Annotated in this window: 66 protein-coding genes and 3 pseudogenes (2 of these 69 only partly in view); 65 read left to right on the top strand and 4 right to left on the bottom strand. The window is 37.6% G+C overall.

Annotated features, from left to right (window positions below; genetic code table 11):
• The 6 genes from EHE19_RS15740 to EHE19_RS15715 form a co-directional block, all read left to right on the top strand.
• Positions 1-1,325, top strand: the 3' portion of a protein-coding gene (locus EHE19_RS15740; RefSeq protein ID WP_137699125.1) for a DEAD/DEAH box helicase. Its footprint begins 25 nt before the window's first position; the window shows 1,325 of its 1,350 coding nt (coding positions 26-1,350); the start codon falls outside the window, past its left edge; the stop codon is at positions 1,323-1,325.
• Positions 1,326-1,329: 4 nt separating this feature from the next.
• Positions 1,330-1,788 carry an ArpU family phage packaging/lysis transcriptional regulator gene (locus EHE19_RS15735; protein WP_009052901.1) on the top strand — a complete coding sequence of 153 codons (459 nt, stop codon included), beginning with the start codon at positions 1,330-1,332 and terminating at the stop codon, positions 1,786-1,788.
• A gap of 119 nt (positions 1,789-1,907) precedes the next feature.
• On the top strand, positions 1,908-2,267 hold the full coding sequence (locus EHE19_RS15730) for an HNH endonuclease (RefSeq protein WP_009052900.1): 360 nt from the start codon (positions 1,908-1,910) through the stop codon (positions 2,265-2,267).
• Between the two features lie 112 nt (positions 2,268-2,379).
• Positions 2,380-2,931, top strand: a complete 552-nt coding sequence (locus EHE19_RS15725; RefSeq protein WP_009052899.1) for a P27 family phage terminase small subunit — start codon at positions 2,380-2,382, stop codon at positions 2,929-2,931.
• A gap of 17 nt (positions 2,932-2,948) precedes the next feature.
• Entirely contained in the window at positions 2,949-4,124 is a 1,176-nt protein-coding gene (gene metK / locus EHE19_RS15720; RefSeq protein ID WP_137699124.1) for a methionine adenosyltransferase, read from the top strand.
• Positions 4,105-5,184: a site-specific DNA-methyltransferase gene (locus EHE19_RS15715; RefSeq protein WP_137699123.1), complete on the top strand. Its 1,080-nt coding sequence runs from the start codon at positions 4,105-4,107 to the stop codon at positions 5,182-5,184. The genes metK and EHE19_RS15715 overlap by 20 nt, the downstream gene beginning before the upstream one ends.
• 46 nt (positions 5,185-5,230) lie before the next feature.
• Here EHE19_RS15715 and istB (EHE19_RS15710) read toward each other — a convergent pair whose 3' ends face one another.
• Both istB (EHE19_RS15710) and istA (EHE19_RS15705) read right to left on the bottom strand, forming a co-directional pair.
• The gene (gene istB, locus EHE19_RS15710) at positions 5,231-5,983 is read right to left on the bottom strand and encodes an IS21-like element helper ATPase IstB (RefSeq protein ID WP_190530357.1); all 753 of its coding nucleotides are present in this window, start codon (positions 5,981-5,983) and stop codon (positions 5,231-5,233) included.
• On the bottom strand, positions 5,976-7,268 hold the full coding sequence (istA, locus tag EHE19_RS15705; RefSeq protein WP_190530355.1) for an IS21 family transposase: 1,293 nt from the start codon (positions 7,266-7,268) through the stop codon (positions 5,976-5,978). The genes istB (EHE19_RS15710) and istA (EHE19_RS15705) overlap by 8 nt, the downstream gene beginning before the upstream one ends.
• Before the next feature lie 80 nt (positions 7,269-7,348).
• On the opposite strand from istA (EHE19_RS15705), the pseudogene EHE19_RS19840 reads away from it, so the two are divergent.
• From EHE19_RS19840 to EHE19_RS15600, 24 genes and pseudogenes are all read left to right on the top strand, one after another.
• Positions 7,349-7,528 (top strand): annotated as a pseudogene (locus EHE19_RS19840) (DNA modification methylase); the annotation flags it as partial.
• On the top strand, positions 7,521-9,464 hold the full coding sequence (locus EHE19_RS15700) for a DNA cytosine methyltransferase (protein ID WP_137699204.1): 1,944 nt from the start codon (positions 7,521-7,523) through the stop codon (positions 9,462-9,464). The pseudogene EHE19_RS19840 and the gene EHE19_RS15700, both read left to right, overlap by 8 nt.
• Before the next feature lie 100 nt (positions 9,465-9,564).
• The gene (locus tag EHE19_RS15695; protein WP_137699205.1) at positions 9,565-10,350 is read left to right on the top strand and encodes a virulence protein; all 786 of its coding nucleotides are present in this window, start codon (positions 9,565-9,567) and stop codon (positions 10,348-10,350) included.
• Positions 10,350-10,577, top strand: a complete 228-nt coding sequence (locus EHE19_RS15690; protein WP_009052894.1) for a DUF4314 domain-containing protein — start codon at positions 10,350-10,352, stop codon at positions 10,575-10,577. Before EHE19_RS15695 ends, EHE19_RS15690 begins: the two co-directional genes overlap by 1 nt.
• 135 nt (positions 10,578-10,712) lie before the next feature.
• A complete protein-coding gene (locus EHE19_RS15685; protein WP_137699206.1) occupies positions 10,713-11,612 on the top strand; it encodes an amidoligase family protein in 900 nt (299 codons plus the stop codon).
• Positions 11,613-11,650: 38 nt separating this feature from the next.
• Positions 11,651-12,109: a gamma-glutamylcyclotransferase family protein gene (locus tag EHE19_RS15680; RefSeq protein ID WP_021401004.1), complete on the top strand. Its 459-nt coding sequence runs from the start codon at positions 11,651-11,653 to the stop codon at positions 12,107-12,109.
• The gene (locus EHE19_RS15675) at positions 12,102-12,287 is read left to right on the top strand and encodes a DUF5049 domain-containing protein (RefSeq protein WP_021401016.1); all 186 of its coding nucleotides are present in this window, start codon (positions 12,102-12,104) and stop codon (positions 12,285-12,287) included. The genes EHE19_RS15680 and EHE19_RS15675 overlap by 8 nt, the downstream gene beginning before the upstream one ends.
• Positions 12,288-12,352: 65 nt before the next feature.
• Entirely contained in the window at positions 12,353-13,951 is a 1,599-nt protein-coding gene (locus EHE19_RS15670; protein WP_137699215.1) for a terminase large subunit, read from the top strand.
• Positions 13,952-14,097: 146 nt separating this feature from the next.
• Positions 14,098-14,964: an AraC family transcriptional regulator gene (locus EHE19_RS15665; RefSeq protein ID WP_137699207.1), complete on the top strand. Its 867-nt coding sequence runs from the start codon at positions 14,098-14,100 to the stop codon at positions 14,962-14,964.
• Positions 14,965-15,087: 123 nt separating this feature from the next.
• Complete coding sequence (locus tag EHE19_RS15660; RefSeq protein WP_137699208.1) at positions 15,088-16,347, top strand: phage portal protein; 1,260 nt, start codon at positions 15,088-15,090, stop codon at positions 16,345-16,347.
• On the top strand, positions 16,344-17,024 hold the full coding sequence (locus tag EHE19_RS15655; RefSeq protein ID WP_137699209.1) for a head maturation protease, ClpP-related: 681 nt from the start codon (positions 16,344-16,346) through the stop codon (positions 17,022-17,024). Before EHE19_RS15660 ends, EHE19_RS15655 begins: the two co-directional genes overlap by 4 nt.
• Positions 17,025-17,036: 12 nt before the next feature.
• The gene (locus EHE19_RS15650; RefSeq protein WP_137699210.1) at positions 17,037-18,236 is read left to right on the top strand and encodes a phage major capsid protein; all 1,200 of its coding nucleotides are present in this window, start codon (positions 17,037-17,039) and stop codon (positions 18,234-18,236) included.
• Between the two features lie 15 nt (positions 18,237-18,251).
• Positions 18,252-18,470, top strand: coding sequence for a Head fiber protein (locus tag EHE19_RS15645; RefSeq protein WP_079421837.1), 219 nt, complete (start codon positions 18,252-18,254; stop codon positions 18,468-18,470).
• Positions 18,471-18,487: 17 nt separating this feature from the next.
• Positions 18,488-18,796, top strand: a complete 309-nt coding sequence (locus tag EHE19_RS15640) for a head-tail connector protein (RefSeq protein ID WP_024400893.1) — start codon at positions 18,488-18,490, stop codon at positions 18,794-18,796.
• Between the two features lie 3 nt (positions 18,797-18,799).
• Positions 18,800-19,135 (top strand): phage head closure protein, encoded by a 336-nt coding sequence (locus EHE19_RS15635; RefSeq protein WP_032507257.1) that lies wholly within the window; start codon positions 18,800-18,802, stop codon positions 19,133-19,135.
• Entirely contained in the window at positions 19,128-19,559 is a 432-nt protein-coding gene (locus tag EHE19_RS15630) for an HK97-gp10 family putative phage morphogenesis protein (RefSeq protein WP_137699211.1), read from the top strand. Before EHE19_RS15635 ends, EHE19_RS15630 begins: the two co-directional genes overlap by 8 nt.
• Entirely contained in the window at positions 19,556-19,909 is a 354-nt protein-coding gene (locus tag EHE19_RS15625) for a hypothetical protein (protein ID WP_009052882.1), read from the top strand. Before EHE19_RS15630 ends, EHE19_RS15625 begins: the two co-directional genes overlap by 4 nt.
• A gap of 3 nt (positions 19,910-19,912) precedes the next feature.
• Positions 19,913-20,515: a major tail protein gene (locus EHE19_RS15620; RefSeq protein ID WP_009052881.1), complete on the top strand. Its 603-nt coding sequence runs from the start codon at positions 19,913-19,915 to the stop codon at positions 20,513-20,515.
• Positions 20,516-20,527: 12 nt separating this feature from the next.
• Positions 20,528-20,911 carry a hypothetical protein gene (locus EHE19_RS15615; RefSeq protein ID WP_137699212.1) on the top strand — a complete coding sequence of 128 codons (384 nt, stop codon included), beginning with the start codon at positions 20,528-20,530 and terminating at the stop codon, positions 20,909-20,911.
• Positions 20,908-21,099 (top strand): annotated as a pseudogene (locus tag EHE19_RS20075) (hypothetical protein); the annotation flags it as partial. The gene EHE19_RS15615 and the pseudogene EHE19_RS20075, both read left to right, overlap by 4 nt.
• Before the next feature lie 26 nt (positions 21,100-21,125).
• Positions 21,126-21,632: pseudogene (locus tag EHE19_RS20170) on the top strand (phage tail protein); the annotation flags it as partial.
• Positions 21,633-21,717: 85 nt separating this feature from the next.
• Positions 21,718-23,682 carry a phage tail protein gene (locus tag EHE19_RS15610; RefSeq protein ID WP_205314715.1) on the top strand — a complete coding sequence of 655 codons (1,965 nt, stop codon included), beginning with the start codon at positions 21,718-21,720 and terminating at the stop codon, positions 23,680-23,682.
• Positions 23,683-23,695: 13 nt separating this feature from the next.
• Entirely contained in the window at positions 23,696-24,469 is a 774-nt protein-coding gene (locus EHE19_RS15605) for a distal tail protein Dit (RefSeq protein WP_137699213.1), read from the top strand.
• A gap of 4 nt (positions 24,470-24,473) precedes the next feature.
• Entirely contained in the window at positions 24,474-26,993 is a 2,520-nt protein-coding gene (locus tag EHE19_RS15600; RefSeq protein WP_190530353.1) for a phage tail spike protein, read from the top strand.
• A 14-nt stretch (positions 26,994-27,007) separates the two neighbouring features.
• On the opposite strand, the gene istB (EHE19_RS15595) is transcribed toward EHE19_RS15600, so the two are convergent.
• Together istB (EHE19_RS15595) and istA (EHE19_RS15590) are read right to left on the bottom strand one after the other, a co-directional pair.
• Positions 27,008-27,760: an IS21-like element helper ATPase IstB gene (gene istB, locus EHE19_RS15595; protein ID WP_190530324.1), complete on the bottom strand. Its 753-nt coding sequence runs from the start codon at positions 27,758-27,760 to the stop codon at positions 27,008-27,010.
• Positions 27,753-29,045 carry an IS21 family transposase gene (gene istA / locus EHE19_RS15590; RefSeq protein ID WP_190530322.1) on the bottom strand — a complete coding sequence of 431 codons (1,293 nt, stop codon included), beginning with the start codon at positions 29,043-29,045 and terminating at the stop codon, positions 27,753-27,755. Before istA (EHE19_RS15590) ends, istB (EHE19_RS15595) begins: the two co-directional genes overlap by 8 nt.
• A 147-nt stretch (positions 29,046-29,192) precedes the next feature.
• Here istA (EHE19_RS15590) and EHE19_RS15585 point away from each other — a divergent pair, with 147 nt between their 5' ends.
• From EHE19_RS15585 to EHE19_RS15415, 35 genes are all read left to right on the top strand, one after another.
• Entirely contained in the window at positions 29,193-29,387 is a 195-nt protein-coding gene (locus EHE19_RS15585) for a hypothetical protein (protein ID WP_009052876.1), read from the top strand.
• Positions 29,388-29,396: 9 nt separating this feature from the next.
• Positions 29,397-29,978: a hypothetical protein gene (locus tag EHE19_RS15580; RefSeq protein ID WP_009052875.1), complete on the top strand. Its 582-nt coding sequence runs from the start codon at positions 29,397-29,399 to the stop codon at positions 29,976-29,978.
• The gene (locus tag EHE19_RS15575) at positions 29,975-32,446 is read left to right on the top strand and encodes a glycosyl hydrolase family 18 protein (RefSeq protein ID WP_056975872.1); all 2,472 of its coding nucleotides are present in this window, start codon (positions 29,975-29,977) and stop codon (positions 32,444-32,446) included. The genes EHE19_RS15580 and EHE19_RS15575 overlap by 4 nt, the downstream gene beginning before the upstream one ends.
• A gap of 81 nt (positions 32,447-32,527) precedes the next feature.
• Complete coding sequence (locus EHE19_RS15570; RefSeq protein ID WP_004103217.1) at positions 32,528-32,938, top strand: phage holin family protein; 411 nt, start codon at positions 32,528-32,530, stop codon at positions 32,936-32,938.
• Positions 32,935-33,636, top strand: coding sequence for an N-acetylmuramoyl-L-alanine amidase (locus EHE19_RS15565; RefSeq protein WP_009052873.1), 702 nt, complete (start codon positions 32,935-32,937; stop codon positions 33,634-33,636). Before EHE19_RS15570 ends, EHE19_RS15565 begins: the two co-directional genes overlap by 4 nt.
• A 130-nt stretch (positions 33,637-33,766) precedes the next feature.
• Positions 33,767-33,997: an SHOCT domain-containing protein gene (locus EHE19_RS15560; protein WP_004103221.1), complete on the top strand. Its 231-nt coding sequence runs from the start codon at positions 33,767-33,769 to the stop codon at positions 33,995-33,997.
• A gap of 52 nt (positions 33,998-34,049) precedes the next feature.
• Complete coding sequence (locus tag EHE19_RS15555) at positions 34,050-35,609, top strand: recombinase family protein (RefSeq protein ID WP_137697023.1); 1,560 nt, start codon at positions 34,050-34,052, stop codon at positions 35,607-35,609.
• Between the two features lie 5 nt (positions 35,610-35,614).
• Positions 35,615-36,031, top strand: a complete 417-nt coding sequence (locus EHE19_RS15550; RefSeq protein WP_425314291.1) for a serine integrase family protein — start codon at positions 35,615-35,617, stop codon at positions 36,029-36,031.
• A 1-nt stretch (position 36,032) separates the two neighbouring features.
• Entirely contained in the window at positions 36,033-37,604 is a 1,572-nt protein-coding gene (locus EHE19_RS15545) for a recombinase family protein (protein ID WP_137697021.1), read from the top strand.
• A gap of 170 nt (positions 37,605-37,774) precedes the next feature.
• Positions 37,775-38,110, top strand: coding sequence for an ArsR/SmtB family transcription factor (locus tag EHE19_RS15540; RefSeq protein ID WP_137697020.1), 336 nt, complete (start codon positions 37,775-37,777; stop codon positions 38,108-38,110).
• A gap of 13 nt (positions 38,111-38,123) precedes the next feature.
• A complete protein-coding gene (gene arsD, locus EHE19_RS15535; RefSeq protein WP_014097257.1) occupies positions 38,124-38,483 on the top strand; it encodes an arsenite efflux transporter metallochaperone ArsD in 360 nt (119 codons plus the stop codon).
• Between the two features lies 1 nt (position 38,484).
• On the top strand, positions 38,485-40,257 hold the full coding sequence (gene arsA / locus EHE19_RS15530; RefSeq protein WP_137697019.1) for an arsenical pump-driving ATPase: 1,773 nt from the start codon (positions 38,485-38,487) through the stop codon (positions 40,255-40,257).
• A complete protein-coding gene (locus EHE19_RS15525; protein WP_137697039.1) occupies positions 40,250-40,780 on the top strand; it encodes a DUF2703 domain-containing protein in 531 nt (176 codons plus the stop codon). Before arsA ends, EHE19_RS15525 begins: the two co-directional genes overlap by 8 nt.
• A gap of 5 nt (positions 40,781-40,785) precedes the next feature.
• Positions 40,786-41,838, top strand: a complete 1,053-nt coding sequence (gene arsB / locus EHE19_RS15520; protein ID WP_137697018.1) for an ACR3 family arsenite efflux transporter — start codon at positions 40,786-40,788, stop codon at positions 41,836-41,838.
• Between the two features lie 17 nt (positions 41,839-41,855).
• Entirely contained in the window at positions 41,856-42,257 is a 402-nt protein-coding gene (locus EHE19_RS15515; RefSeq protein ID WP_137697017.1) for an arsenate reductase ArsC, read from the top strand.
• Positions 42,258-42,715: 458 nt separating this feature from the next.
• The gene (locus EHE19_RS15510) at positions 42,716-43,186 is read left to right on the top strand and encodes a hypothetical protein (RefSeq protein WP_137697016.1); all 471 of its coding nucleotides are present in this window, start codon (positions 42,716-42,718) and stop codon (positions 43,184-43,186) included.
• Between the two features lie 75 nt (positions 43,187-43,261).
• Positions 43,262-43,474: a hypothetical protein gene (locus EHE19_RS15505; protein ID WP_190530351.1), complete on the top strand. Its 213-nt coding sequence runs from the start codon at positions 43,262-43,264 to the stop codon at positions 43,472-43,474.
• Between the two features lie 6 nt (positions 43,475-43,480).
• Positions 43,481-43,930 carry a recombinase zinc ribbon domain-containing protein gene (locus tag EHE19_RS15500; RefSeq protein ID WP_137697014.1) on the top strand — a complete coding sequence of 150 codons (450 nt, stop codon included), beginning with the start codon at positions 43,481-43,483 and terminating at the stop codon, positions 43,928-43,930.
• Between the two features lie 119 nt (positions 43,931-44,049).
• A complete protein-coding gene (locus tag EHE19_RS19835) occupies positions 44,050-44,190 on the top strand; it encodes a hypothetical protein (protein WP_244648256.1) in 141 nt (46 codons plus the stop codon).
• Positions 44,191-44,632: 442 nt separating this feature from the next.
• Positions 44,633-45,928, top strand: coding sequence for a hypothetical protein (locus EHE19_RS15490; protein ID WP_137697013.1), 1,296 nt, complete (start codon positions 44,633-44,635; stop codon positions 45,926-45,928).
• Between the two features lie 157 nt (positions 45,929-46,085).
• Positions 46,086-46,532, top strand: a complete 447-nt coding sequence (locus EHE19_RS15485; RefSeq protein WP_137697012.1) for a hypothetical protein — start codon at positions 46,086-46,088, stop codon at positions 46,530-46,532.
• 388 nt (positions 46,533-46,920) lie between these two features.
• Entirely contained in the window at positions 46,921-47,682 is a 762-nt protein-coding gene (locus EHE19_RS15480) for a Fic family protein (RefSeq protein WP_137697011.1), read from the top strand.
• A 370-nt stretch (positions 47,683-48,052) separates the two neighbouring features.
• On the top strand, positions 48,053-48,523 hold the full coding sequence (locus EHE19_RS15475) for a pyridoxamine 5'-phosphate oxidase family protein (protein WP_137697010.1): 471 nt from the start codon (positions 48,053-48,055) through the stop codon (positions 48,521-48,523).
• Positions 48,524-48,934: 411 nt separating this feature from the next.
• A complete protein-coding gene (locus EHE19_RS15470) occupies positions 48,935-49,384 on the top strand; it encodes a hypothetical protein (RefSeq protein ID WP_137697009.1) in 450 nt (149 codons plus the stop codon).
• A gap of 133 nt (positions 49,385-49,517) precedes the next feature.
• Positions 49,518-49,661 carry a hypothetical protein gene (locus EHE19_RS19830; RefSeq protein ID WP_244648255.1) on the top strand — a complete coding sequence of 48 codons (144 nt, stop codon included), beginning with the start codon at positions 49,518-49,520 and terminating at the stop codon, positions 49,659-49,661.
• 112 nt (positions 49,662-49,773) lie between these two features.
• Positions 49,774-49,983 carry a hypothetical protein gene (locus EHE19_RS15460; protein ID WP_137697008.1) on the top strand — a complete coding sequence of 70 codons (210 nt, stop codon included), beginning with the start codon at positions 49,774-49,776 and terminating at the stop codon, positions 49,981-49,983.
• 92 nt (positions 49,984-50,075) lie between these two features.
• Positions 50,076-50,657 (top strand): flavodoxin family protein, encoded by a 582-nt coding sequence (locus tag EHE19_RS15455; RefSeq protein WP_137697007.1) that lies wholly within the window; start codon positions 50,076-50,078, stop codon positions 50,655-50,657.
• Between the two features lie 30 nt (positions 50,658-50,687).
• Positions 50,688-52,844, top strand: a complete 2,157-nt coding sequence (locus EHE19_RS15450; protein WP_137697006.1) for a chorismate-binding protein — start codon at positions 50,688-50,690, stop codon at positions 52,842-52,844.
• Positions 52,845-52,902: 58 nt separating this feature from the next.
• On the top strand, positions 52,903-53,253 hold the full coding sequence (locus tag EHE19_RS15445; RefSeq protein WP_137697005.1) for a cupin domain-containing protein: 351 nt from the start codon (positions 52,903-52,905) through the stop codon (positions 53,251-53,253).
• Positions 53,237-54,652: a UbiD family decarboxylase gene (locus EHE19_RS15440; protein WP_171003538.1), complete on the top strand. Its 1,416-nt coding sequence runs from the start codon at positions 53,237-53,239 to the stop codon at positions 54,650-54,652. The genes EHE19_RS15445 and EHE19_RS15440 overlap by 17 nt, the downstream gene beginning before the upstream one ends.
• Before the next feature lie 96 nt (positions 54,653-54,748).
• A complete protein-coding gene (locus EHE19_RS15435; RefSeq protein WP_137697003.1) occupies positions 54,749-55,033 on the top strand; it encodes a chorismate mutase in 285 nt (94 codons plus the stop codon).
• A gap of 17 nt (positions 55,034-55,050) precedes the next feature.
• Entirely contained in the window at positions 55,051-55,650 is a 600-nt protein-coding gene (locus EHE19_RS15430; protein WP_137697002.1) for an NAD(P)H-dependent oxidoreductase, read from the top strand.
• A 182-nt stretch (positions 55,651-55,832) separates the two neighbouring features.
• A complete protein-coding gene (locus EHE19_RS15425; RefSeq protein ID WP_137697001.1) occupies positions 55,833-56,789 on the top strand; it encodes a ketopantoate reductase family protein in 957 nt (318 codons plus the stop codon).
• 76 nt (positions 56,790-56,865) lie between these two features.
• Positions 56,866-57,216, top strand: coding sequence for a prenylated flavin chaperone LpdD (lpdD, locus tag EHE19_RS15420; protein WP_137697000.1), 351 nt, complete (start codon positions 56,866-56,868; stop codon positions 57,214-57,216).
• Positions 57,217-57,224: 8 nt separating this feature from the next.
• Positions 57,225-57,671, top strand: partial view of a UbiX family flavin prenyltransferase gene (locus EHE19_RS15415; RefSeq protein WP_137696999.1) — the 5' portion only. The gene runs 111 nt beyond the window's last position; 447 of the gene's 558 nt are visible here — the first part of the coding sequence; it begins with the start codon at positions 57,225-57,227; its stop codon lies off the right edge, out of view.

Raw genomic sequence — 57,671 nt, 5'->3', positions numbered from 1 at the left:
AGGTTTATGCCACTGAGTATATCCTCAATCATCCTATAGCAGCAGTGCTCTTAGATATGGGTTTAGGTAAAAGTGTCATAACTTTAACTGCCATCTTTGATTTAACACTGGACAGTTTTCTTGTTCGTAAGGTTCTGGTTATTGCACCGCTAAGAGTTGCCAGAGATACATGGCCTGCAGAGATTGAAAAGTGGGATCACTTAAAGGGTCTTAAATATACTTTAGCAGTTGGCTCTGAAGTAAAGAGAAAAACTGCCTTTATGGAAAGAGCACAAGTTTACATTATCAATCGAGAAAATGTAGAATGGCTCATTACAAGAAGTGGAATTCCTTTTGACTTTGATATGGTGGTAATTGATGAGTTGTCTTCTTTTAAATCTCATCAAGCTAAGAGATTTAAAAGCTTAATGAGAGTTAGACCCAAGGTAAAAAGGATAGTAGGACTTACTGGAACCCCATCCTCCAACGGATTAATGGATTTGTGGGCACAGTATCGCTTATTAGATATGGGACAACGATTAGGTAGGTTTATTGGTAGGTATCGGGAGGATTACTTTGTACCAGATAAGCGTAATCAGCAAGTGATCTTCTCCTACAAACCAAAACCAGGAGCAGAAGAAGAAATTTATAAGCTTATATCTGATATAACTATTAGCATGAAAGGGACAGATTACCTGAAGTTGCCGGACTTAGTTATAAACGAAGTGCCTGTAAAGCTTTCTGAAAAAGAAATGAAAACCCTCGATACGATGAAGCGGGATTTAATTACAAATGTTAAAGGTGAAGAAGTAACTGCAGCAAATGCAGCAGCTCTTTCAGGAAAGCTCCTGCAGATGGCAAATGGAGCAGTTTATGATGATCATGGCACAGTCCTTTATATACATGACCGTAAGCTGGATGCACTGGAAGACTTAATCGAAGCTGCTAATGGCAAGCCAGTTCTAATTGCTTATTGGTTTAAGCATGATTTGTCACGAATACAAAAGCGTTTTGAGGTTGAGGTGTTATCCACTAGCGATTCTATTAAGAGGTGGAATGATGGAGAAATCTCTATTGCAGCTATCCATCCAGCATCAGCAGGACATGGACTGAACTTGCAAGCTGGAGGTTCAACTCTTGTATGGTTTGGTCTAACTTGGAGCCTAGAGCTTTATCAGCAAACCAACGCCCGTCTTTGGCGGCAAGGACAAAAAGAAACGGTAGTGATTCATCACTTGATTTCCAAAGGCACCATTGATGAACGTGTAATGAAAGCCCTAAATGATAAAAACAATACTCAATCCGCACTGATAGATGCGGTTAAAGCCACACTAAAGGAGGTCTGATAAAATGAACATTGTCTGGCAATATTTAGATAAAAGAGCAGCGGCAATTAACGCCCTAAAAGATTACAGCAGTATGAAGTACATCATAGAACATACCGATGAGGACATTGCAACCCTCAACGAAGAAATGAGTTCCCCAGCTTCCCCAGTTATCAATGGCATGCCATCGACCCATGATCCAAAAGCTGGAGAGAAAAGGCTCATTGCCTGCATCAATGAAATTGATGTATTGAAAGAACGTTATCGTCAAGCACTGGAATACATGGACTGGTTTCAACCGGCATGGGATGCTTTAACAGAAGATGAGCAGTATGTGTTAAAGGAGTTTTATTTGGATGATGAACAAAAGCAGATTGATGCAGTGTATAACATTTGTGATCACTTTAATATTGAACGTTCTTCTGCATACAACAAAAAGAATCGAGCGCTTCAGCATCTTGCGCTACTACTCTATGGAAAGTAATGAGTAATATCATGGACGATTTTATTAGAAATCCATAATACAATGGTATTGTGAAAAATTGTAGAGAGCCTTCGTGGAAATACCGCGGGGGCTTTTTGCATGTCCAAAGGAGGTACGAAATGCCAAAGAAACCAAAACGACCATGTTCTTCTCCTGGTTGTCCGGAACTGACAGATGGACGTTTTTGTCCGGAGCATGCCAAAAAGGAAGCTTCTCGTTATGAAAAATATCAGAGAGATCCTGAAACGAGGAAGCGTTACGGTCGTGCATGGAAAAGAATACGTGACCGTTACATTACAGCCCATCCACTATGTGAAGAGTGTAAAAGACAAGGAAAGCTGACACCAGCAACTGAAGTGCACCATATCCTTCCCTTGGCACGAGGTGGGACACACGATGAAAGCAACCTAATGGCTCTTTGTACTCCTTGTCACTCAGCTATCACAGCAAGAGATGGAGACCGTTGGGGAACCCGGTAGGGGGAGTCATATCTCCACAGCTATTTAAATGTGCAACGGGCGTGGGGCTTCGTGCAAAAAGTCGCAGTTTCAAACGGGGTAATACCCCCTTAATAAGAAATGAGGTGAGTTAATGGCCAAAGATGGTACAAATCGAGGTGGTGCCCGTATTGGATCTGGTCAGAAAAAGAAAGCACTTATAGATAAAATTGCTGAGGGAAATCCCGGAAAAAGAAAACTGGAAGTTATTGAATTTAAAAATACCGCAGAACTTCAAGGGCAGGAGATGCCACAGCCAAGGGCTATGCTTTCAGCAGTACAAAAGGATGGTAAAACCTTAGTAGCTAGCGAAATTTATGAGCTTACGTGGAAATGGCTTGAGGAGCGAGGGTGTGCACATCTAGTTCTACCACAGCTATTAGAAAGATATGCCATGAGTGCTGCTAGGTGGATACAGTGTGAGGAAGCAATAAGTGAGTTTGGTTTTCTTGCTAAGCATCCAACTACTGGCAACGCTATCCAAAGTCCATACGTTTCCATGAGCCATAATTTTATGAGTCAAACCAACAGACTCTGGATGGAAATATATCAGATTGTTCGTGAAAACTGTGCGACAGAGTATTCCGGTACAAATCCACAGGATGATGTGATGGAACGACTGTTGACTGCCCGTAGAGGCAAATAATAATAAGGAGATGTGAAATGAGTAAGAGATATTTAACAGCAGAAAGTGTATGTGCAGGGCATCCTGATAAACTGTGCGATATTATTGCTGACAGTATTTTGGATGCATGTCTTAGAAAAGATAAAGCATCACGCGTAGCTTGTGAGGTTATGGCTACTAAAGGAAAAATTATCGTGGCGGGCGAGATCTCCTGCAGCGAGAAAATTGATATCAGATACATTGTCAGGAATGTATTAAAACAAGTGGGTTATAATCCTTTGAAATTTTTGATTTATGTATATGTACACAATCAAAGTCCTGATATTGCAGCTGGTGTAAATACTGCACTGGAAGCACGAAATGGTGTAAACGAACAATATGGTTCTGTCGGTGCCGGAGATCAAGGGACCATGTATGGGTATGCCACAATAGAAACTAGAGAAATGCTTCCCTTACCTCTTGTACTATCCCATCGAATCGTAAAGAGACTGGATGAGGCTCGAAAAGGTAAGCTCATTAAAGGTATTCTCCCCGACGGAAAAGCTCAGGTGACGATTGAATATGATGATGATACTCCAGTAAGAGTAAAGACCATTGTGGTGTCGGCGCAGCATGAAAAGAATAAGACCCAGGAAGAGCTCAAGCAGGATATTCTAAACAATGTATTGTGGCAGTGTTTTGAGGACTTTCCTTTTGATGATGAAACAGAAATTCTTATCAATCCGTCTGGTCAGTTTGTTTTAGGAGGACCCGCTGCAGATACTGGACTAACCGGTAGAAAAATCATGGTAGATACTTATGGCGGTCTTGCATCCCATGGAGGCGGAGCACTTTGTGGGAAAGATCCCACAAAAGTTGACCGAAGCGGTGCTTATATGGCTCGGTATATTGCTAAACATATTGTATGGTGTGATTTTGCCAAAAAATGTGAAGTGAGTATTTCTTATGCTATCGGTAAAGCGAATCCAGTTGCCTTTACTATAAACACATTTGGAACCGGAACAGTTCCTGATGAGATTTTAGCCCTTGCAGCTCAAGAGGTTTTTAACCTTAGACCAGCAGCAATTATTGAAAAGCTGCATCTAAGAAATATCCTCTACTCGGATACAGCGGTTTACGGGCATTTTAACAGCTACCTGTTTCCTTGGGAGGATGTTAATAGATACAGCAAGTTAAGGGAGGTGGTGGAAAAGTATGCTAATAGAGAAGATTAAAACGAAGCTACTAATCCCTGCTGATTATAATCCTAGAAAGGACTTAAAGCCCGGAGATCCAGAATATGAGAAACTTAAACGCTCTCTTGAGGAGTTTGGATATGTCGAACCGGTTATTTGGAATAAGACCACAGGCAGAGTCATCGGAGGTCATCAGCGTTTGAAGATCCTGCTGAGTATGGGCATGGATGAGATAGAATGCGTGGTTGTTGAAATGGATGAGGATAAGGAAAAGGCTCTCAATATCGCATTAAATAAAATAAGTGGCGATTGGGATAAGGAAAAACTGGCACTTCTCATCACAGACTTAAATGCTTCAGACTTTGATGTGTCTTTGACAGGTTTTGACCCAGGAGAGTTGGACGATCTTTTCAAGGATTCCCTTAAGGATAATATAAAAGAAGATGATTTCGATGTAGACAGCGAGCTGAAAAAGCCCGCTGTTTCGCATTTAGGGGATATTTGGCTACTTGGACAGCATCGATTAGTCTGCGGAGACAGTACAAAGAAAGACACCTTTGATGTCTTGATGGATGGGAAAACTGCTAATTTGGTAGTTACGGACCCTCCATATAATGTTAACTATGAAGGCACTGCTGGAAAAATCAAAAATGACAACATGGCTAACGAAGCGTTCTATGATTTTCTGCTTGCGGCATTTCAAAATACCGAAGCGGTAATGGCAAAGGACGCTTCTATTTATGTGTTCCATGCTGATACCGAAGGACTCAATTTTAGAAGAGCATTCTCTGATGCTGGATTTTATCTTTCTGGCACTTGCATTTGGAAAAAGCAGTCCCTTGTTCTCGGTCGCTCCCCTTATCAGTGGCAGCATGAACCTATTCTCTTTGGGTGGAAAAAGAAAGGCAAGCATCTCTGGTATTCAGACCGCAAGCAGACCACCATCTGGGAGTTTGAGAAACCAAAGAAAAATGGCGACCATCCAACCATGAAACCAGTGGCACTTGTGGCATATCCCATTATGAACTCAAGCCTTAGTAACTGTATTGTGCTCGATCCTTTCGGCGGTTCAGGAAGTACACTGATTGCCTGTGTATAAACTGTCAAGGAAAAATGTATAAAAAGTATTAAATAATTATGTACAACTAGTCTCCTTGCTTCATATGATCCTTTAATCTGTATGACTTTCCAGATATAGATATTACATGTGCATGGTGCAATACCCTGTCAAGTATTGCATTGGCTACAACTGCGTCATAGAATACACCATCCCATTCGTTGAAATTCATGTTTGTTGTAAGAATGGTACTTTTTCTCTCATATCTCATATCTATAAGCTGAAAAAACATATTAGAATCTTCTTTATCAATGGGTAAGTAGCCAAGTTCATCAATGATAAGTAGTCTGTAATGGCAGAAGTGTCTGAGTCTTACATCAAGTCTGTTTTCCAGTTTTGCTTTCTTTAGTTGCTGCAATAAATCATGACATTTGATAAAATATGTGCTAGTACGTTTCTTTGCTGCAGCTATTCCTATTGATGTTGCCAGATGAGTCTTTCCAACACCACTTGGACCAAGAAATACTATATTCTCATTTCTTTCAAGAAAACCAAGCGTGCAAAGTTCTTGTATTTCTTGCTGATTTACTGACGGCTGAAAATTGAAATCATAATCTTTCAATTCCTTTACAAAAGGAAATGCTGCTGCTTTAATCATAGATCTAGATGCTTTGGCCTCCTTAAAATCAACTTCGTAATTACTAAGTCTCAGTAGTCCTTCTGTAAACGAAAGATTGTTGGATGTCACAAAATTAGATATTTCATCAAGATGAATTACCATTTGCCCAAGACCAAGAATTTCCATGTTCCGGCATAGCTGGTTGTATGTACTGTTATTCATAACTATATACTTCTCCTATAACCTGTAAGTTTTCTTTTGCCCGCTCATTTATATTTTCTTCCTTAAATGCATGCGATTTTCTTGCTATAGCAGTATAGTGTTCTGTAAAATAATTTAGTTTCTTTTTACTAAGGGTATGGATAGTTATTAATTCCATGTTATAATAAACATGTATGTAACCATCATACACTTGTAAAGTAAGAGTTTTTCCAATGTATTCTGGTGGTACAGAATACTGGCATTCATTATGGTTGAACATGCTGGATGAATTTACTTTTACTTTATGTGGAGTTATTTGATAAGGCTTTCTTATGGTATCGGCTGGTAAGCTTCCTAAGAAAGCTTTTTCCTTGTTGAAATACATTAATGGAATACGACCTGTACCTTGATTTACCTGCATGTTTACTCTGTTATTTATTCGTGTGACCAACTCATTAAGTTCCTTGTAATCAAGTTTTCCATTGTAGGCTCTTATCTCATCAAGTAGTTTCATTGGTGCTTCTACTTTGGCTTTTGTTCTTGGTCTTCCTGCAATACAAGGGTGCACCTTAAAACCATAATCATCCGCAAACTGCTTAAATTTTATATTTATTTTCCCTTCTGTATACTTTGTTCTTGGCTCATCCATAACTGTTTTCATATTATCGGTGACAATCTCACTTGGAACACCTCCAAACGTGTTAAACGCATCATCAAGGAATGAAAATAATATGTCCTGTGTTTTTGATAGAGATACCCTGTATACTTTAAAACGTGAGTATGACAGCAATAATACAAATATGTTTACTTCTATTATTTCACCTGTTGAAAGAGTAAATCGTATAGACTCTTTCCAGTCTAGTTGTGCTTGTTGACCCATTCCTGTTTCATAACGTATGGTTACGTTATTTGCGTTTGAAGGTCTGCTTTTTTTGAAATATGAGTCTAGTTCAGGATATTTTCTTAGATAGTAGCAGAAATTCACATAAGACCCTTCATAAGAATGATTGTCTACTAGGTATTGCCATAAAACTCTTCTGTAATAAAATATCTGCTGGCTGTTATCAGATAGAAGCTCTGCGATAATGTCATAGTAAGCAGTGATACAATTCACGCATTCTCTGGATTTGGCCTTATGAAAGCCATTAATGTATTTATCAACTGTACGCCTATCGACATCAAGTTCCCTTGCGATCTGGCTTTTATTAACCTTCAATGTTGTGTCCTCCATAAATGGTTTTAACTTATAAAGATCCTTGACAGTTTGAATATTTAAATCTGTTATGATACTACTTTTGATAATCATTAGGGTACCTCCTTTTGTACCCTGTAATCATACCATTTGTACATTTTTATTTAATATTATTTGTACATTATTAATTATAACTTTATACCTGTGAGCAGACAAATAGAATCTGCTACACCATTGAACTGGATGAAAAGTACTGTGATGTCATTGTAAAAAGGTATATTGAGCAAGTGGGAAATTCTGATGGTGTGTTTCTTTTAAGAGATGGTTCGAAATTCAGATATTGTGACCTACCGGAGGTGAATGCAGATGAGTAAATTGACACTTGGTTCCCTTTTTGATGGGAGCGGAGGTTTTCCTCTAGGTGGTTTGCTTTGCGGCATCGAACCTTTATGGGCATCTGAAATTGAGCCGTTTCCTATACGGGTTACGACTAAACGTATCCCTCAGATGAAGCATTATGGGGATATAAACAAATTAAATGGCGCGGAGCTTCCGCCTGTAGATATCATAACCTTTGGCTCTCCCTGCACGGATATGAGTGTGGCGGGTAAAAGAGCTGGTCTGGACGGAGAGCAATCCGTCCTTTTTTATGAAGCAATCCGAATTATCAAGGAAATGAGGTGTAAGACCAATGGACAATATCCAAGGTACGCAGTCTGGGAAAATGTCCCCGGTGCATTCTCATCAAATAAAGGGGAAGACTTCAAGGCAGTCCTCGAAACGGTCATCAGCGTCAAAGAGCCGAACACCTCGGTGCCTTTACCTGAAAAAGGTCGATGGCCATACGCTGACATCTATATGGGAGACGGATGGAGTGTGGCTTACCGAACTATCGATGCGCAATATTTCGGAGTACCCCAACGTCGTCGTAGAATCTACCTTGTCGCAGATTTTGCAGACAGATGTGCCGGAGAAATACTATTTGAGTCCGAAGGCATGCCAAGGGATTTTACGCCGAGCGGCAGCCCGTGGCAAAGAACTGCCGGAAATGCTAAAAACTGCACTAGAAAGACAGGCACTGTATGCTTAAACGATCAAGGTGGACAACGCATCGATGTGCTTGATGATAAGACGGCAACACTTAGAGCAAAAGCAAATCATCCGCCTTGTGTACTGTTTGAAAACCACAGTCAAGATACACGATACAAAGGCCCCGTTGATGTAGCACCAACTGTATCCGCTACATATGGGAAGGGTGGTAATAACCAACCTTTTGTAACAACTGCTGGATTCTGCACAGAACATTCATCTGATAGTCGTAGTATTGGATATGAGGAGGAAATTTCACCAACGTTAAGGGCAGGAGTCGTACCAGCGGCTGTATCATTAAATGAGACTCCAAAGACCCTAAAAATTCGTTCCGGGTGTGAAGGTGGCGGAAAAGGTGCGTTAATTCAAGATAATAAATCTGCGACCCTTGGATGCAACAATGACCAGACCGTTTTTGTGCCTACTGCATTTGGCATCTGTTCTGATAAGAGCAACTCTATGCAGTCAAGCAATCCTCACAGCGGTGTATATAAAGCGGATACTTCTCGAACCATCGATGCTAATGGTGGAAATCCGGGATGTAATCAAGGTGGTATTGCTGTAGTTGCTCTTCAAGGCTCTATGATTGGAAGACAGGATAAAAACGGTCCTCAAGGAGCTGGCATAAATGATAATATGAGTTTTACTCTTAATACAGTGGATCGACATGGTGTTGTGTATGCAATTGATCGTGAAACCTTTAACTGCGGACAGAATTTTGCTAGAAATTTAGGGATAACAGAAGACAGTGTTGCTTCAACATTAAATGCTCAAGGCCCATCGGCTGTGGCACAACCTTATCAAAATATCAGCGGTACGATTTCTGCAGGTGCACATCCAAGTGGTTTTAACGGTCAGGATGCATCAAACGATATGCTTATTACAGTCAAGAAAAACGATGAGCCAAATTATATCGTCCGAAGGCTTACACCAACAGAATGTGCAAGATTGCAAGGCTTCCCGGATGATTGGTGTGATGACCTTGGTACGGAAAATCCTACAGAAGATGAAATTTCATTCTGGACGGAGGTTTGGGAAACCCATCGCAAAATCATGGGTAAGAGTAGCAAGCCGAAAACAAGAAAGCAAATTATTAAATGGCTTAACAACCCCCATTCCGATTCAGCTGAGTACAAAATGTGGGGTAATGGTGTAGCACTTCCATGCGTCTGTTTTGTGCTGACTGGCATTGTGTTATCTGCACGGAATACCGCCGATTAATGGAACAGTATTTTCTACAGAAAGATGCTCTAAATGACTTGATATTAACAGCCTTTAGAGTGATATATGTATGTACCGAAAATAGAAAGGCGGTATAAAAATGCAGATAAACTATAATGTCACAGGAGCAAAAAGAAAAGAGTTAGTCAACGCAATCAGCCAAAAACTGAATGCTCCTGTAAGATATCTTGGAGCACCTACATTTGCATATGAGGTGGCAGACTACAATATTGACAAAAATGGAGTAGTCAGAGGACCAGATAATTCTGAACTGGTTGATGCTCTATTAAGCTTTCATGACTTCAAGGCAGCTACGGAAGAATATGACACACCACTTCCAAAAGCAGAGCTTGTTCCTGAAAATATTCAAATTCCCTATGAAGCGGCTCTTGGTGGAAGGGTAAGCCCATATAATGATTACGAAGAATCTCCCGTATACGCCGAGCCAGATGAAATCGAAGATGTTAGATTGATTATTCAAATGCCGAGGGAGAGTTTTACCGAAATCGCACTTGATAACCTAAAAGGATTGGTAGAAAGCAAAGAAACCCTTATAAAGAAAGCACTTGATACTGACTCTATTCCCATTATCGTAAATGAGGAATTTGTAACCTTCCCCTGGTTCCAAAGTGAGTGCTCCGCAGAGGAGGTTAAGGCTTATACTCACTTTGTAACAGCACTTTGCGAAATGGCAAAGAAGCAGACTCGCGTCAACTCGACCGAGAAATCAGTGGAGAATGAAAAGTACGCTTTCCGTTGTTTCCTTCTAAGACTTGGCTTTATCGGTCCAGAATACAAAACCGAACGAAAAATTCTCCTCTCCAAACTGTCGGGTAGCTCTGCCTTCAAAAGCGGAACTGCCAAGCATAAGGAGGTGAGTGAATAATGAATATCATTCACCCAGAAATGCTAAAACAACTTAGGAGTTATTACACTCCGGGAACTCGTGTCATGCTACTTAAAATGAATGACCCTTATACCAAGCTTCAGCCTGGAACTAAAGGTACGGTTACTAGTGTTGATGACATGGGAACCATCCACGTCAGTTGGGATTCAGGCAGTTCCCTTGGAGTGGTCTTTGGAGAGGATTTATGCAGGAAAATCGAAGAGTAAACATACACATTTTAAGACCAATATGGCAGTAAATATGTAGATTTATATTGCAGAATTGTCTTGCTATATAAGCCTTTTAGAGTGATATATGTACATGCCGAAAGGACAAACACACTTTAAAAGGAGCGATACACGATGTTAAGTGCAAAATTCGGGATTGAGATTGAATTTACAGGGATTACAAGGGAAAGGGCAGCTAGAGTCGCTGCAGAATATTTGCAAGGCATTTACAGTGAAGGCGGGACTTACTACGACACCAAGAAGGTAAAAACTCCAGATGGTCGAGTGTGGAAGTTTATGTACGATGGGAGCATCAACTGCCAAAGAAAAGAAGGTAGAAGAAAAGTAGCTGCAGGTAGAGATTATAGCGTTGAGCTGGTTAGCCCAATCCTAACCTACCGGGAGGACATTGAAACTTTGCAGGAGCTAGTAAGAAAGCTTCGCAAAGCTGGAGCCTTTACAAATACATCATGCGGAATTCACATTCATCTAGACGGTGCTGAACATACCCCACGAAGCATTCGAAACTTTGTAAATATCATTGCAAGCAAAAATGACTTATTTTATAAAGCACTCCAGATTGCACCGCAGAGAATGAATTACTGCAAAAAGATGGACAGCATTTTGGTTGAGAAGATGAACCGTAAAAAGCCTAGAACCATGAGACAAATTGAGGACATTTGGTACGAAGGTTACAGCGAGAGTAGAAGCACTCATTATCACAACAGCCGCTACCATTTCCTCAACCTTCACAGCTTTTTTACCGGAAACCATACAGTTGAACTTAGGGGATTTAATAGCGAACTTCATGCAGGAAAGATAAGAAGCTACATTGTTCTAGCACTTGCCATCAACCACCAAGCCTTAACGCAAAAATGTGCATCAGCAAAGAAACCGCAGGTGGAAAACGAAAAATTTGCCATGAGAACCTACCTAAACCGGATTGGTTTCATTGGAGATGAATTTGCAAACTGCAGAGAGCATTTGACAGCAGCACTTTCGGGTTCAGCTGCATGGCGGTTTCGGGCGGCCTGAGCTGCCCCTAACCCACAAAGCTAAGAAGGAGGATTACAATGAATAATAAATTATATCTTGCCTATGGCTCCAACCTTAACCTGAAACAAATGGCCAACAGATGCCCCACAGCGAAGGTGGTAGGAGCAAGTCAAATCAATGACCACCGTTTATTATTTAGAGGGGCACACGCAGGCGCTGTGGCGACTATCGAGCCTTTTAAGGGTGGCAACGTACCCGTTTTAGTGTGGGAAATCACACCTGTCGATGAAGCAGCACTTGACCGTTACGAGGGATGGCCGTTCCTTTATCGCAAGGAAACAATAAAAGTGAAGTTGGGGGGTAAAACCGTTAAGGCGATGGTATACATCATGAATGATGGGAGGCCGCTTGGACAGCCGAGCTGTTATTATTACAGTACAATTTTAGAAGGCTATAAGAGTGCAGGCTTCGATGTGGAAATCCTGCGCAAAGCGACAACCGATTCAGTAGAATCGGAGGAGGTAGCCAATGAATGAGATAATTATGCAACAAATACTTGCCATTCGAGAAACAGGTGAAACGAATATGTTTGATCTTCCGGTTGTGACAAGTATTGCTTTAAGAGCAGGTTATACGGAGCTAGTAGATTACCTTGAAAAGAACAAAGGAGAATATGTCCATTTCATTTTGACAGGGGAAGCGAAAACAGAATAGCCTAAACAAATTTTGAAGGAATTCTGCGGGGTTCCTTTTTTCGTAGCCATAAGGAGGTGGCGGCCATACGTAAACTAAAAAAATATAAGCCGACCATCTTTAAGGCAGATGGTTCGGTATATGATAAGGACGCTGCAGACATTGCGGTGTCTTTTATTAATTGCTTAAAACATACGAAGGGAGAATGGTATGGGCAACCATTTGAACTTATAGACTGGCAGGAACAGATTATCCGCGATGTGTTTGGGATTATAAAGCCTAATGGTTACCGTCAATTTAATACGGCATATATCGAAATCGCTAAAAAGCAAGGGAAATCTGAACTTGCAGCAGCGGTTGCGTTACTGCTTACCTGTGGTGATTTTGAGCATGGCGGTGAAGTATACGGATGTGCATCTGACAGACAGCAAGCTTCCATTGTTTTTGATGTAGCAGTGGATATGGTAGAACAATGTCCAGCTCTGAAAGCAAGAATTAAACCGGTACTATCGCAAAAACGACTTGTTTATAAACCGCTAGGTAGTTTCTATCAAGTTTTGTCTGCAGAAGCGTATACCAAGCATGGACTAAATGTGCATGGTGTTGTATTTGATGAACTTCATGCGCAACCAAATAGACAGCTTTTTGATGTCATGACCCATGGCTCAGGTGATGCAAGAAAGCAGCCGCTGTATTTTTTAATTACGACTGCCGGAAATGATACTCACTCTATTTGCTACGAGGTGCATCAAAAGGCTAAAGATATTCTAGAAGGACGAAAGGTTGACCCTACATTCTATCCTGTCATTTACGGTGCTGACGAAGATGATGACTGGACCGATCCGAAGGTGTGGGCGAAAGCCAACCCCTCAATGGGCATTACCGTTGATATAGAAAAAATTCATATTGCTTGTGAAAGTGCAAAACAAAATCCAGCAGAAGAAAACTTATTTAGACAACTTCGTCTAAATCAATGGGTTAAACAGTCGGTACGTTGGATGCCTATGGAAAAGTGGGATAAATGTGCTTTTACTGTAAACCTAGAAAGTCTTACAGGACGTGTGTGTTATGGTGGTTTGGACTTATCCTCTACAACCGATATAACAGCATTTGTTCTTGTATTCCCTCCTGAGTATGAGGGAGATAAATATATCATCCTCCCTTTTTTCTGGATTCCAGAAGATAACATGGACCAAAGGGTAAAGCGTGATCATGTGCCCTATGACGTATGGGAGAAGCAGGGGTTCTTACACACCACTGAAGGAAACGTGGTGCATTATGGTTACATCGAAAACTTTATCGAAGAGCTGGGCTTAAAGTACAACATTCGAGAAATTGCTTTTGACCGGTGGGGAGCTGTACAGATGACACAAAACTTAGAGAACCTTGGGTTTACAGTAGTTCCTTTCGGTCAAGGTTTTAAAGATATGAGTCCGCCAACGAAGGAGCTTATGAAGCTTACCTTGGAAGAGAAACTGGCGCATGGTGGTCATCCGGTGCTCCGATGGATGATGGATAACATCTTTATACGTACTGATCCTGCTGGAAATATCAAACCGGATAAAGAAAAATCAACTGAAAGAATAGATGGTGCAGTAGCTACCATTATGGCTCTTGATCGGGCAATCCGTAAAAGTGGAGCAGGCAATTCTGTTTATGATGGAAGGGGTTTATTAATTCTTTAATTTTAGATGGATTCTATGGCATAATAAAATTTAATATTTCAGATTAATTATGGATAAGTAGAATTTATACGACAATATTTGTTAGCAAAATGTCGAGTTTAATACTAAATCCTTTGCTATAATCTATTTATGGAAGGAGTGAAACGATGTTAAAAGAACTTAATCAAGTCATTGACTATATTGAAGAACACTTAACTGCAGACATCACACTTGAAGAAATATCCAAATACGCTGGTGTCTCAGATTATCATTTTCGGAAAATCTTTTATTATTTATCTGGGTTAACATTGAATGAATATATTAAAAATAGAAAACTATCAGAAGCAAACAAGGATTTATTAAATAATGAAAGAGTAACCGATGTGGCATTCAAGTATGGCTACGAATCAATCGATGGCTTCACTCGTGCATTTAAATCTTGGAGTGGGTTTTTACCATCGGAAGTCGCTAAAACAGGTGTCAGCAAATCGTTTCCCAAACTTTCATTTTATATCAATGTTAAAGGAGGAGAAAGTATGGATTATAAAATTGTAGAAATGCCCGCATTTAAATTTGCTGGTGTAAGTAAACGAGTGCCTATGCAATTTGAGGGCGTAAATAATGCCATTGTTGAATTGGCCAACAGTATTACACAAGAGCAAAAAGAAGCAATGCATGCCATTCAGAATATTGAACCTTATGAAGTTGTCAATGCTTCTTATGAACATGAACATAATTTTATGAAAGACGAAGGAGATCTCACTCATTTAATTGGTGTTTTAACCACAGAAGAAAATGTGAGTGAACTTTTAGATGTAATTGAAGTTCCGGCATACACTTGGGCAGTTTTCCCAAATGAGGGTCCTTTCCCAGAAACTTTGCAGCAGACTTATGCAAAAACTGTTTCAGAATGGCTACCTATTTCCGATTATGAAGTGATTCAAGCTCCTGGATTTTCATTCACGAGGATGGATGAAGAAAAAGAAAATTATGCTTACAGTGAAGTTTGGATGGCTGTGCGTAAGAGAAAATAAGAAATTTACACATTAAAAAAACAAAAACATGCAAACTTTATAAAAACCAAACACTAAAAGTGTAAAGCATCTATCAATAAGGTAGGTGCTTTCTTTATGCCCATTTTTAAGGAGGTGATGCAAATGGGACTGCTAAAAAGTATTTTCAAGGCACGTGATAAACCACAGGATAGGATAGCGGGTAGTAACTATAGTTTCTTCTTTGGTGGAACAACTAGTGGGAAACCGGTGAATGAGCACACAGCTATGCAAATGACTGCGGTCTATTCCTGTGTAAGAATACTGGCAGAGGCTGTTGCTGGGCTTCCCCTTCATCTATATAGATACACATCAAGTGGTGGTAAGGAAAAAGCACTTAATCACCCGCTATACTTTTTATTGCATGATGAGCCAAACCCTGAGATGAGTTCCTTCATTTTCCGGGAAACATTAATGACACATCTTCTATTATGGGGAAATGCCTATTCCCAGATAATTAGAAACGGGAAAGGTGAAGTCATTGCTTTATATCCGCTGATGCCTAACAAAATGACGGTCGACCGTGACAGAAACGGCCGGCTTTTTTATTTGTATCACCAAAGTTCAGATGATGCGCCTACTCTCGGAAAAGACAGCCAAGTTTATCTCTATCCATCTGATGTACTGCATATCCCTGGTCTTGGCTTTGATGGACTTGTAGGCTACTCACCGATTGCAATGGCGAAGAATGCTGTGGGACTGGCCATGGCTACTGAGGAATACGGAGCTAAGTTTTTCGCAAATGGGGCAGCGCCTGGAGGAGTGCTTGAGCATCCTGGAACGATTAAGGACCCACAAAAAGTGCGAGATAGCTGGAATGCGGCTTATCAAGGAAGCAGCAACTCCCATCGTGTGGCAGTGCTTGAGGAAGGGATGAAGTATCAGTCTATTGGTATCTCACCAGAACAAGCTCAGTTTTTAGAGACAAGAAAGTTTCAGAATAATGAAATCGCTCGGATTTTCCGCGTACCTCCACATATGGTTGGGGACTTGGAAAAATCGAGCTTTTCTAATATTGAGCAACAGTCACTGGAGTTTGTGAAATACACTTTGGACCCTTGGGTGATCCGTTGGGAGCAGGCCATCAGCCGATCACTTTTAAGACCAGATGAAAAGAAGCTCTATTTTGCCAAGTTTAATGTGGATGGACTGCTTCGAGGTGATTATGTCTCTCGGATGAACGGTTATGCAACCGCGAGACAGAATGGTTGGATGAGTGCCAATGATATTAGGGAGCTTGAAAACCTTGACCGAATCCCACCTGAGCTTGGCGGGGACTTATATCTAATCAATGGCAATATGACCAAGCTTGCGGACGCAGGCATATTCGCAAATAAAGAAGGAATGGAGGGAAAAAATGAATGAAGAAATTTTGGAATTGGGTGCGTGATGAAGATACACAGTCACGGACCCTCTATCTAAACGGTGCAATTGCTGAGGAGAGTTGGTTTGATGATGATATTACTCCTGCTGCTTTTAAAGCAGAGCTAATGAGTGGCGAGGGTGACATAGTAGTTTGGATTAATTCACCTGGTGGTGATTGTATCGCAGCATCACAGATTTACAACATGTTGATGGATTATAAAGGCAATGTCACCATAAAGATTGATGGCATCGCAGCATCAGCCGCCTCGGTCATTGCCATGGCAGGTACAGAAGTTTTAATGTCTCCAACATCACTGATGATGATCCATAATCCTTTCACCATAGCCATTGGCGATAGCGAGGAGATGCAAAAGGCAATGCAGATGCTGGATGAAGTTAAGGAAAGTATCATCAACGCTTATGAACTTAAAACCGGTTTGTCTAGAACAAGGTTATCTCACCTGATGGATGCTGAAACTTGGCTAAATGCCAATAAGGCAGTCGAGCTTGGTTTTGCAGATGACATTATGTTCAAACCAGGAGAGAGTGCACTACAAGATAGCTTTGTCTTCAGCAGAAGAGCAGTGACCAATTCACTAATGAATAAGCTTCAAAAACCAGTTGTAAAACAGTCAGCCGAATCGCTTTATGAGCGGCTTAATTTGTTGAAATATTAGGAGGAAATGAAAATGAGTAAAATTCTTGAACTGCGTGAAAAGCGCGCAAAAGCATGGGAAGCAGCAAAGGCATTTCTTGATTCAAAGCGTGGTAGTGATGGACTTGTGTCCGCAGAGGATGCCGCAACCTACGACAAAATGGAAGCAGATATTATTAATCTGGGTAAGGAAATCGCAAGATTGGAGCGCCAAGAAGCTCTTGAAGCAGAGCTTAATAAGCCTGTAAACACACCTCTTACCGAAAAGCCAGCTATTCCGGGGATGGATACAAAGACCGGAAGAGCCAGTGATGAGTACAGAAAGGCATTCTGGAACGTAATGCGTAGCAAAAATCCTCGTCATGATGTGCTAAATGCTTTGTCTGTAGGCACTGATTCAGAGGGAGGATATCTTGTTCCTGATGAATTTGAGCGTACCCTAGTTCAAACCCTTGAGGAAGAGAATGTATTCCGTAAACTGGCAAAAATTATTCAGACTTCAAGCGGTGATCGTAAAATCCCGGTTGTGGTGACCAAAGGTACAGCGGCTTGGCTTGACGAAGGTGAGGAGTTTGATGAGAGTGATTCTGTATTCGGTCAGACATCTATCGGTGCTTACAAGCTGGGTACAATGATTAAAGTTTCTGATGAACTTCTCAATGACAGTGTATTTGATCTAGAGAATTATATCTCCACTGAATTTGCCCGTAGAATCGGTGCTAAGGAAGAAGAAGCTTTTTTAGTTGGAGACGGAGATGGAAAACCTACTGGTATTTTCAACGCAACAGGCGGAGCACAGCTTGGAGTGACAGCAGGGTCTGCAACTGCCATTACGGCAGATGAGATTATCGAGCTTGTTTATTCCCTAAAGGCTCCTTACAAAAAGAACGCGGTATTCCTGATGAATGACGCAACAGTAAAAGCAATCCGTAAACTGAAAGACGGTCAAGGTCAATATCTGTGGCAGCCTTCTTTAACAGCAGGTACTCCAGATACGTTGCTGAATCGTCCGGTTTACACTTCTGCTTATGCTCCTATTATTGAAGCCGGAGCAAAGACGATTGCTTTCGGTGATTTCGGATACTATTGGATTGCTGACAGACAGGGGCGTTCTTTCAAACGTTTAAACGAGCTTTTTGCAACTACTGGGCAGGTTGGTTTCCTTGCAAGCCAGCGTGTAGATGGAAAGCTCATTCTACCTGAAGCCATCAAAGTTCTTCAGCAGAAGGCTTAATGGGAGGTGTAAATGATGAGCTATAACGCAAAGAACTACACCGAACAAGGTGGAGAAAAAACCGTTATTGGTGGAGAGCTTGTCATTGAAGAGGGAGCCAAAGTAACTGGGCTCCCTGTTCTTGAAAATCAACCGGCAAGCACTGCGGAAACTGTAGAAGCTCTAGTGACGGACTTTAATGCCTTGCTCAGTAAGCTGAAAACTGCAGGAATCATGAATGGAGATACACCTTAGAAAGGATAGTGATGGTGATGACACTTTTAGAAAAAGTTAAAGCAAATCTAATTCTTGAGCACGATCGCGATGATGAACTTCTTCAAATGTACATCACCACCGCTATCGCATATGCCGAGAGTTACCAGCATGTACCGGAAGGTCATTATAATGAGAACACAATGCCGCCAACTACCGAGCAGGCCGTCATTATGCTGTCATCTCACTTCTATGAAAGTAGGGATGGTAGCACTGGCGGCTTTTTTGCTGATAACGTGCAGGCAGGCCAGCAGGTTTGGAACACTGTAAATTTACTGCTCAGGCTTGACCGGGATTGGAAGGTGTAGAGTATGAGTTTTGGAAAAATGAATACCTTTATCGATCTCATTTCTGTTGAAAGAACGAAAGACAGTGAAGGCTTCGGTAAATCTAAGGACACCATCCTCGCTTCCGTTCGTGCTTATAAGGAAGATCGTCATGGAAATGAAAAGTGGGCTAACCGAGCGACATTTTCTGAAGCAACTGCGCTGTTTCGTTTTCGTAAGATACCTGATGTTGAGGTATCTACCAATATGGTGATTGTGTGTAATGATGGCCGCTATGAGATTACAAATGTTGAAGATGTAAAAGGTCGAGGCATGTATATTGAAGCCTTGGCAAAAAAGGTGGTGGGGTCAAGTGGCTAAGGTACAAGTGAAAATGCCTGAGGATTTTCTTTTAAAGCTTTCAAAGCTTGGCGATAAGACGGATGAAATTATTCCAAAGGTACTTGAGTCAGGCGGGGAAATCGTTTTGGAAAAGGTTAGATCTAATTTGCAAGCTGTAGTTGGTAGTGGAACAAAAGAAAAAAGTCGGTCTACAGGTGAGCTTATTAGTTCGTTGGGTCTCTCTCCTGCTAAAGTGGACCGAAATGGCAATTTCAACGTGAAGATAGGTTTTAAGGAGCCACGAAGAAGCGGCGAAAGTAACGCTAAGATTGCCAATATCATCGAATACGGAAAATCGGGTCAGCCACCAAAACCATTTTTAAAGCCTGCAAGAAGTGCGTCAAGAAAAGCATGTATTGACGCTATGAAGAAAAGGTTTGAGCAGGAGGTAGAAAACTTATGAGTATATTAAATGAACTCAAATTCATTGCAGATATGTGCAATATTCCAGTAGAGACAGGACGGTTTTCTGGTGTTCCTCCTGATATTTATATTGTAATTACACCACTTATTGATTTATTCGAAGTTCATGCTGATAATGCACCAGGATATGAAGTACAGGAAGCTAGACTTTCCTTATTTGTAAAAGGAAATTATACAACTATAAAAAACACTATTGTCCGCACTCTTTTGGGTGCGGATTTTACTATAACGGACCGTCGGTACATTGGACATGAGGATGATACCGATTATCACCATTATGCCATAGATGTGGCTAAATCATATGAATTTCAATTGGAAATGGAGGAATAAGAAATGGCTACGATAGGTCTTGATAGGCTTTATTATGCAAAAATCACTGAAGACATAAACGGTGATGAAACCTATGAAACACCGAAACCGCTGGCAAAAGCAATCAGTGCAGAACTTTCCGTTGAGCTTGCTGAGGCAACTCTTTATGCAGATGATGGTGCTGCTGAGATTGTAAAAGAATTTAAAAGCGGTACCCTTACACTCGGTATTGATGATATAGGTGTAGCAGCTGCCGGAGATTTAACAGGAGCTACCATTGATGACAATCATGTGCTCATCTCAACCAGTGAGGATGGTGGAGCTCCAGTTGCGATTGGCTTCAGAGCACAAAAAGCAAACGGTAAATACCGATACTTTTGGCTGTATCGTGTGAAGTTTGGAATTCCTGCAACAAACTTAGCGACAAAAGGCGATAGTATCACTTTTTCAACCCCAACTATCGAAGGAACAGTGCTTCGAAGAAATAAGCTAGATGGTCAAGGTAAGCATCCATGGAAGGCGGAAGTTAACGAGGGTGATGAAGGGGTAACTTCAACGGTTATTAATAGCTGGTTCAACGAAGTGTATGAGCCCACATTCGCAGCTTCTAGTGGAATTGGAGAGTAAGGGGGAATTGAAATGGATAAAGAACGAAGTGCAATGATTAATATTGGCGGGCAGGAGTATGAACTTATTCTTACTACTAAAGCCACGAAAGAAATTGCGGGTAGATATGGTGGCCTTGAAAATTTGGGTGAAAAATTGATGAAGTCTGAGAACTTCGAAATGGCACTGGATGAAATAGTCTGGCTGATAACTTTAATGGCCAATCAGAGCCTGCTCATTCATAACCTGCGAAATCCAGATAACAAAAAGCCGCTTCTTACTCAAGAAGAAGTTGAGCTTCTTACTTCTCCTTTGGAACTAGCGACATATAAGAGTGCTCTAACAGAAGCTATGTTCAAGGGAACAAAAAGGAATATTGAGTCTGAAGATAACTCAAAAAACGTGCAAACCGGGTAAATGAGAATGAACTCTTTACCCGGCTTTTATATTACGGAACTGTTCATTTAAATCGCACTGAAGAGGAAACATGGCTTACACCTATTGGCTTGCTTATGGATTTATGGGAGTGTCATAAGCAGTTCCTTGGGATGTCAAAACCGAAGCGGGAACTTTATATCGATGACATTATTCCTTATGGGATTTGATTTTTCAACGAAAGGAGGAGGTAATCTTGGCAGATAATTTCGGTTTAAAAATCGGAGTGGAAGGCGAAAAGGAATTTAAAAATGCACTTCGTGATATTAACCAGGCATTTAAAGTCTTAGGTAGTGAGATGGCTCTAATCAGCTCCCAGTTTGATAAAAATGATAAGTCCATCCAAGCCTTAACAGCGCGTAATGAAATATTAGAAAAAACGATCGATGCACAAAAAGAAAAGATAGAGACACTACGATCTGCACTAGATAATGCCTCCACTTCTTTCGGAGAAAATGATCGTAGAACTCAAAATTGGCAGATTCAATTAAATAAAGCTTTGGCTGAGCTCAATGGCATGGAACGAGAACTTGAAAATAACAATAAGAGTTTGCGTGATCATTCCGATGCTACAGATGAAAGTGCTGACAACATGGAAGATGCTGCTGATGCAGCCGATGAACTTGCTGATAATGTTGATGATGTTGGCAATGAAATGGATGATGCCACTAAGAAAACCTCTGTTTTGGGAGATGTACTTAAAGCAAATCTGCTATCAGATGCCATAATCGGTGGAGTAAAAGCATTAGGCTCGGCTATTGGGAATAGGAAAAGCATTTGTGGGTGCGATGAAGGATGGCGTTGAATACAACGCTCAAATGGAAAGTTATACTGCATCGTTTACTACCATGCTGGGCGATGAGGCAAAAGCACAAAAGTTAGTGAATGATCTGAAAAAGGAAGCAGCGGCTACTCCATTTGGAATGCAAGATCTTGCTCAATCAGCCCAAACTCTTATGAGCTTTGGAATGTCTGCAGAAGAAGCTCAAATAAGAATGAAACAGTTGGGTGATATATCTCAGGGGGATGCCGAAAAATTCAAAAGTTTAACTTTAGCATTTGCACAGATGTCCTCAACCGGTAAGTTAACAGGGCAAGACCTAATGCAAATGATTAATGCAGGCTTTAACCCATTAGAGGAAATTTCACGTAAGACCGGAAAATCCATCGGTGAACTCAAGGAGGAAATGTCAAAAGGGGCAATTTCAGCAGACATGGTTGCGGAGGCATTTGCATCAGCAACATCAGAAGGTGGGCGTTTCTATGGTTCAATGGAAGCACAATCCAAAACTTTTTCTGGGCAAATGGCAACTCTTGAGGATGGAGTTGCTTCGTTAAAGGGGCAGCTTGCTGAAGGGTTAACAACCATGCTTTCTGGAACTGTTCTTCCGATGGTTAATGGTTGGATTGATGAATTATCTCAAGCTTTTGAGAAAGATGGTGTTCAAGGCTTAATTGATGCTTTTGGTGGAATCTTAGAAGAAGCAGTTCAATTTATTTCTGAGCAGTTGCCAATTGTAGTGGATATTGCTTCTCAAATAATTATTTCTCTAGTTCAAGGACTTACCTCTGCATTACCGAAGATAACAGAGGCTGCTGTCATACTATTGATGACACTAGTCAATGGAATCATTGAAACTTTACCGGCACTTGTTACGGCAGGAGTACAAATGATCGGAACTATTGTCAGTGGAATTGCAGAAGCACTGCCACAGTTAATTCCAGCTGCAGTATCAGCAGTGATACAAATTGTGCAGGCACTTTTGGATAACCTACCAATGCTCCTAGAGGCGGCACTTCAGCTTGTACTTGGACTAACTCAGGGGATTTTGGATGCTCTTCCAGTGTTGATTGCAGCATTGCCGGTCATTATTACTGGGATAGTAGATTTTATTATTGGTGCAATACCTCAAATAATTGAAGCGGGTATTCAACTTCTAACATCTTTAATTTCAGCTTTACCAGAAATCATCACAGTAATTGTAGAAGCAATTCCGCAAATTGTCGACGGGTTAATAACAGCGATTTTGGGCTCAATCCCGCAGCTTATTGATGCCGGAGTGCAATTGTTAGTAGCACTGATTCAAAATCTTCCACAGATCATTTCGACTGTTATTACTGCTATACCAAAGATTGTGTCATCTCTTGTGAATGCTATTATTGGTAGCATACCTCAGATTATTCAGGCGGGGATCATGTTGTTAGTTTCACTGATTAAAAACCTTCCAACGATTATTGTAGAGGTTGTAAAAGCTGTACCACAAATTATTACAGCACTGGTTAAAGGATTTACAGGTTCAATTTGGCAAATGGCTCAGATTGGAACCAATTTAATCAAAGGATTATGGCAGGGTATCTCTGATGCTGGAGCCTGGCTTTGGGATAAAATTTCAGGCTTTTTTGGTGGGGTTGTCGATAAAATAAAAAATTTCTTTGGCATTCATTCACCATCAACATTATTTGCTGGTATAGGTGAAAACCTTGGAGAGGGTATTGGGGTTGGTTTTGAAAAAGCAATGAATAGTGTTAGTCAAGATATGCAAAATGCCATCCCAACTGATTTTGACATCAACTCCAATCTGAATATGAATGGAGCTGGCATTAGTAGCAGCTATGGAACTTTTGAAGGTTCATTAATTACGATACAGCAGATGATTGTTCGAAGTGAGGACGACATTCGGAAGATTTCACAGGAGCTATATAATTTAATGCAAACAGGATCACGAGCTCAAGGAAGATTTATAACTGCATAAAGGAGGGCGATGTATGGGCTTCGTTTATAATGGTATCAATTCAAAAAATATGAAGATAAAAGCAAAACTTACAAGGTGGCAGGCATCGCCCGCTCTACGAAATTCGTATGAGGTTGTTCCAGGAAAGGCGGGAGTTGCAGATTTTGGTTGTGATAGTTCAGAGCGGATCATAACAATCAGCTGTAATGTATATCCTCAAAAGAGTTTTGCAGATTTAGTGAGCGTTTTAGATTCTATTGCAGAATGGCTTAATCCAATGAATGGTCTCAAGCAGTTTGTATTAGAGGATATTCCCGATCGATACTTTTATGCTCGGCTTACTGAACAAGTAGATTGTGAGAGATTACTTAGAACTGCTGGAGCCTTTGAATTAAAATTTATTTGTCCAGATCCACACGCCTATGCACTGATAGATGAACAATTTACGATTTCCAGTGTTGGTGCTCATGAAATTAAAAGGTTAACTGGGAATGCGGATTCAGAACCGGTTTATCAACTTAAGGGGATAATCAGCAGCTCATCATCCACCTACATTTCTATTACGACAAATGGCGAAGAACTACGAGTATTTGGAGCTTTGGCAGCAGATGAAGTGCTTGTCATTGATAGTGGATTAGTAACTGCAAAAATAACCGATGCAAACGGAAATACACTTAGAAATGGGCTTGCAGGCTTGGATGAGCTTAACTTTCCTATACTGCACAAAGGTGAAAATGAAATAACAGTTTCAGTGGCGGGAGCAACTTTTTCGGAGCTGAAGATTATGGCTAAAAGCAGATGGAGGTGAGCTTGTGGCAATTAAATCAATCTTAACATCACAGACAGATTTTACAGGTGAGTTTCCTGTAAGCGAGAAGACAGTTGCTCTTTGGCGATTTAATGAAGCTACACCAGATAGCAATAACATGCTTGCAGATGATTCTGGTCATAACAGAAACTTCTTTGTATCCGGATGGTCAGGCACATCAGCCAACTTATCATCTGGTAGATTAGGAAGATATTTTAGGCAGAATATCATTAATCCAACAAGTGAAAAGACGCATTTAGTGGCTACCAATGATGGTAGCTTTTTTAGTGATTTAGGTGAAAAGATTGTTGTTGGTGGATGGATAAACCCAACTACTTATTCTGTGGGGCAGACGTATATCCCGATTTTCAATACTAGACAAGGCCCTGGCCAACCAATTTTTTATGTTTCTTTATTTCAGGGAAGGTTGCGATTAATGCTGTATAATTCTTCCGGCTCCCTGATATATGATCAGACAGAAACACCTACTATTCCCCTAAAGAATAACGGGTGGTACTTTATTGCATCAATCATTGAGGTAAACAGCAAAAGGGTACAGAACTTACTTTGCGATCGAAGTGATGGGGCTGTCTGGCAATCTCCAGTTCGAACATTCACGGGAGACTTAAATCAATCCTGTGTTGCGGACATTGTGATGGGGATGCATGCAAATACCTATTATTACGCAGGAGGATTTGATGACTGGTTCTATGAAAAAGATTCTTCGCTTACCATGGAGGATCTTATTTTCTATTTTAAATCTTCAATTTTGGCAAACGGTGGAGACAGCACTGCTGATGTTGATGCTCTTGTGGACCCTGGTTCTGTCATACTAAAAGCAACAAGCGGAGTCTATGCACAAAGTGGCCAGTTTTATTCGATAGCAGCTGCCTGTGGGCTTTCTGGAACGGGTAGAGTATCAGTTACAAGTGAATACATTGCAGGTATAACATCGATAAGCTTAGTTGAAACTTCTACATCAGATGATTTGTCTAGTTGGACTGAATGGCAGGCTATTGGAACAAGTGGGGAATTACAATCTCCAAACAGAGAATATATTCGTTATCGAATTACATTATCTACTCAAGACACCAGTAGAACTCCTAAACTTCTTGAAATACAACTACATGATATACCAAAACCTCCTTATGAGAGACTTGGATTTGCAAGACCAGTTGTGTTGGATACTAACGGGGCTTGGGAAGCAGTGTTAGAAAATGCCTTTGATATTGTAGTAACAAGTGAAGTAAATGGCGCTGATATTCTGGAGTTTAAACTGCCATTTCATGATTCCAAGCGAGAGACATTAGACAATGAAAAACAGGTGCAGATTGTTAATGATGTTTATCGTATTCGAACTATAACAGATGAGAAAAGCTCCGATGGAAGAGTTGTAACTCAAGTATATGCGGAAGCAGCATTTTATGATCTTTCTTTTAGTGCTGAAAAAGAACCCATGGAATTTGTTGCAGAGACACCAGAAGTCCCTATGCGCTATGCCTTACTTAATACTGGCTGGTCATTAGGAAACGTAACTGTAAATACTAAACGTACATGGCAATCAACAGAAAAGAATGCATTAGCTATCCTACGAACAATACAGAATATTCATGGAGGCGACTTGATTTTCGATAGTGCCAATCGTTTGGTACATCTCTTGACATTTGGAGGTACTGATAGTGGGGCATTATTTTGCTATAGAAAGAACATGAAAAGTATACAGCGCGTAGTGGATACTAGAAGTCTAATCACTCGCCTTTATGCTTATGGAAAAGATGGTATAACATTTGCTTCTATCAATGGTAATAAAGAGTATGTTGAGGATTATAGCTATTCATCAGAAGTTAGAGTAGGAACGCTGGATGCTTCATCAATCAGCAACCCTTATCAGCTGCTTGAGTTCGCTAATATGCGCTTAGCTCAGTATGCGAAGCCACGAATCTCATATGTTCTCTCTGCAATGGACTTATCAGTGTTGACAGGATATGAGCATGAGGCATGGAAACTAGGTGATATAGTAACTGTGGATGATAGAGATTTGAATTTATCTGTCAAAACTCGTGTGGTACGCAGACAATATAATCTCCAAGAACCATGGAAAACAGTGCTGGAGCTATCAACAACGTTAAGAGAACTGGGGGATTCATCTGCTGTTTGGGATAAAGCTGCTGATATTTTATCTTCAGCTGATGTTCTTGACCGTCAGGAAGTAAAAGACTTAGTTCCTTTTAATCATCTAAGAAATTCACGAGCTGATGACGGGTTAACCTATTGGATAAGTTCAGGTTTTACAGTGGACCCTAATAATGGGGTATCAGGATCAGCTTCTTTTAAAGCTGAGGGAGTTTTAGGAATGACAAAAAGTCTATCACAGACTGTGTATCCTGCTAGTAGAAAGAGTTACACATTTTCAGCGCAGATTGCATCGGAAAATCTACAGAAAGGGCCAAATGGAAAAGTTGGAATTGAAGTTGTCATTGAATATGATATAAACTGTCAAGGAAAAATGTATAAAAAGTATTAAATAATTATGTACAACTATTCTCCTTGCTTCATATGATCCTTTAATCTGTATGACTTTCCAGATATAGATATTACATGTGCATGGTGCAATACCCTGTCAAGTATTGCATTGGCTACAACTGCGTCATAGAATACACCATCCCATTCGTTGAAATTCATGTTTGTTGTAAGAATGGTACTTTTTCTCTCATATCTCATATCTATAAGCTGAAAAAACATATTAGAATCTTCTTTATCAATGGGTAAGTAGCCAAGTTCATCAATGATAAGTAGTCTGTAATGGCAGAAGTGTCTGAGTCTTACATCAAGTCTGTTTTCCAGTTTTGCTTTCTTTAGTTGCTGCAATAAATCATGACATTTGATAAAATATGTGCTAGTACGTTTCTTTGCTGCAGCTATTCCTATTGATGTTGCCAGATGAGTCTTTCCAACACCACTTGGACCAAGAAATACTATATTCTCATTTCTTTCAAGAAAACCAAGCGTGCAAAGTTCTTGTATTTCTTGCTGATTTACTGACGGCTGAAAATTGAAATCATAATCTTTCAATTCCTTTACAAAAGGAAATGCTGCTGCTTTAATCATAGATCTAGATGCTTTGGCCTCCTTAAAATCAACTTCGTAATTACTAAGTCTCAGTAGTCCTTCTGTAAACGAAAGATTGTTGGATGTCACAAAATTAGATATTTCATCAAGATGAATTACCATTTGCCCAAGGCCAAGAATCTCCATATTCCTGCATAACTGTTTGTATGTACTGTTATTCATAACTGTATACTTCTCCTATAACCTGTAAGTTTTCTTTTGCCCGCTCATTTATATTTTCTTCCTTAAATGCATGCGATTTTCTTGCTATAGCAGTATAGTGTTCATTAAGGTAATTAAGTTTCTTTTTACTAAGGGTATGGATAGTTATTAATTCTATGTTATAATAAACATGTATGTAACCATCATACACTTGTAAAGTAAGAGTTTTTCCAACGTATTCTGGTGGTACAGAATACTGGCATCCATTATGGTTGAACATGCTGGATGAATTAACTTTTACTTTATGTGGAGTTATTTGATAAGGCTTTCTTATGGTATAGGCTGGTAAGCTTCCTAAGAAAGCTTTTTCCTTGTTGAAATACATTAATGGAATACGACCTGTACCTTGATTTACCTGCATGTTTACTCTGTTATTTATTCGTGTGACCAACTCATTAAGTTCCTTGTAATCAAGTTTTCCATTGTAGGCTCTTATCTCATCAAGTAGTTTCATTGGTGCTTCTACTTTGGCTTTTGTTCTTGGTCTTCCTGCAATACAAGGGTGCACCTTAAAACCATAATCATCCGCAAACTGCTTAAATTTTATATTTATTTTCCCTTCTGTATACTCTGTTCTTGGCTCATCCATAACTGTTTTCATATTATCGGTGACAATCACACTTGGAACACCTCCAAACGTGTTAAACGCATCATCAAGGAATGAAAATAATATATCCTGTGTTTTTGATAGAGATACCCTGTACACTCTAAAACGTGAATATGACAGCAATAATACAAATATGTTTACTTCTATTATTTCACCTGTTGAAAGAGTAAATCGTATAGACTCTTTCCAGTCTAGTTGTGCTTGTTGACCCATTCCTGTTTCATAACGTATGGTTACGTTATTTGCGTTTGAAGGTCTGCTTTTTTTGAAATATGAGTCTAGTTCAGGATATTTTCTTAGATAGTAGCAGAAATTCACATAAGACCCTTCATAAGAATGATTGTCTACTAGGTATTGCCATAAAACTCTTCTGTAATAAAATATCTGCTGGCTGTTATCAGATAGAAGCTCTGCAATAATGTCATAGTAAGCAGTGATACAATTCACGCATTCTCTGGATTTGGCCTTATGAAAGCCATTAATGTATTTATCAACTGTACGCCTATCGACATCAAGTTCCCTTGCGATCTGGCTTTTATTAACTTTCAATGTTGTATCCTCCATAAATGGTTTTAACTTATAAAGATCCTTGACAGTTTGAATATTTAAATCTGTTATGATACTACTTTTGATAATCATTAGGGTACCTCCTTTTGTACCCTGTAATCATACCATTTGTACATTTTTATTTAATATTATTTGTACATTATTAATTATAACTTTATATATGAGGACGGTTCGACAGAAACTAGGTTTATTGATCTCTATTAGGAAGGAGGTAGCGATATGGCTTATTTTTCACAGACAGCTCATGCTATTACACCGAGAGGTTTTGGCAAGATAAAGTCGCTTACCATCCGTCTTTTCATTACTGATTGTACTGGTGAGGTATTCTTTACGGATATGCTTTTGCAAGGTGGCTCTGTTGCTACGGGCTGGGTTGGTCATGTGTCAGAAATACAATGGACGCTGGATGGGTAGGTGGTGCAAATGTCAGTTGCATTTACCAGATTTACCGAGACGATTCATTGTAAAGAGGATAAACGAGTAGTAAGCGTAACAGTGAATTTACTTCTTGAAGATTGTACAGGTACGGTATATTTTACTGATATTCAAGCACAGGAAGGAAATCACCTTACTGGTTATACAACTAACACAGAGAGCATGCTGCAAAAATATCGAGAGAATGAGACAATTGTTCCTGTTCGCTTTTATAATGGAGTAGTTCGAAGCGGAGAGACGATTATTCTCTTCAATCTGGGTTCAACTTCCGCTGGCCTTGACTGTCATATTTATCCCAACCAAAATATGGCTGCAGGCAGTATCCAATTGTCTCAAGGAGCAGGGGCGCACAAGGTGATATTTAATGAGGCAGTTAGTCCAGGTGATACCTTTTCGCTACTAGCATCAACTAGGCAGTGTTTAAAGAACGGAAACCCAACTGATAAGGAAGGTTTTTTTCAATATACAGCATCCGGTGATAGCAAACATGTGATAAAGCTAGAAGACAGAAAATCAGCCCGGGTATTATTTGAGTTTCAAGAAATGCAGGAAGGAAGTGAGCGCCTTTGATTGACTATTTAAAAGGTAAGCGTTGTATGGTCTGGAGTTTCATGGGGAATACCCGCATGTATCAAGCATTACGAGACTATGGTGATCGAATTGATACGGTGGGTATTTTTACTTTTGAAGTGGATATCACCGGGACAATAACAGAAACAGGAACAAGCATATCCAGTATGCTTACCTATATTAACCGTTGGCCTCATATCAAATGGCTACTGACTATTATGAATCATGGTACAGCTTCTATTTTTACTGCCCTTAGAAATAATACCAGTGGTGCGAAGGATAAATTTCTTACTGAGATCATTCGCATTATGGAAAAGTATCCATGGTGTGCAGGGGTTGATATAGACTTGGAACGTGGAGGTGGCTACGAGAACAAGGATGCTGCCAATGCCCTATTTCGTGACATATATAATACTGTCAAAGCCTATGATTCTTCTAAACTCGTTAATATTTGTTTACCAGGAATGACGGGAGTACAAGGCTCGGTTGGTGGCGAAAATTGGTGTGTCTATGAAGACTTAAATCCGTACTGTGATACGGCAGCGATTATGAGTTATGGCATGGCATGGGCTGGTTCTGCTCCGGGACCGGTTTCTCCGAGGGATTGGTTGGAAGGTATTTATGATTATGCTGTTCGGGTTATGAATCCTGAAAAAATATTTTTGGGATTGCCCGCCTATGGCTGGAACTGGAGGATACATGATACACCAGAGAACCTTGGAATAACATATCGTGGGATTTCAAACACTTATTATGCAGCAAAGCTTTGGATGACAGGAGGATATAACTTTACTGATGACGGGCCACCTCAACCAATGATTCCAATCATTGCGTATTGGGATGATTATGATAAGGTTCCTTGGGCGTTACCACATGTGTATGACTACATGGAAGGCTGGGATGCTGTTTCAAGAACATACCCATTACTTGAGGAATCCTATAGTCGTCGCAGATATTTGACCGCCTATAGTAAGCAACAAAAAACTGAATTTGGCACAATCTTTATAGACCGTAGTGGTGGAACACCTGATAATTATTTTGGTAATGTATCAGTTTCATCTCAATTTATTACACTTGGAGATGAAGGTGAAGCCACCTACGAATTTGAAATAGAATCTGCTGGTTTTTATGATGTAGCTATTCGCTTTTCTTTTCCTTTTTGGGACAAGAATACTATCCATGTTTCGCTTGACGGAATAAATAAGGTATTTAGTGAGAGTAGGTTATGGTGGCCATATTGGAGAACAACTTGCTGGAGCTCTTTGGCTTCGAGTGTATATCTTTCAGCTGGAACTCATACTGTCACAGTTAGTTCCTCAGTAACAGGAGTACAGTTCTATGGATTTCGGGTATGTTCAAGCTTTAGTGAAGAGCCTTCTGCTGGAGAGGCTGACTTCATGTTATCCCCTCGCCAGTTTAAAGATGTGAACGGTTTAATGGTTCAGCCCGATCGAGGATTTAAATTGACAACGGAAGTACTTCGTAGAAAGCCTGATTCAGCACTAATTTGGTATGAGGACTTTCGAGATGAAAATCCGCTTCCATCCAGCTATTGGACAACATTAAGCGGAGAGTGGGAGGTGTGGCAGAACAAGAATGATCCAGCTACTCGCCCTTATTCACAGCTTGATGGACATGGGAGGTTGGCGTGGAAATATAATGGTTTCTCAGATGTTCATTTAAGAGCGAGATTAGCTTTTCCTTCAGATGGAAGTGGTCGAGCTGGCATTTTTTGTGGAGAACTCTTTTGCTGTTTAAATATTAATTCACAGCGTATTGAACTATATAATGGTTCTACTCTAATCGGAAGCTATGCAACCGAAATTTCTAAAACTCCATCATCAGATCTTCGCTCAAATCCAAGAATGTACACCATTGAAATGAGGATACGTAGTAATTCTGTAAGGGTTTATTCTGGAGCAAGTAGTATTTTGCGATTCACAGCGTCGCTTGATGGTTATTCAGGTGGTTATGCCGGAATTCAATCGGATGGACGTATTCTATGTGAATTAATAAGATTAGGAGATGCCTGGACTTATGAACCTTATGAAAGATTTGATGTAATCTTCCCAGATGGAACTAGAACGGAGTATGGGAGACTAGAAAGAACTGGTGTTACATGGGATAGTGAGTTTCAGGTTTTTACAGTTAACAGTGATGTGGAGGAAGCTTCAACAAGAAGTCAGGATATTTCCATGGATTATGATTTTTTTCACTCAGAGCTTTTATCATTGGTCTGTGGAAATGACTATTCAGTAAAGATTGTGCCTAAGGACATTAATGTATGGATTTCACGCCTATTTCTCGGGGATGCTGATGGCTTCTCAATTCTTTACTACCAAGACGTGGATAGCCTAGTCTATTGGGCAAATGAGGCAGCGTATCGATGGAAGCTTAGGGGGATTGCGATATGGTCTCTGGGACAGGAGGATATGAGGTTATGGGAAGCCTTACCTAAACAAATATAATTAACACACTGAACCAAGAGTGTTTGCGATAATGCAGACACTCTTTTTATATATGCACCAATCATGAAGGAGGTAAAAATAATGAAGGAAATTTGGAGTTGGATACAAACTGCGTTTACTGTACTTGGTGGACTTTTAGGATGGTTTTTAGGAGGTTTTGATGGATTTTTATATGCATTAGTGGCATTAATGGTGGCTGATTATATCACCGGTGTCATGTGTGCCATTGTTGAAAAGAAACTATCAAGTGAAATAGGGTTTAAGGGCATATTCAAAAAAGTACTTATTTTTATTCTAGTTGGAGTTGGACATTTGATTGATACAAATCTGATCGGAGATGGGAGCGTGCTTCGGACTGCTATCATCTTTTTCTATTGCTCCAATGAAGGTGTATCTATGCTAGAAAATGCTGGTCGATTAGGACTACCAATACCAGAAAAATTAAAAGATATCCTTGTTCAGTTGCATAATAAAGGAGGTAAGGAATATTGAATCTAAGAAAACTTATTCTGACTGAAAATGCTTGTTATAAGGCAGGTAAAAAGATTACACCGAAAGGTATCATGGTTCATAGCACCGGTGCCAACAATCCTTATCTTCGTAGATATGTTGGGCCGGATGATGGTTTATTAGGTGTAAATCAGTACAATAATCACTGGAATCAGGATAGGCCCGATGGAAAACAGGTTTGTGTCCATGCTTTCATTGGAAAACTTAAGGATGGTTCAATTGCTACCTATCAAACTCTACCATGGGACCATCGAGGGTGGCATGCTGGAGGAAGTGCAAATGATACACATATTGGTTTTGAAATATGCGAGGATGGATTGACCGATGCCTCGTATTTTAATGCGGTTTATAAAGAAGCGGTAGAGCTTTGTGTTTATCTTTGCAAATTATACAATCTAACTGAAAAAGATATTATTGGCCATTATGAAGGCTATCAAAGAGGAATCGCAAGTAATCATGGTGATCCGAAAAACTGGTTTCCTAAGCATGGAAAGAGCATGGATACATTTCGTGCAGATGTAAAAAGCCTCTTAAGTGAAGGAGCTAAATCTGGAGAAACAGAGAAAAAGAAATACTACCGCGTTCAAATCGGTGCTTATTCCGTAAAAGCCAATGCAGAGGCCCAGCTTGCCAAAGCGAAAAAGGCTGGCTTTACGGATGCGTTTATAAAGTATGATTAACACTTTTACCTATGACCTGAGGAGTGTAATAGCTCTTCGGGTCATTTTTTTTGACCTTTAGGGGTTCGAATCATTAGGGATTTTTGCATATAGGTGCAGGGGTCTACCTGTAGAAATGGAGGTTACCTATATGCAGATTACTAAAATTACAGATAAACAGGATCTACTATTAAATCCAAAAAGGAAATATCTAAGTGCCGAGGCTCTTCAAAGAGAATTTGATTATTATAGGGCGGAAAAGCTATTACATCAAATGCTTGATAAGGGTCTTATTTCAAAGGAAGAGTTCAACAAAATTATGCTATTAAACCGCGAAACTTTCTCACCTATGTTAGCACAGATAATGCCCGATATTCCTTGATATACTGGGCGTTCAGAGGTAATATGTGACCTACCAAAAAGGAGGTGAGTCGATGAAAAAGATAACAAAAATAGACGGGAATAAGGGTACATCAATTATCAAGCCAAAATTACGAGTAGCTGCTTATTGTCGTGTTTCTACGGACAGTGATGAACAGTTAGTGAGCCTAGAAGCACAAAAATCCCATTATGAGACTTACATAAAGGCAAACCCAGAATGGGAATATGTTGGCTTGTATTATGATGAGGGGATCAGTGGGACTAAAAAAGAAAACCGGTCAGAACTTCTTAGAATGCTATCAGATTGCGAAAGCAAGAAGATTGACTTAATTATTACAAAGTCCATTAGTAGGTTTGCAAGAAACACAACGGATTGTTTAGAGATGGTTCGTAAACTGTTGGACCTGGGTATTTACATCTATTTTGAGAAAGAGAATATCAATACCCAATCAATGGAAAGTGAGTTGATGCTTTCTATATTAAGTGGACTTGCAGAAAGCGAGTCCATTTCCATTTCGGAAAACAACAAATGGGCAGTTCAAAGGAGATTTCGAAACGGAACTTTTAAGATTTCATACCCACCATTTGGTTATGACAACATTGATGGTCAAATGGTGGTAAACCCTGAGCAGGCAGAAATCGTGAAGTATATTTTCGCAGAAGTATTATCGGGCAAAGGTACACAGAAAGTTGCAGATGATCTTAATCAAATGGGTATACCTACTAAAAGAGGTGCTCGTTGGACTGCTACTACAATTCGAGGGATATTAAAAAATGAGAAATATACTGGGGATGCTATACTGCAAAAAACTTATACAGATTCCCGATTTAATAAGCGCACCAATTATGGTGAGAAAAATAAATATTTAATAGAAAATCACCATGAGGCAATTATCAGCCATGAAATGTTTGAAGCAGTAGAAGCTGCCTTAAATCAAAGGGCAAAAGAAAAGGGTATAGAAAAGCGTAATGATAAGTACCAAAACCGGTATTCTTTCTCCGGAAAAATTATTTGCTCGGAATGTGGTAGCACCTTTAAAAGACGAATTCATTCATCTGGCACAAGAAAATATGTAGCCTGGTGTTGTAGTAAACACTTAAAGCAGATAACAGAATGTTCAATGCAGTTTATTCGAGATGAGGATATAAAGACGGCATTTGTTACTATGATGAACAAGCTGATTTTCGGCAGAAAACTTATTCTACAACCACTATTAGATGCTTTGCGTGGAATGAGCAACTCAGATAACCTTTCAAGAATTCAGGAATTAGAGAAGCAAATTGAAAAAAACGCGGAACAGAGAGAACTGCTTGTAAAGCTTATGGCGAAGGGATATCTAGAACCTGCCCTTTTTAATCGAGAAAACAATGAACTGCAAATGGAAGCAAATAACTATATGGAGCAAAAAGAAGCTTTAATTCATGCTTTAAATGGAGAATTATCAAAGGTGCAGGAAGTCAGTAACTTAATAAAATTTACAAATAAGGCTGAAATGTTAAGTGACTTTAATGACCAACTTTTTAATGATTATGTTGAAAAAATTATCGTTTTCTCAAGGGTAGAGATAGGTTTCGTTCTGAAATGTGGAATCACACTAAGGGAAAGGATGTGAGAAAAGTGGCACATACGCCTTACGGCTATAGGATAGAGAATGGTACAGCAGTTATCGATGAAGAAAAAGCTGAAAAGGTTAGGAGTTTGAATAGGGGATACTTATCAGGCCTTTCTTTATCGGTCGCAGCAAAGACTGCTGGAATAGATGCTTATCATGGAACTGCTGGAAGGATGCTAAGAAATGAACGTTATCTTGGTGATGATAATTACCCTGCCATCATTGATAAAGAGACCTACGAAAAAGCAGAAGCAGAGAGGGTAAAGAGAGCGAAAAAGCTAGGTAGAATCTTTGAACCCAAGAAAGAAGACAAACCTACTATTTCTAAGAAGTTTACCATAGGACAAGTAATTCAGAAGTATACAAATCCTTTTACACAAGCGGAGTATGTTTATAGCTTAATAGAAAGTGAGGGACAGTAAGATGGCAGTTAGTAAAAATGTAATGATTATACCTGCAATAAAACGCATGGGCAACAATCGAAAAGAAGATGAAACACCAAAACTTCGGGTTGCTGCTTATTGTCGAGTTTCTACCGACAGTGATGAACAAGCTAGTAGTTACGAAGTGCAGATTGAACATTATACTGAATTTATTAAGAAAAATTCAGAGTGGGAATTTGCAGGGATCTTTGCTGATGATGGTATCAGCGGTACAAACACAAAAAAACGTGATGAATTTAACCGTATGATTGATGAGTGCATGGCCGGTAAAATTGACATGATTATTACAAAGTCAATTAGCCGGTTTGCTAGGAATACCTTAGACTGCCTACATTACATCAGAAAATTAAAAGATAAAAATATTGCGGTATATTTTGAAAAAGAAAATATCAATACACTGGATGCCAAAGGTGAAATTATGCTAACTATTATGGCTTCCTTAGCGCAACAAGAAAGCCAGTCATTAAGCCAGAATGTAAAGCTTGGTTATCAATACCGATACCAACAAGGAGAAGTAATGGTCAATTGCTCTAGGTTTTTAGGATATACCAAGGATGAGAATAAGCGATTAGTAATTGTACCGGAGGAGGCTGAAATAGTTAAGAGAATTTACCGAGAATATCTTGAAGGCTCCAGTATGGATAAAATTAAAAAAGGACTTGAAGCAGATGGCATACTTACAGGAGCGGGCAAAAAAAGGTGGCATACCAGTACCATAAGGAAGATATTAAGCAATGAAAAATATATTGGTGATGCATTGCTCCAAAAAACTTACACAGTAGATTTTCTTACAAAAAAGAGGGTTGTAAATAACGGTATCGTACCTCAATATTATGTTGAGAATAGTCATGAAGCTATTATCCCGCGTGAAATTTTCATGCAGGTTCAAGAAGAGTTAGTTCGTAGAAGTAAAGGACATATAAGTACTAGTGGAAAGAAAAGAAACTTTAGTGCAAATCATGTATTTTCACAAATTATTTTCTGTGGAGAGTGTGGTGAAATATACCGTAGAGTTCATTGGAATAACAGAGGCAAAAAATCGATTGTTTGGAGATGTGTCAGTAGGCTTGAGAATACAGGGTTAGCTTGTCATTCTCGAACTGTACAAGAGGACATGATAGGCTTAGCTACGGTGGATGCAATTAATAAGCTACTTGGGCAAAAAGATGACTTTTTGATTACCTTAAAGGAAAATATAGAAACTGTGATAAGTGAAACGGACAATAATTTAGTGTATGAAATAGATAAAAGGCTCGAAGAATTACAAAAAGATCTTTTGCGATTGGCCAATTCTAAAGAAGATTATAATGATATAGCCGATGAAATCTATAGGCTTAGGGATGAAAGGCATAAAGTTTTAGCAGAAGAAGCCGGAAAAAAGGGTTCTAAGCAAAGACTAGAAGAAATGGTTGATTTCCTAAATGAACAACCCACCCTCCTTGAGGAGTATGATGAGCAACTAGTAAAAAAGCTTATAGAGAAAATAACGGTCTATGATGATAAACTTACTATTGAATTTAAATCTGGTGTTGAAATTGACATAGAAATATAAAATGGGTTTGACCGCCGATTAAGGGGCTGTGGCATCTTGGTCGGCGGTTTTTGTAATTAACTTATTACAATTACAAAATCATATTGACAACTATCGATATGCTTGATATTATTGTCATATCGAGAACATTCGATATCATTGATACATATAAATATAAAGGAGGTAATTTTATGAAGCATTCATATGCAGATTATGTTCCTGCAATTAAGGCTATGTCAGATGAAACACGGTTAAAGATTATAGATATGCTATCGTGTGGAGAAATGTGCGCATGCGATATATTAGAAGAATTCAGTATTTCTCAATCCACTCTTAGTTATCATATGAAGATATTATCTGAAAGTGGTCTTGTAAATGCAGTACGTGATGGGGCATGGATGATATATACATTAAACAAGAAAAAAACGGATGAGGTAATAGCTTTCTTTACATGCATAACAAATGACAAAGAAGATTGTATTTGTAAAAAGAGCAAAAATAAAAAATCTGATAATCAATGTTGTTAAGGAGGATTTAGTAATGAAAAATATTGAGATTTTTGACCCAGCAATGTGTTGCTCAACAGGAGTTTGTGGTCCATCTATTGATCCGGAGCTGTTAAGAGTAGCAACTGTAATTAATTCGCTTAAAGAAAAAGGGATTATTATAAAAAGGCATGGTTTGTCTAGTGAACCCCAGGATTTTATCTCCAATAAAGTTATAAGTGAAATTCTACAAAAGGAAGGAGCAGATATTCTTCCTGTAACACTGGCAGATGGTGAAATTGTAAAAACCAAAAGCTACCCAACAAACGAAGAGTTTTCAGAATGGTTAGGGGTGGAAATAAGCACAAAACCTCAAAAGAAGAGTGGCTGCTGCGGACCAAAGGGGTGCTGTTAAGATGTTAAAGAATAATTATGAGCCATTTAGTTTAGATGGGATAAATCTGACTAAGTATATGTTTTTCACAGGAAAGGGTGGTGTAGGTAAAACTTCAACCGCTTGTGCTGTGGCAGTAAATTTAGCTGATAATGGAAAAAGTGTTCTCCTTATAAGCACTGATCCTGCATCCAATTTGCAGGATGTTTTTAATACTGAGCTTGATGGCAAAGGTGTGCCGATTGATGGAGCGCCGGGTTTAGTTGTGGCGAATCTTAACCCAGAGGAAGCTGCCAGAGAGTATAGGGAATCGGTTATTGCTCCATATAGGGGGAAGTTGCCGGATAGTGTAATTGTAAATATGGAGGAACAACTCTCGGGTTCATGTACTGTTGAAATTGCCGCTTTTGACCAGTTTTCGAACTTCATCACTGATAAATCCACAGAGAATAAATACGATTATATTATTTTTGATACTGCTCCGACAGGGCACACACTTCGTATGCTGCAATTACCATCAGCGTGGAGTAATTTTATCAGTGAAAGTACACATGGGGCGTCATGTTTAGGTCAGCTCGCTGGACTTCAAGATAAAAAGGATATGTATAAGAATGCGGTTGAAAACCTTGCAGATAAAGATAAAACAACTTTGATATTGGTATCAAGGCCGGAGGAAACTCCTTTGATTGAAGCTGAACGTTCAAGCCATGAGCTTAGTGAGCTAGGGATAAACAATCAGGTTTTAGTTATCAATGGTATACTGAGTGAAGCAACTGACGATGTTTCGATTAAAATGTTAGATAAGCAGCAAAAGGCTTTGGAAAATATGCCACAGGGTTTAAAAAAGTTTAAGATTTTCACTATACCACTTCGTTCCTATAACGTTGTAGGTATTGATAATATTAGAACATTTTTATATAGTGACGAATACACAAAAAATAGTATTTATAGCAAATCCTTAAATTTAAGACACCTAGATGTTCTGATTGAAGATATTTATAGGGCAGGTAAAAAAGTGATATTTACAATGGGCAAAGGCGGTGTTGGAAAAACAACTATTGCTGCAACCATTGCTGTGGCTCTTGCTAGAAAGGGTGTTAAGGTACATTTAACATCTACAGACCCAGCTAATCATCTCAAATATGTGGTTGAAGATACTGAAAATATTAAGCTAAGTAAAATAGATGAAAAGCAGGAACTATTGCGATATCAAAATGAGGTATTAAGTAAGGCTCGTGAAACAATGAGCGAAGATGATGTTGCTTATGTTGAAGAGGATTTACGCTCTCCATGCACACAGGAGATTGCAGTATTTAGAGCATTTGCTGAGATTGTTGACAAGGCTGAAAACGAAGTTGTAATAATTGATACTGCACCAACGGGTCACACGCTTCTGTTGCTTGATTCTACACAGAGCTACCATAGAGAAGTGCAGAGAACCAAAGGTGAAACGCCAATATCTGTTCAAAGATTACTTCCAAGACTTCGGGATGAGAAACAAACAGAGGTTATTATTGTTACATTACCTGAAGCAACACCGGTATTTGAAGCTCAGAGACTGGGTGATGACCTGAATAGAGCGGGAATTAATAACAAATGGTGGGTGGTTAATCAGTGCCTTTCATTGACGAATACTAAAAATAGTATGTTAATAGCTCGCGCTGATGCTGAAAAGCAATGGCTGGAAAAAGTTAAGCAAATAAGTTCTGATAACTTTGTTGCAATCCCCTGGTTTCAGGATGCATCAATTGAAAATATAGTGAACTTTTCTGGAGGTAGTAAAAGTGATGAATAAAAGTGATGCTGGCTGTTGCTCTTGTGGCAGTGGCTGCTGCGGACAAGAACAGGAAAAAAGGCAGATTATAATAGATTTTCTTTATCTTGATCTGAGTGTGTGTAAGAGGTGTCAAGGAACTGAAACTAATCTTGAGGATGCAGTTAATGAAGTATCAACGGTATTAAGAGCGGCAGGGTTTGATATAGTATTGAATAAGATTAATATAAATTCAAGGGAGTTAGCCATTGAACACCATTTTTTAAGTTCTCCAACCATTCGTGTAAATGGCAGGGATATTGCTCTTGAGGTTAAGGAATCTTCCTGCAAGGAATGTGGAGATCTATGTGGCGACTCTGTGGATTGCAGAGTTTGGGTGCAGGATGGTATAGAGTATACGGAACCACCAAAATCCATGATTATTAACGCAATTTTGAAAGAAGTTTATGATGGCCATAGTTCAATCCCCTTGACAAATGAGAAATATGAAATCCCACAAAACTTAATTACATTTTTTGATAGCTTAGAAAGAAAGGAGGATTGATTTACATGAGTAAGGAACGTAATAGTGGAATTGGATTTTTTGAAAAGTACTTAACCGTATGGGTTATTTTATGTATGTTTGCAGGTGTATTGATTGGAAAGTTTTTACCCGGAATTCCAGCGTTTTTAGGACGTTTTGAATATGCAAATGTTTCAATACCTATGGCGATTTTAATCTGGCTTATGATATATCCAATGATGCTAAAAGTAGATTTTCAAAGTATTAGAAATGTAGGAAAAAATCCTAAGGGGCTTTTTGTTACATGGATAACTAACTGGTTGATAAAGCCTTTTACCATGTTCGGCATTGCATGGCTGTTTTTCTTTGTAATTTTTAAATCTCTAATTCCGGCAGAATTGGCACAAGACTATCTTGCGGGAGCAATACTTCTTGGAGCGGCACCGTGTACAGCGATGGTATTTGTATGGAGTTATTTGACTAAAGGCAATGCGGCTTATACCGTCATGCAAGTGGCAACAAATGATCTTATAATTCTCATAGCTTTCACGCCCATAGTTGCGTTTCTTCTAGGTGTGGGCGGTGTAACCATACCCTGGGACACTCTTGTTTTATCTGTAGTATTGTTTGTTGTTATCCCGCTGGCTGGTGGTATAATTACCCGTAATTACATCACAAAAAAGCGAGGACTCGATTACTTTGAAAAGAGTTTTATACCGAAGTTTGGGAATATCACTACCATAGGTCTATTGCTAACATTAATAATAATCTTTTCATTCCAGGGCGATGTAATTCTGAACAATCCACTTCATATTGTTTTAATTGCTATACCATTAATTATTCAGACTTTCCTAATCTTTTTCATTGCATATCTAGCAAGTAAGGTTATAAAACTACCTCATGAGATAGCAGCGCCTGCTGGTATGATTGGTGCCTCTAACTTTTTTGAACTGGCAGTTGCCGTTGCGATTGCATTGTTTGGAACACAAAGCCCAGCTGCACTTGCTACCATTGTAGGGGTTCTAACAGAAGTGCCTGTTATGTTGATATTAGTAAAGATAGCGAATAATACAAGGCACTGGTTTCCAGAAAAAAGCTAGAAAGGAGGTAATACTTAATGAGTAATAAACTAAAGGTCGCATTTATATGTGTTCATAATTCATGTCGAAGCCAAATAGCCGAGGCACTTGGTAAGCACTTTGCAGGAGATATATTTGAAAGCTACTCTGCTGGCACAGAAACAAAACCTCAAATTAACCAGGATGCTGTGCGCCTAATGAAAGAGCTTTATGATATAGATATGGAGAAAACTCAACATTCAAAGTTGCTTGATGAACTACCTCCAGTAGATATTGTTATTACAATGGGGTGTAATGTGGAATGCCCTTACCTTCCATGTAAACACAGGGAAGATTGGGGGTTGGATGATCCTACAGGTAAGAGTGATGAGGAATTTAAAAGAGTAATATCAACAATAGAATCAAAAATAAAAGAGTTAAAAGCAAAACTAAAGTCATAATAATTATAACGCCAATTACAAATCTAGTAGTTGGCGTTATAATTATATATGTCGATATGTTCCCGCCTACCGATAGTGCAAAAAGTGCCTTTGACTTGTTCCCGACTACCGACAATGTAAAAGACATCAAACCACCCCGCTCGTTGCACGTTGAGTGCTGCGTATTGATGTCAAGGGTTAAAGAGTAGGTGTGTGGAAAGTCCATTAATACTGGGCTTTTCGAGGTTTGAGAGTATATATTCGATGTACTAAAATTGTGGAAAATATCACTTTGCGGGAACAAGTCCAAAGGCACGATTTTGAACGTGACAGAGCGATTTAGATGTTAGTGTTTGATGAGTGGTCAATTTGGATAACATGTGTTCGTGAGTGGTCGATTTAGATGTTTTTTGATTTTGCCTGGGTTGTGTGGTCGGGTTGGATGAAGAATAGTTTGGCCGAGGGGAGGATTTCACTTTATGACTAAGGAAGAAAAGCGAAATATTTGTGATAATATTTTCGAATATATAAAAGAGGATCTGTCTGAATGGTTAGATGATGAGATTTTTGTAAAAACATCTATGGAGCAATTGGGAGAGTTGTATTATAAACATACACAAAGTACTGTTGTTAACGCTACTGAAGAGTTACTAAATGCTGTAATAAGGACAATTTCTCCAAAGAATGTTGAATACAATAACCAGATAGATTATTATTGCGCACTATGCAATATTCTACATATTAAAGAGTTGCCTTCTCTGAAGATGATAAATGTTGAGAAAGAATATGAAGAAGTATTCGAGCAGAAATATAATTTGCTTTTAACAAAGTATCAGGCCGAGATGAATAGAATACAAGGTCGGCTGTTTCAAATAAAACTTGAGAGTGATGCAATAAAAAATGCAACACCCAGTTACTCTTTCATGCGGGACATATCTATAAAGTTATAATTAATAATGAACATATAATATTAAATAAAAATGTACAAATGTTATGATTACAGGGTATAAAAAGGAGGTACCCTAATGATTATCAAAAGTAGTATCATAACAGATTTAAATATTCAGACTGTCAAGGATCTTTATAAGTTAAAACCATTTATGGAGGATGCAACATTGAAAGTTAATAAAAGCCAGATTGCAAGAGAACTTGATGTCGATAGGCGTACAGTTGCTTGTGAGGGCGGACAAGGTTCTCACAGCCCCAATCAAAAACGAAGAGGAGCACTTATACTATGAAAAAAGATGGACTTTGTTACTAATGATAACCCGTTTGCAGGTAGAGTTATCTGTGGCTGCTGTGGAAGTACCTTTGGGAGAAAGGTTTGTAACTCAATAGATGAAAGATTAAAAAGAACTATTTGGCAGTGTAATAGCAAATACAAGGTTAAAGGAAAAATAGGGTGTGGGAACAGGCATATTAATGAAAAGGTTTTATATCAGGTATTTGTTGATGCGTTTAATGAGTTGGTCAAAAATATAGATTACTATATGACAAAGTGGGAAAAGCAAATTGAAAGCGAGGATATTTTGGAGAGAGTTACTGCCAAGAGGTTTATTAATGTTTTTAATGAGACAAAACCTATAGAAAATTTTGATGCTGGATTATACTTTAAATTAGTTGAGAAGATAATGGTTTATGAGGATGGAATTAGTGTGGAATTGTTGGATGGGTCAGAAATAAAGTGTGCATAGAAATATTAATATAATTCAATAATTTAATGTTAGCTTTTTAAACATTAGTTAAGACCGTTAATTAAAAAAATGTTTATACTGCAGATAAGATTTTCATGACAGATATATGTGGGTTTATAATGACCTGCCCAAATCAGAAACTTTGCAGAGATATTATTCCTTATTTGGCACCCATACAGCAGGGAGAGAAAGAAACCAAAGACTTCCCAGTTGCAACTAGAGAAGAAATGGAGGCATTATGGCATTCGAAGAAGAGGTAGTAATGCAGGCTGGGTTTAAATGATGTAATTTGTAACTACCCTTTGTTGAGGACATTGTTAATTCCATTTAATCAATTAAGGTATGATGACAATTTGATAATTGGTTTAATGATGGAATAATAACAATTATGAGTGTTAATGTTCTGTTTGAGTCGGGGGAGTGGAAGGAATAATACACGATAAATTAATTATGAATACACATACCTCAAAAAACTCAACAGACTATTGTTTGTTCAACCTAATGATATATAAGTCAATTCTTTAAATTGTAAAATAATTTCTATCTTGAAAAATAAAAATATTTATGCTAAAATTTTCAAATATTAACATATACACCCAAAAATTATCGGGAGTTGTAATATTTTTGTTAATTAGAGTAACTACTCATCTATAATGCCATAGAGCAATTTAAAGATGAAAAATAATAAATTTGGAGGATTTTATGATTTTTAAATTTTTAAAGAAACCTTTTTTAACGGGCTTGTTAGTTTTTTCGCTAATAGTTAACACATGCCCACTATCAGTTTTAGCTAAAGATAATACTGGTCATTTCAAAGCTAGGGATAATGTAAGAAATCTGATTCCTGATAGGCAAATTGAAAAAATTGATGAAAGTGAATTAGATAAGCTAGAAACATCTGTATCATATGGATTAATTGAATCATTAGTTACAATGCAAGGAAATCCTGATTGCCCGTGGCAACAGCAGTTAGAGGATGGAGACTTTTGTATAAAAAAGATTGTACCTCTCTATGATTTAGATGATAACCTATCTCAAACAATGATTATATATAATGATGGATCTATGATTGTTGACTCTGATAGTGGTGAGGTTATTCAATACTCGTTTGGAGAAGTTGATACTGAATATTTTAATGAAAATGATAGATGTTATGTTGATGGGCTTTCACATTTTTCAGTTTTAGGAAACAAAGTCAAGGATGGTATATATAAAGGGAAAGACATTGATAAAGTAAAGAATGGACATAATAAAAAACAAAAAAATAGAGATAAGAAGGAATCAAATAGATGGGGTACGCTATCTGATGATCAAAAAGAACAAATAATTTCTGGATTTAGATGTGGTAACAATGAAGGAAATCCAACTGGTGATTATATTACTGATCCCGTGACTTGGATTAAAAATTTTGAAAAAAAGCAAGGTACAACTTGGGGTGATGTTAAATACGAAAAAGGATATACGAAAACTTGCCCAGAGATTTTACAAGAAAGTTCTGATTATCCACATTATATGGATTGTGCTTTAATATCAACTCTTGAAATTATGGGCTATTACTGGTCTCTTACCGCTAGTGAAAAACGCTTGGCATATAATTCAATGGCGAATTCATCATATTATTCCATGGACACGGGTGTTGATTTTGATGATAATGATCAAATATTTAAGATAGCTGCTGAAGTAATTGGAAAACCAACTCAAAAAACATCTGATGATCCAGAAACGTTTTTCAGTAATATGAATTATTCTTTTTTTGAGAATACATTGAAGAACTATGGACCTTTTTATATTAGCCTATATCAAGAACCATATGGAAGTCATACAGTGACTGCTAAAGGCGTTATAAGATATTCTACAGTAAACAGGTACAATGCTACATTTAACTATGACTTTGCATTAATAAATGATCATTGGTCTAAAACTTCCGGGTCTACATATTTGAGTATTACATATGGTAATAATACATGGTATGCAACTGCCATAAAAGTTAACTACTAAATTTATAACATTTTGAACTCACTAGAGAATGCAATTTAGATACTCTAGTGAGTTCAATTATGAATTTTTGTAGCTATTCTAATTATTTTACAGAGTTTTTGTTATATATAGTAATATAAGTAATAGATATATATATAAATAGTTAGTGGAGGGGACTATGAAAACAAGAATTAAGATTTTATCAATGATATTGGCTATAGCTTTTATTTGCAGTTCATGTGGTAATGACAAAAATAACATACAAATTTCAAAAAGTAGTGCTTTTGCGATTGAACAAAATACATTTAAATTGTATCTTACAATTGCAAATAAAGCAGAACAAACATCAGATCCTTTTAAAGTTAAAATAAAAATAAATAATCCAATAATATCGGCTGCACTTGGATTTTATGAGAAAGAATTAAAGGAATCTGATAGGTCGAAATCTCCATTTGTGATTGAACCATATAAAGAAATTAATATGGATCAAGATTTCCCATTAATTCAAGACATTGATGAGACTTTAATAGGGGATAATATTGAAAATAGTGATAAAATTCCTTCGGTTCAAATAGAGATTATTGGTGACGATTTTACTAGAACTTTACCGTTAGATTATTTTTAGCCTTAATAAAGTAGGTATTGCAATTAATAAGTAGAAATTCACTTAGTTATAGATTAATAAAGTTCAATGTGTCCTTTTAGAGGTTGAATTTATAAACAAGATAACGGGTGCAATGGTTAAAAGACTAGCATTTTAGTGATGAGTATATTTATTTTGAAGTATTTGCACCAGAACCTCGTAGTGTTTCCATTGAAATAGACTTGATTTCATAAAGCATTTACTCCTTACCAATAATAGGATATGGTTTTAACATAGTTGTTGCAGAAGAGTCAAAAGTTTTTGCAACAGCCAAGCATAATATAAATTTCTGTCTTACTATTTGTAATCAGTATGCTATAATGGTCATAAAGTATGTGTGTAAAAGTAAACTATGAAATGAGGTGCAATCTTGGATTTTAAAAGAATATTAGAAAAACAAAAGTTGTATGAAGAGGGAAAAGATACACTTCATGAAGTCACAATTGAATCTTACAATAATGCGTTTGAAGTAGAATTTACTCATAACTCTACTGCAATAGAGGGAAATACCCTTACACTTATGGAAACTAAAGTGGTATTGGAAGATGGTATTTCCATTGGAGGAAAAACACTTAGAGAAATATACGAAGTTGTAAATCATCAAAAAGCCTTCCGTTATGTGAAGCAATGTATAAACGAAGGGCTACCTTTGAGCGAAAAAATAGTAAAAGACATTCATGCGCTTGTTACGGAGAATATCATAGTTGGTGGTATATATAGAAATGAAGAGGTTTTTATTAGTGGTGCCAGTCACACACCACCTGCAAGAAATGAAATGTACATTCAGATAAAGAATTTCTTTGCTGATTTAATGTATAAGAAAGATTTGAATCCAATTGAACTAGCAGCATGGACACATGCAGAGTTTGTTAGAATTCATCCGTTCCTAGATGGTAATGGTAGAACAGCAAGACTGATTATGAACTATCAATTGATGAGCTATGGTTTTTTGCCTATTTCTATAGCGAAAGAAAATCGATTGGATTATTATAATGCATTAGATAAATATGCAGTTCAAGGCATTCTAGATGATTTTGTAAATATGATTGCAGAATTGGAAGAAGCACAGCTTGATAAATATATCTCTATAATACAGGAACAAAATCAATCACATCAAATTCAACAAATGTGACAAGTATGAATATGCTTTAAAAGTATCAGCCTTATGTATAGTTTTGATACTTTTATTGATTTTGTGAAAAAAATGATCATATTGAAAAATACTTTATCAAGACAATTGAATAATTGTTCAGAATAAAGTTCTCAAATGAAAAAAGTTACTAGTTTGCCAAGTTAATAACCAAGGCGTACTACTTGTGTGATTGTGTGAGATGGCACTTGTATAGTTGTAAATATGCTGCCGTCCGCAGGATTTACCGTGAATATCTAGACAGAAGAGGCTAATATGTAATAGCAGGGTAAACACTTGCCATAAAATAATTAACCCCATATAATTATATAATGTTTAGTGACAATCTTATTCTTAGTGGTGAAGGAGTACTATGAAACTTAATTTAGATACTGTTCTTAGGATATTAGAAAAAGAAAAAATATTATATTTGGCAACAACAAATAATCGTTTTCCAGATAATTCAGCTGTTTGTTTTGCATATGATCAAAATCTCCATCTTTATTTTGGAAGTTATTCTGATACGTTAAAGTGTATTAACATTAAAAATAATCCTTATGTAGCAATATGTGTTGGGACTTTACAAATTCATGGTATTGTTAGAATGATTCAGTATGGAAGTGAAGAATATAAAAACAAAAGGGAAATTTATGATAAGCGTTTTCCTAAGTATAAATCAGTATTTGAAAAGAGTTGTAATGAATTATATGAAATAAGGCCTCTTGTAATTTGGAACTATAACACTTCTTTAGGGGAGATGAATAGGGATGAATTAGTATTTGATGAAGAGTATTATCAATCAATTTCGCCTTATAAATTTCATAAATATGATGAGAGGTCATAAGTTAAGCTTAAAATATCATACTTTTCTGTAGTTATTAAATTAATTTGTAAGAAATAAAGCCTTCAATACCAATTTGTTTTGAAGGTTTTATTGCCTACAAATTACTTGAATTGAAAGTAAAAGCAGGCACCAAATCAACGAAAAAATGGTTTGCCCAGGCGACTGTTTCAAAAATATAGGTTGCCGCCAAGGGGAGACTAGAGAGATACCACATCATTTTTGCCTACTCAAGGCACGTTGAAACGACAATCTGATGACGAAATGTGGTTCGGAGGAGAAAAAATAAAGTTTGACCACAATATGTTGTGGTTTTGGAGAAAATTTGGGGCAAAAATTGAGCGAAAAAATGCTCTTTTTTGCCCCTTAAATATGGGTGTAGATAATAATTTTAATTGACAGGGGGTGTTTCTATTGTCAGAGACTTCTTTTTTAGGAGAATTGAAAAAAAGAACAGATGTCTATATTGATGATAATGTATTTCCGGATGGTTTGTTGCTTGGAGATAGAATTAAAGCAGCAACAATTATAATAGCTACTGGAGCGAGTGTGCTTGTTGGCACCATTGTAGGTGAATTGATTAGTAATACTCCTGTAGGTACTGTACCAGTTATAGGAGAGATTTTACAGGCATTTGGCTCAACCTTGGTCAGCGGTTTGCTCTCGTGCACATTATTGATTTTCCTTGATAGAAGTAAGCTGATGAATGCAATTATTAATGGTTTAAATATGTTTCCTTCAGAGACTAATAATTATAAGGGGATTGCAGATGTAATGGAAAGATTGGCTGCTAAATTAAGCAATATTGATATTAGCCTTTTCAGGGAAGAAACAGAAAATTCAGTAATGCTGCTGCAAAGATAGAAAAATGTGAAAATGATGAAGAATTAAATAAAGTATTATTAGCTACATACAAAGTTTTTGCCATAAAGCTGCCTTGGAATGGAGATTTTGATACCTTCATGGGCAATAAATCCAATAGGCTGGTGTACAGCTAATGTTTAAATGCAGTAAATGCGGAGAATGCTGCCGTGATCTTGATAAATCAGAATTATATATTGATTTAGACAGGGGATATGTAAATACCTTGATGGTAATTTACGTTCTATATATGATGACAGGCCATTGCTTTGCAGAGTAGATGATAGCTATTGGGAATACTTCAAAGAGAAATACACGTTGGAAGAGTATTATAAACTTAATTATGAGGTCTGTAGAAGACTTCAGAATAAATAATGAATGGGGTATTAGTCATGACATTGCCATTAATTATTAGTGGACTGGCAGTAGCAGCCGGTATAACAGGGGTCGGTTCTGGAATTCGTGGTGGAATAAAGATGAAGGAAGCAAACGACACAATGAAATTGGCACAGTCAAAGCAGCAGGCGGCAGTAAACAGGTTCAAGAAAAGTAATTCAGAGACTACTAACATAACAGTAATGCAAAATCATAAAATTATATAAATAAGAATTTAATTCCAAAAATGAAATGAGTTGACAAATATGGACAATGTGAGTATAATTATTTCAAAAAGGTACAAAAAGAGGTTATAAGCATGAATATTCTGGTTTTAATTGGGTCATCAAGAAAAAATGGAAACTCTTCTAATATATTTGAATACTTGAAGAACCATGAATTAAGTAATAAATATACAATAGAAGGTGTATATATCAGTGACTATAAAATTGAAAATTGTAAATCATGTTATATGTGTGATAAGGGTACATGTGTTATTGATGATGATATGCCAAAGATTGTGGACAAAATGTTAAAAGCAGATGCAATTATTTACTTACCAGTTGTTTATGCTTTTTCAACAAATTCGATTATGCAGAAATTTCTTGAAAGATGTGGTTTTGGATTCTTAAGAACTAAAGGACGTCCTTTAAAAGATAAGCTCGCTAATGTCATTGCTGTTGGAAGAAGATACGCACATCTTAGTGTAATTTCACAAATTTTTATGAATATTTACCTAAATGAAATGATTATTCTTGGAAGTGGTTTTCCTCTTGTAGTAATGTGTGATGGAGACTTTCCTGGAGATGCAATGCTTGATGAGGAAGGGAAAAATTCTATCAACAGATGTATAACCAGAATGGTGGAATATTACTATGAGAAAAGGCAAGCAGTAGTTTAAGCTGTTAGCGGCATATAGAAAGGGTATAATATGATTTTGATGATAGATAACTATGATTCTTTTACATTTAATATTGTACAATATATAAAAGTACTGAATTATGATATTTATACTGTCCGTAATGATGCTATTGATATAGATTCTATTAGAAAATTAAAGCCTGAATGCATTATTATATCTCCTGGTCCTAAAGCACCAAAGGATGCCGGAATATGTCTTGATATTATACATGAGTTCAAGGGTCAGATTCCTATACTTGGAATATGTTTAGGGCATCAATGCATAGGAGAGGCTTTCGGAAGTGATATAGTTCATGCGAGAAGCTTAATGCATGGTAAGACCTCAATAATAAATTCCTTGGAAAAGGGTATTTTTAAGGAGTTTAGCAGGAAGCAATTTATTGCAACTAGATATCATTCTTTGGCAATAAAAAGAGAAACTTTACCAGACTGCTTGGAAATCACTTGTGAAACAGATGATGGAGAAATAATGGGAGTAAAGCATAAAGATTATGATATTGAGGGATTACAATTCCATCCTGAGGCTATATTAACTGAGGGCGGATATGAGATGCTAAAAATATTTTTGGATAGATGTAATTGTAAAGCCAAAATAAATCCAGATTCGGCTGCTATAGATAACACTATGTTTAGTTCAGATAACGATGTCTTTTTCAGCAGAATCAATATACAGCTAAAGCAAGAAATTGAGACATACGAATATGACGGGGATTTTTATTCGGGATTTTTAAGTCTTTACAACTATAGTGACAGATATCATGATTGTGCCTTCCTTGATTCGGCAGGTGGTCCAATAACTGATTGTAATTTTTCTGCAGTAGCGATTGATAAGCAGTTTACGGTTAAGCTAAAAAATGGATTGTTGATAATTGAGGGTGTAAATAAAAGGTATATAGATCACTTAAGCGAAGCGCTGTCTATATACTTTAAACGTAAGAATGGTTGTTTTGATATCAGTGGATACAGATTTTCTAAAATATTTAACCTAATTAAAAGTTCATTTTATCTTGACATTTTACATGATAAAAAATTAATTATATCTGTACCACTTATAGGCTATTTTACATATGAATATCTTCATTACCTTGAATCAGTTCCTAAAAATAATGTAGACCCGCTTGACTTTCCTGATGTTGAGTTAAGCTTCTATTCTACAATTATTTATTCAGAATACAAGAGCAAAAGCTTCTCAATAATATCTAATTACGATACTATTGCACTACCTAAAGAACATATAATTAAGTGCTTTCAGAATCCTTATAAACACAAACCTAAAGTGGAAACAAATCGAGGAACTGAAAACCTTGAGAGTTGGATAAAGCAGAATATTAGTAAAGAAAAATATTTAGAAATAGTTGAAAAATGTAAAAAATATATTGTTGAGGGAGATATATTTCAAGTTCAAATATCGATGAGAGAAGAAATTAATGCTGAATGTGAACTTTTTGATGTATACAATCAAATCAGACGATTGAATCCATCACCATATATGAGTTTTATTCAAAATGATACATATACTTTTGCTAGTAATAGCCCTGAACTCCAATTTTCGGTAGTAGATGGGCACGCTATGATTAGGCCTATTGCAGGTACATCCAAAGGAAAAGGGCAGGATGCTGATGAAAGAGCAAAAGTACTGGAGGAGTTTTCAAAAGATAAAAAGGAAAATGCAGAGCATATAATGCTTGTAGACCTAGCAAGAAATGATATCGGAAGAATGGCTGTAAAGGGATCTGTACATGTTCCTGATTTATTGAAAGTTGAAGAATATTCTAATTTTTTTCATATGACTAGTACAGTAAAGGGTAAGCTACAATCCGATTTAAATTCCATGGAACTTTTTGAAGCGACATTCCCAGCAGGAACGTTAACTGGAGCACCAAAAATCCGTGCGATGGAAATAATTTCAGAACTTGAGCCAGAAAAACGTGGACCATACGGTGGTGCTATTGGATGTTTTGATTTCAATGGAAACATAATAAGTTCAATTATAATAAGAACCGCTATAAAAAAAGATGGCAGAATATATATACAGGCAGCTGCTGGAACAGTTGCAGATTCTATACCTGAAAACGAATGGAATGAAGTATTAAACAAGCTTGGTGCATTGAGACAGTCTATTACTAATGTATGTAAGACTAATTTGTATAAAAGTTTATCATTATAATGTAAAAAATAAATATTAAAAAATAATCAAATAATTTTTGAAAGGGGATTATATAGAAATGGATAATGTAGGTATTGATTTTAACAACATTGAATGGAAAAAGTGGGACAAGCCTGGAGCAGTAGGAAGAGTAAAGATGGTGTTCTGCAATGGCAAAAGAGTAAGGATTCTTGAACTTCCAGCAGGATTTAACGAAGAAAAATGGTGTGAAATAGGACACCAAGGATATGTATTAAGCGGTGTATTTACAATAATGTTTGAAGACAGTAGCTATGAATGCAAACCAGGAATGGGTTTTGTAATCCCTGACGGTGTAAAACATCGTTCAAAAGGTCTAGACAATGATAAAACAGTTGTGTTTGTAGTCGATGAAATCGGAGTTGATAATATTTATGGAGAAAATAAATGACTTACGCTCAGCAGTAAAATTCCTCGAAAGTCAAGGAGAAAGTATTTTAGAGTATACCAAACCAATTGATGCAAATTGCGAATTGGCGATGCATTATGTAAATCATGGAGCGGGCGTACCAGCATCTCCTAATTGTATAGAGGGGTCTCCCATTCTTTATAAAAATGTAAAAGGTTATTCTATTCCTGTGTTAATGGGTTTATTTGGAAGCAGAAAAAGGAGCAACCTTTTGCTTAGCAGTCAAAATAATAATTCCGTGATAGAGGTTATGCTAAATGCACTTAAAAACAGAATTCCACCTAAGAGCCTTGATAATCCGCCATGTCAGGAAAATATAGTAAGAGACGTGGATATTATGAAGCTTCTTCCAATACCAACTTTGTCAAAGTACGATTGCGGACCCTTTATCACACTTGGTGTTGTATATGCCACTGATCCAGAAACAGGCCAAAGAAACTGTTCTATACATAGGTTTTGCATTCACAGTAAGGATACGATGAGTATATGGATTGTTCCAGGTCGTGATTTGGGAGTGCTATATAATAAAGCTATTAAGAAAAATGCAAGTCTTCCTATATCAATAAATATTGGATTGGATCCAGCAATTTATTATGCAGCTTGTTTTTCAAATCCAACAGTTGCTACTGGTGATGATGAACTTTCTATTGCAGGTGGCATTAGAGGATGTCCTGTAAATGTTTCAAAATGTATTTCAGTTGATGCATTATGTATAAGTAATGCGGAGATAGTTCTGGAAGGCGAGATTACAAATGAATTGGTAAATGAAAATCTAAATGATCCATTAGGATTTTCTCTTCCTGAATTTCTTGGTTATCAAGGTACTGCAAAAAGCTCTATACCTTTGGTAAAAATAAAAGCTATTACACATAGAAATGATGCAGTTTACCAAGCCTTACTTGGCCCTGGAAAGGAGCAGTCAGAACTTCTGAGTATTCCTGCTGAGGCATCTGTAATTAAGCTTTTGAAGGAAAATCTTTATGGAGATTTTATTAATGCCCATTATAGTTCAGCAGGAGGAGGACTTTTATTCTTAATTCTGCAAATAAGAAAGAAGTCTGAAAGGGATGATGCTTTAGTTAAGCAGGCAGGATTATTGGCTCTTTCTGCCTTCCATATGCTAAAGCACGTCATAATTGTTGACGAGGATGTTAATATTTATTCCCATGAGGATGTATTATGGGCTATGACCACGCGGTTTCAGGCAGACAAAGATTTCACATTGATTCAGAACATGCCTGGTTTCTCGGCAGATCTCACACAGTCTCCACAGTACTCGAAAAGCATTAATGCAATCGGAAATACAGCAAAGGCTGTATTTGACTGTACAGTACCATGGAACATGAAAAATGAATTTAAAAGAACATTCTATAATTATTAAGTATAGAAATACCATAAAATGAAATAGCGTTAAGCTTATGTAATATTATTTATATTATACAATTAATTATATAAATGAAATTATGAAGGAGGTTTTATGAAAGAAGAAATAGAAAAAGTAAGAGCGGAAATTGATAAGATAGATAATGTAATTGTAGAATCACTGGTAAAAAGAATAGATTGTGTATTAAAAATTGTAGAATATAAAACAAGTGAGGAAGAAGTAATTGGTTGTGACAGAGTAAAAATAGTACTGGATAAAGTTAGAAATAAGGCAGTACAAGCAGGCGGTCATGAGGAATTGATTGTAGAGATATATAAAAACATAATTAAAGTGATTACAGATATGCAACTTGAAATATTGAGAAAAAGGAATAACTAAAAAATAGGAGAAAAGAAATGAAAATTGTTGTAATTTTGGCTCATCCAAAAAAGGGAAGCTTTAATCATGCGATTGCGAATATGGTAGTTGAAACTCTTGAAGGTGTAGGACATGAGGTAATATATCATGACTTGTATGAAGAAAGTTTTGACCCGATTTTAAGAAGTGCGGAAATACCTAAAGGGGCTTGTGTTGATGATGTTATTAGCAATCACTGCAATGAGATAGCAAATGCCGATGGTATAATTATAGTACATCCGAACTGGTGGGGACAGCCTCCAGCATTATTAAAGGGCTGGATAGATAGGGTTATTAGACCTGGAGTGACTTATGAGTTTGAAGAAAATGACAGCGGTGAAGGTGTTCCTATCGGTTTGCTGAAGGCAAAAGCAGCCATTGTTTTTAATACATCAAATACTTATCATGAGAGAGAGATGAATGTATTTGGTGATCCGCTTGAAACAATATGGAAAAATTGCATTTTTGGGTTGTGCGGTGTTAATAATTTTTATAGAAAGATGTACGGGGTTATCGTAACTAGTACCATTGAAGAAAGAAAGTCTTGGCTTGATGATGTAAAGGAAACTGTTATCAGATATTTTCCAAAAGAGGGCTGATATATAATTATATTTTAAATTTACATATACTATTATGGGCAAAAGTACTAAGGCTTTTTGCTTTAGTCTTTTGCCTAATATGTATTTCCAGTTTAAACATCTTTAAAGCAATAAAGTATTATAAAGGATTAGTTTGAGGAGAAAATCTGATAGTAATATTTTTTCTAACAGAAGGGAACTAAATGAGCGAAATAAGAAAAATAATAAATATCTGCATATATGGTGTTGGCGGTGTTGGAGGATATTTTGGAGGTAAACTTTGTCAATCTATGTCAGCTAGTACACATTTTATAAAGGATAAGGATTTTAGAGTTTATTTTGTAGCAAGGGGAGAGCATTATAAAGAAATATATTCAAATGGGCTGACTATGCATACCGAGGAACAGGGAGAAATAATTATTAAACCATATGCAGTAGTGAATGATGCTTCATTGATTCCTCCTGCAGATATTTACATTATATGCACGAAAAGTTATGATTTATGCGGTGCTATAGAGTCTATAAAGGATAAGATTACAAATGATACAGTTATTTTACCTCTCTTAAATGGAATAGACATATATGAGAGAATTAGACAAGTATGTGATAAGGGAATAGTTTTTCCTGCCTGTGTGTATATAGCTTCATATATAGATAAGCCAGGAGTTATTAAGCAGACAGGCCCTAATGGAAGAATAGTGTTTGGACGTGATCCTCAAAATTATTCTTACATTCCCTATGATTTATTTAAATTATTCGAAAGGGCAGGAATACAATTCCAATGGGTTGATAATCCATACCCATTGATTTATGAAAAATACATACTTATATGCTCGTTTGCTTTAGTTACGGCTAAATTTGGAGTCACGATGGGAAGGGTTATTGAGGACAGCTATTTATTAAATATCCTTAAAAATATCATGAGAGAAATTAAAAGCATAGCTGATAAAAAAGGCATTAATATGTCCGATAACATAATAGATGATTGCATTGAGTTGGTAAGAAAATATCCGGCTGATACAAAAACATCATATCAAAGAGATATTGAACAAATGAAAGAGCATAATGAGGGAGAATTATACGCAAATACAATAATTACATTAGGAGAAAGCTTAAACATAGATACACCATATACCAAATTAGTCGCAAACATAGAATAGGTTGCTAGCCTATACTGATATAATACTAGCGACAAATGTGTTTGGAAATTAAGTTAAGATGTAACAGAGGCTTTAAATGATACAGATAACCAGAAAGAGAAATCGTTTGGAAATAAAAATGATGGCGGTCAGTATGGGAAATGATTTGTGTATTATACTGACGGGAGGTGATAGCCCCCACTTGGGAGCAGTAACAGTGGGTTCTTGCACCGAAGCCTTTCGAACATTCACTTTTAAGAAGCATAAGGAAAATGTTATTACAGATTTGTTTTCTAGTATATTAAAAAGAAAATATAAGGGCAATTTTGCTATTTGCTGCGGTATACATTTGGATAATATATCTTCTGAAGAAATAAATTACTCATTTGAATTATGTCAGGAGATAGCTGAAGAATTATGTATTATGCTAAGAAGTAAAAACATATGAGGGGTACGATGAAGCTAATAGTTGGAATAACTGGGGCAACAGGAGTTATATATGCAATAAGGCTTTTGGAGGCATTAAGGAGAATCAATAATGTGAAAGCATATCTTATAATGAGCGAATGGGCAAAAAAGAATCTTGAGATAGAAACTGTCTACACATATGATTATATTGAAAGTCTTGCTGATGAGGTGTTTGACAATGGTAATTTGGGTTCTAAAGTCTCAAGCGGGTCATTTATTACCGATGGAATGATTATTGTTCCTTGCAGTATGAAGTCATTAAGTTCAATAGCAAATGGTTACTGCGAAAGCCTCATTTCAAGAGCAGCTGATGTAGTTCTCAAGGAAGGAAAAAAACTGGTTTTATGCCCTAGAGAGACACCTCTAAATGCAATTCATCTTGAAAACATGTTGAAGCTTTCAAGATTGGGTGTAAGAATTGTACCGCCTATGCCA

This window comes from Ruminiclostridium herbifermentans (assembly GCF_005473905.2).
GTDB lineage: Bacteria > Bacillota > Clostridia > Acetivibrionales > DSM-1351 > Ruminiclostridium > Ruminiclostridium herbifermentans.
The sequence above is the reverse complement of the archived record's forward strand: the minus strand, read 5'-3'. Positions and strand labels throughout refer to the sequence as shown.

What these genes read in the sequence shown, in the direction of transcription:
- EHE19_RS15735 (WP_009052901.1), top strand. Translation starts at nt 1,330, where the DNA reads ATGAACATTGTCTGGCAATATTTAGATAAAAGAGCAGCGGCAATTAAC.
- EHE19_RS15730 (WP_009052900.1), top strand. Translation starts at nt 1,908, where the DNA reads ATGCCAAAGAAACCAAAACGACCATGTTCTTCTCCTGGTTGTCCGGAA.
- EHE19_RS15725 (WP_009052899.1), top strand. Translation starts at nt 2,380, where the DNA reads ATGGCCAAAGATGGTACAAATCGAGGTGGTGCCCGTATTGGATCTGGT.
- metK (WP_137699124.1), top strand. Translation starts at nt 2,949, where the DNA reads ATGAGTAAGAGATATTTAACAGCAGAAAGTGTATGTGCAGGGCATCCT.
- EHE19_RS15715 (WP_137699123.1), top strand. Translation starts at nt 4,105, where the DNA reads ATGCTAATAGAGAAGATTAAAACGAAGCTACTAATCCCTGCTGATTAT.
- istB (WP_190530357.1), bottom strand. Translation starts at nt 5,983, where the DNA reads ATGAATAACAGTACATACAACCAGCTATGCCGGAACATGGAAATTCTT.
- istA (WP_190530355.1), bottom strand. Translation starts at nt 7,268, where the DNA reads ATGATTATCAAAAGTAGTATCATAACAGATTTAAATATTCAAACTGTC.
- EHE19_RS15700 (WP_137699204.1), top strand. Translation starts at nt 7,521, where the DNA reads ATGAGTAAATTGACACTTGGTTCCCTTTTTGATGGGAGCGGAGGTTTT.
- EHE19_RS15695 (WP_137699205.1), top strand. Translation starts at nt 9,565, where the DNA reads ATGCAGATAAACTATAATGTCACAGGAGCAAAAAGAAAAGAGTTAGTC.
- EHE19_RS15690 (WP_009052894.1), top strand. Translation starts at nt 10,350, where the DNA reads ATGAATATCATTCACCCAGAAATGCTAAAACAACTTAGGAGTTATTAC.
- EHE19_RS15685 (WP_137699206.1), top strand. Translation starts at nt 10,713, where the DNA reads ATGTTAAGTGCAAAATTCGGGATTGAGATTGAATTTACAGGGATTACA.
- EHE19_RS15680 (WP_021401004.1), top strand. Translation starts at nt 11,651, where the DNA reads ATGAATAATAAATTATATCTTGCCTATGGCTCCAACCTTAACCTGAAA.
- EHE19_RS15675 (WP_021401016.1), top strand. Translation starts at nt 12,102, where the DNA reads ATGAATGAGATAATTATGCAACAAATACTTGCCATTCGAGAAACAGGT.
- EHE19_RS15665 (WP_137699207.1), top strand. Translation starts at nt 14,098, where the DNA reads ATGTTAAAAGAACTTAATCAAGTCATTGACTATATTGAAGAACACTTA.
- EHE19_RS15660 (WP_137699208.1), top strand. Translation starts at nt 15,088, where the DNA reads ATGGGACTGCTAAAAAGTATTTTCAAGGCACGTGATAAACCACAGGAT.
- EHE19_RS15655 (WP_137699209.1), top strand. Translation starts at nt 16,344, where the DNA reads ATGAAGAAATTTTGGAATTGGGTGCGTGATGAAGATACACAGTCACGG.
- EHE19_RS15650 (WP_137699210.1), top strand. Translation starts at nt 17,037, where the DNA reads ATGAGTAAAATTCTTGAACTGCGTGAAAAGCGCGCAAAAGCATGGGAA.
- EHE19_RS15645 (WP_079421837.1), top strand. Translation starts at nt 18,252, where the DNA reads ATGAGCTATAACGCAAAGAACTACACCGAACAAGGTGGAGAAAAAACC.
- EHE19_RS15640 (WP_024400893.1), top strand. Translation starts at nt 18,488, where the DNA reads ATGACACTTTTAGAAAAAGTTAAAGCAAATCTAATTCTTGAGCACGAT.
- EHE19_RS15635 (WP_032507257.1), top strand. Translation starts at nt 18,800, where the DNA reads ATGAGTTTTGGAAAAATGAATACCTTTATCGATCTCATTTCTGTTGAA.
- EHE19_RS15625 (WP_009052882.1), top strand. Translation starts at nt 19,556, where the DNA reads ATGAGTATATTAAATGAACTCAAATTCATTGCAGATATGTGCAATATT.
- EHE19_RS15620 (WP_009052881.1), top strand. Translation starts at nt 19,913, where the DNA reads ATGGCTACGATAGGTCTTGATAGGCTTTATTATGCAAAAATCACTGAA.
- EHE19_RS15615 (WP_137699212.1), top strand. Translation starts at nt 20,528, where the DNA reads ATGGATAAAGAACGAAGTGCAATGATTAATATTGGCGGGCAGGAGTAT.
- EHE19_RS15610 (WP_205314715.1), top strand. Translation starts at nt 21,718, where the DNA reads ATGAAGGATGGCGTTGAATACAACGCTCAAATGGAAAGTTATACTGCA.
- EHE19_RS15605 (WP_137699213.1), top strand. Translation starts at nt 23,696, where the DNA reads ATGGGCTTCGTTTATAATGGTATCAATTCAAAAAATATGAAGATAAAA.
- istB (WP_190530324.1), bottom strand. Translation starts at nt 27,760, where the DNA reads ATGAATAACAGTACATACAAACAGTTATGCAGGAATATGGAGATTCTT.
- istA (WP_190530322.1), bottom strand. Translation starts at nt 29,045, where the DNA reads ATGATTATCAAAAGTAGTATCATAACAGATTTAAATATTCAAACTGTC.
- EHE19_RS15585 (WP_009052876.1), top strand. Translation starts at nt 29,193, where the DNA reads ATGGCTTATTTTTCACAGACAGCTCATGCTATTACACCGAGAGGTTTT.
- EHE19_RS15580 (WP_009052875.1), top strand. Translation starts at nt 29,397, where the DNA reads ATGTCAGTTGCATTTACCAGATTTACCGAGACGATTCATTGTAAAGAG.
- EHE19_RS15570 (WP_004103217.1), top strand. Translation starts at nt 32,528, where the DNA reads ATGAAGGAAATTTGGAGTTGGATACAAACTGCGTTTACTGTACTTGGT.
- EHE19_RS15560 (WP_004103221.1), top strand. Translation starts at nt 33,767, where the DNA reads ATGCAGATTACTAAAATTACAGATAAACAGGATCTACTATTAAATCCA.
- EHE19_RS15555 (WP_137697023.1), top strand. Translation starts at nt 34,050, where the DNA reads ATGAAAAAGATAACAAAAATAGACGGGAATAAGGGTACATCAATTATC.
- EHE19_RS15545 (WP_137697021.1), top strand. Translation starts at nt 36,033, where the DNA reads ATGGCAGTTAGTAAAAATGTAATGATTATACCTGCAATAAAACGCATG.
- EHE19_RS15540 (WP_137697020.1), top strand. Translation starts at nt 37,775, where the DNA reads ATGAAGCATTCATATGCAGATTATGTTCCTGCAATTAAGGCTATGTCA.
- arsD (WP_014097257.1), top strand. Translation starts at nt 38,124, where the DNA reads ATGAAAAATATTGAGATTTTTGACCCAGCAATGTGTTGCTCAACAGGA.
- arsA (WP_137697019.1), top strand. Translation starts at nt 38,485, where the DNA reads ATGTTAAAGAATAATTATGAGCCATTTAGTTTAGATGGGATAAATCTG.
- EHE19_RS15525 (WP_137697039.1), top strand. Translation starts at nt 40,250, where the DNA reads ATGAATAAAAGTGATGCTGGCTGTTGCTCTTGTGGCAGTGGCTGCTGC.
- arsB (WP_137697018.1), top strand. Translation starts at nt 40,786, where the DNA reads ATGAGTAAGGAACGTAATAGTGGAATTGGATTTTTTGAAAAGTACTTA.
- EHE19_RS15515 (WP_137697017.1), top strand. Translation starts at nt 41,856, where the DNA reads ATGAGTAATAAACTAAAGGTCGCATTTATATGTGTTCATAATTCATGT.
- EHE19_RS15510 (WP_137697016.1), top strand. Translation starts at nt 42,716, where the DNA reads ATGACTAAGGAAGAAAAGCGAAATATTTGTGATAATATTTTCGAATAT.
- EHE19_RS15505 (WP_190530351.1), top strand. Translation starts at nt 43,262, where the DNA reads ATGATTATCAAAAGTAGTATCATAACAGATTTAAATATTCAGACTGTC.
- EHE19_RS15500 (WP_137697014.1), top strand. Translation starts at nt 43,481, where the DNA reads ATGGACTTTGTTACTAATGATAACCCGTTTGCAGGTAGAGTTATCTGT.
- EHE19_RS19835 (WP_244648256.1), top strand. Translation starts at nt 44,050, where the DNA reads ATGACCTGCCCAAATCAGAAACTTTGCAGAGATATTATTCCTTATTTG.
- EHE19_RS15490 (WP_137697013.1), top strand. Translation starts at nt 44,633, where the DNA reads ATGATTTTTAAATTTTTAAAGAAACCTTTTTTAACGGGCTTGTTAGTT.
- EHE19_RS15485 (WP_137697012.1), top strand. Translation starts at nt 46,086, where the DNA reads ATGAAAACAAGAATTAAGATTTTATCAATGATATTGGCTATAGCTTTT.
- EHE19_RS15475 (WP_137697010.1), top strand. Translation starts at nt 48,053, where the DNA reads ATGAAACTTAATTTAGATACTGTTCTTAGGATATTAGAAAAAGAAAAA.
- EHE19_RS19830 (WP_244648255.1), top strand. Translation starts at nt 49,518, where the DNA reads ATGTTTAAATGCAGTAAATGCGGAGAATGCTGCCGTGATCTTGATAAA.
- EHE19_RS15460 (WP_137697008.1), top strand. Translation starts at nt 49,774, where the DNA reads ATGACATTGCCATTAATTATTAGTGGACTGGCAGTAGCAGCCGGTATA.
- EHE19_RS15455 (WP_137697007.1), top strand. Translation starts at nt 50,076, where the DNA reads ATGAATATTCTGGTTTTAATTGGGTCATCAAGAAAAAATGGAAACTCT.
- EHE19_RS15450 (WP_137697006.1), top strand. Translation starts at nt 50,688, where the DNA reads ATGATTTTGATGATAGATAACTATGATTCTTTTACATTTAATATTGTA.
- EHE19_RS15445 (WP_137697005.1), top strand. Translation starts at nt 52,903, where the DNA reads ATGGATAATGTAGGTATTGATTTTAACAACATTGAATGGAAAAAGTGG.
- EHE19_RS15440 (WP_171003538.1), top strand. Translation starts at nt 53,237, where the DNA reads ATGGAGAAAATAAATGACTTACGCTCAGCAGTAAAATTCCTCGAAAGT.
- EHE19_RS15435 (WP_137697003.1), top strand. Translation starts at nt 54,749, where the DNA reads ATGAAAGAAGAAATAGAAAAAGTAAGAGCGGAAATTGATAAGATAGAT.
- EHE19_RS15430 (WP_137697002.1), top strand. Translation starts at nt 55,051, where the DNA reads ATGAAAATTGTTGTAATTTTGGCTCATCCAAAAAAGGGAAGCTTTAAT.
- EHE19_RS15425 (WP_137697001.1), top strand. Translation starts at nt 55,833, where the DNA reads ATGAGCGAAATAAGAAAAATAATAAATATCTGCATATATGGTGTTGGC.
- lpdD (WP_137697000.1), top strand. Translation starts at nt 56,866, where the DNA reads ATGATACAGATAACCAGAAAGAGAAATCGTTTGGAAATAAAAATGATG.